At 63.8% G+C, this 41,880-nt stretch carries 37 protein-coding genes; 24 read left to right on the top strand and 13 right to left on the bottom strand.

Going from position 1 to position 41,880, the window contains the following annotated elements; genetic code table 11:
• Positions 1–612, top strand: a 612-nt coding sequence (locus tag ACDA63_RS17540) for an OmpA family protein (RefSeq protein WP_373664582.1), incomplete at its 5' end; no start/stop codon positions are given.
• Between the two features lie 121 nt (positions 613–733).
• Complete coding sequence (locus tag ACDA63_RS17535; RefSeq protein ID WP_373664581.1) at positions 734–1,357, top strand: LuxR C-terminal-related transcriptional regulator; 624 nt, start codon at positions 734–736, stop codon at positions 1,355–1,357.
• A gap of 60 nt (positions 1,358–1,417) precedes the next feature.
• On the opposite strand, the gene ACDA63_RS17530 is transcribed toward ACDA63_RS17535, so the two are convergent.
• The 3 genes from ACDA63_RS17530 to ACDA63_RS17520 form a co-directional block, all read right to left on the bottom strand.
• Entirely contained in the window at positions 1,418–3,061 is a 1,644-nt protein-coding gene (locus ACDA63_RS17530) for a tetratricopeptide repeat protein (RefSeq protein ID WP_373664580.1), read from the bottom strand.
• A gap of 272 nt (positions 3,062–3,333) precedes the next feature.
• Positions 3,334–4,857, bottom strand: a complete 1,524-nt coding sequence (locus ACDA63_RS17525; protein ID WP_373664579.1) for a hypothetical protein — start codon at positions 4,855–4,857, stop codon at positions 3,334–3,336.
• A gap of 556 nt (positions 4,858–5,413) precedes the next feature.
• Complete coding sequence (locus ACDA63_RS17520) at positions 5,414–5,965, bottom strand: hypothetical protein (protein ID WP_373664578.1); 552 nt, start codon at positions 5,963–5,965, stop codon at positions 5,414–5,416.
• Positions 5,966–6,186: 221 nt separating this feature from the next.
• Between ACDA63_RS17520 and ACDA63_RS17515 the strand changes: the two genes are divergently transcribed.
• Entirely contained in the window at positions 6,187–6,504 is a 318-nt protein-coding gene (locus ACDA63_RS17515) for a hypothetical protein (protein WP_373664577.1), read from the top strand.
• 97 nt (positions 6,505–6,601) lie between these two features.
• Here ACDA63_RS17515 and ACDA63_RS17510 read toward each other — a convergent pair whose 3' ends face one another.
• The 8 genes from ACDA63_RS17510 to ACDA63_RS17475 all read right to left on the bottom strand — a co-directional run bounded on the left by ACDA63_RS17510 (position 6,602) and on the right by ACDA63_RS17475 (position 18,956).
• Positions 6,602–7,891: a Gfo/Idh/MocA family protein gene (locus ACDA63_RS17510; protein ID WP_373664576.1), complete on the bottom strand. Its 1,290-nt coding sequence runs from the start codon at positions 7,889–7,891 to the stop codon at positions 6,602–6,604.
• A gap of 93 nt (positions 7,892–7,984) precedes the next feature.
• Complete coding sequence (locus ACDA63_RS17505) at positions 7,985–9,877, bottom strand: ABC transporter substrate-binding protein (RefSeq protein ID WP_373664575.1); 1,893 nt, start codon at positions 9,875–9,877, stop codon at positions 7,985–7,987.
• Positions 9,878–10,047: 170 nt separating this feature from the next.
• Positions 10,048–10,782 (bottom strand): peptidylprolyl isomerase, encoded by a 735-nt coding sequence (locus ACDA63_RS17500; RefSeq protein WP_373664573.1) that lies wholly within the window; start codon positions 10,780–10,782, stop codon positions 10,048–10,050.
• A 4-nt stretch (positions 10,783–10,786) separates the two neighbouring features.
• Complete coding sequence (gene narI, locus ACDA63_RS17495; protein ID WP_373664572.1) at positions 10,787–11,488, bottom strand: respiratory nitrate reductase subunit gamma; 702 nt, start codon at positions 11,486–11,488, stop codon at positions 10,787–10,789.
• Positions 11,481–12,191 carry a nitrate reductase molybdenum cofactor assembly chaperone gene (gene narJ / locus ACDA63_RS17490; RefSeq protein WP_373664571.1) on the bottom strand — a complete coding sequence of 237 codons (711 nt, stop codon included), beginning with the start codon at positions 12,189–12,191 and terminating at the stop codon, positions 11,481–11,483. The genes narI and narJ overlap by 8 nt, the downstream gene beginning before the upstream one ends.
• Positions 12,181–13,740 (bottom strand): nitrate reductase subunit beta, encoded by a 1,560-nt coding sequence (gene narH / locus ACDA63_RS17485; RefSeq protein WP_373664570.1) that lies wholly within the window; start codon positions 13,738–13,740, stop codon positions 12,181–12,183. The genes narJ and narH overlap by 11 nt, the downstream gene beginning before the upstream one ends.
• The gene (locus ACDA63_RS17480; protein WP_373664569.1) at positions 13,737–17,495 is read right to left on the bottom strand and encodes a nitrate reductase subunit alpha; all 3,759 of its coding nucleotides are present in this window, start codon (positions 17,493–17,495) and stop codon (positions 13,737–13,739) included. The genes narH and ACDA63_RS17480 overlap by 4 nt, the downstream gene beginning before the upstream one ends.
• A 57-nt stretch (positions 17,496–17,552) precedes the next feature.
• A complete protein-coding gene (locus ACDA63_RS17475) occupies positions 17,553–18,956 on the bottom strand; it encodes a NarK family nitrate/nitrite MFS transporter (RefSeq protein ID WP_373664568.1) in 1,404 nt (467 codons plus the stop codon).
• A gap of 644 nt (positions 18,957–19,600) precedes the next feature.
• Here ACDA63_RS17475 and ACDA63_RS17470 point away from each other — a divergent pair.
• Positions 19,601–20,854 (top strand): nitronate monooxygenase, encoded by a 1,254-nt coding sequence (locus ACDA63_RS17470; RefSeq protein ID WP_373664567.1) that lies wholly within the window; start codon positions 19,601–19,603, stop codon positions 20,852–20,854.
• 57 nt (positions 20,855–20,911) lie between these two features.
• On the opposite strand, the gene ACDA63_RS17465 is transcribed toward ACDA63_RS17470, so the two are convergent.
• The gene (locus ACDA63_RS17465) at positions 20,912–21,748 is read right to left on the bottom strand and encodes an IclR family transcriptional regulator C-terminal domain-containing protein (protein ID WP_373664566.1); all 837 of its coding nucleotides are present in this window, start codon (positions 21,746–21,748) and stop codon (positions 20,912–20,914) included.
• Between the two features lie 277 nt (positions 21,749–22,025).
• Between ACDA63_RS17465 and ACDA63_RS17460 the strand changes: the two genes are divergently transcribed.
• The 15 genes from ACDA63_RS17460 to ACDA63_RS17390 all read left to right on the top strand — a co-directional run bounded on the left by ACDA63_RS17460 (position 22,026) and on the right by ACDA63_RS17390 (position 36,030).
• Positions 22,026–22,706: a 3-oxoacid CoA-transferase subunit A gene (locus ACDA63_RS17460; protein ID WP_373664565.1), complete on the top strand. Its 681-nt coding sequence runs from the start codon at positions 22,026–22,028 to the stop codon at positions 22,704–22,706.
• Positions 22,703–23,353, top strand: a complete 651-nt coding sequence (locus tag ACDA63_RS17455) for a 3-oxoacid CoA-transferase subunit B (RefSeq protein ID WP_373664564.1) — start codon at positions 22,703–22,705, stop codon at positions 23,351–23,353. The genes ACDA63_RS17460 and ACDA63_RS17455 overlap by 4 nt, the downstream gene beginning before the upstream one ends.
• A gap of 1 nt (position 23,354) precedes the next feature.
• Positions 23,355–24,566: a 3-oxoadipyl-CoA thiolase gene (gene pcaF, locus ACDA63_RS17450; RefSeq protein ID WP_373664563.1), complete on the top strand. Its 1,212-nt coding sequence runs from the start codon at positions 23,355–23,357 to the stop codon at positions 24,564–24,566.
• Positions 24,567–24,633: 67 nt separating this feature from the next.
• Positions 24,634–25,347, top strand: a complete 714-nt coding sequence (pcaH, locus tag ACDA63_RS17445; protein ID WP_373664562.1) for a protocatechuate 3,4-dioxygenase subunit beta — start codon at positions 24,634–24,636, stop codon at positions 25,345–25,347.
• Complete coding sequence (pcaG, locus tag ACDA63_RS17440; protein WP_373664561.1) at positions 25,344–25,907, top strand: protocatechuate 3,4-dioxygenase subunit alpha; 564 nt, start codon at positions 25,344–25,346, stop codon at positions 25,905–25,907. Before pcaH ends, pcaG begins: the two co-directional genes overlap by 4 nt.
• A 33-nt stretch (positions 25,908–25,940) precedes the next feature.
• Positions 25,941–27,332: a 3-carboxy-cis,cis-muconate cycloisomerase gene (locus tag ACDA63_RS17435; protein ID WP_373664560.1), complete on the top strand. Its 1,392-nt coding sequence runs from the start codon at positions 25,941–25,943 to the stop codon at positions 27,330–27,332.
• Between the two features lie 3 nt (positions 27,333–27,335).
• Complete coding sequence (gene pcaD, locus ACDA63_RS17430) at positions 27,336–28,163, top strand: 3-oxoadipate enol-lactonase (RefSeq protein ID WP_373664559.1); 828 nt, start codon at positions 27,336–27,338, stop codon at positions 28,161–28,163.
• Positions 28,164–28,301: 138 nt separating this feature from the next.
• On the top strand, positions 28,302–28,691 hold the full coding sequence (pcaC, locus tag ACDA63_RS17425) for a 4-carboxymuconolactone decarboxylase (protein WP_373664558.1): 390 nt from the start codon (positions 28,302–28,304) through the stop codon (positions 28,689–28,691).
• Positions 28,692–28,766: 75 nt separating this feature from the next.
• A complete protein-coding gene (locus tag ACDA63_RS17420) occupies positions 28,767–29,936 on the top strand; it encodes an ABC transporter substrate-binding protein (RefSeq protein ID WP_373664557.1) in 1,170 nt (389 codons plus the stop codon).
• Positions 29,937–29,998: 62 nt separating this feature from the next.
• A complete protein-coding gene (locus ACDA63_RS17415) occupies positions 29,999–30,865 on the top strand; it encodes a branched-chain amino acid ABC transporter permease (RefSeq protein ID WP_373664556.1) in 867 nt (288 codons plus the stop codon).
• Positions 30,862–31,893 carry a branched-chain amino acid ABC transporter permease gene (locus ACDA63_RS17410; RefSeq protein WP_373664555.1) on the top strand — a complete coding sequence of 344 codons (1,032 nt, stop codon included), beginning with the start codon at positions 30,862–30,864 and terminating at the stop codon, positions 31,891–31,893. Before ACDA63_RS17415 ends, ACDA63_RS17410 begins: the two co-directional genes overlap by 4 nt.
• A complete protein-coding gene (locus ACDA63_RS17405) occupies positions 31,890–32,648 on the top strand; it encodes an ABC transporter ATP-binding protein (RefSeq protein WP_373664554.1) in 759 nt (252 codons plus the stop codon). Before ACDA63_RS17410 ends, ACDA63_RS17405 begins: the two co-directional genes overlap by 4 nt.
• The gene (locus tag ACDA63_RS17400; protein WP_373664553.1) at positions 32,641–33,342 is read left to right on the top strand and encodes an ABC transporter ATP-binding protein; all 702 of its coding nucleotides are present in this window, start codon (positions 32,641–32,643) and stop codon (positions 33,340–33,342) included. Before ACDA63_RS17405 ends, ACDA63_RS17400 begins: the two co-directional genes overlap by 8 nt.
• 115 nt (positions 33,343–33,457) lie before the next feature.
• Positions 33,458–34,540, top strand: a complete 1,083-nt coding sequence (aroG, locus tag ACDA63_RS17395; RefSeq protein WP_373664552.1) for a 3-deoxy-7-phosphoheptulonate synthase AroG — start codon at positions 33,458–33,460, stop codon at positions 34,538–34,540.
• 263 nt (positions 34,541–34,803) lie between these two features.
• Positions 34,804–36,030, top strand: a complete 1,227-nt coding sequence (locus tag ACDA63_RS17390; protein WP_373664551.1) for a class I SAM-dependent methyltransferase — start codon at positions 34,804–34,806, stop codon at positions 36,028–36,030.
• A gap of 65 nt (positions 36,031–36,095) precedes the next feature.
• On the opposite strand, the gene ACDA63_RS17385 is transcribed toward ACDA63_RS17390, so the two are convergent.
• Positions 36,096–36,986 (bottom strand): LysR family transcriptional regulator, encoded by an 891-nt coding sequence (locus ACDA63_RS17385; RefSeq protein ID WP_373664550.1) that lies wholly within the window; start codon positions 36,984–36,986, stop codon positions 36,096–36,098.
• A gap of 313 nt (positions 36,987–37,299) precedes the next feature.
• Here ACDA63_RS17385 and ACDA63_RS17380 point away from each other — a divergent pair, with 313 nt between their 5' ends.
• From ACDA63_RS17380 to ACDA63_RS17360, 5 genes are all read left to right on the top strand, one after another.
• Complete coding sequence (locus ACDA63_RS17380; protein WP_373664549.1) at positions 37,300–38,502, top strand: mandelate racemase/muconate lactonizing enzyme family protein; 1,203 nt, start codon at positions 37,300–37,302, stop codon at positions 38,500–38,502.
• Between the two features lie 20 nt (positions 38,503–38,522).
• Positions 38,523–39,308, top strand: a complete 786-nt coding sequence (locus ACDA63_RS17375; protein ID WP_373664548.1) for an SDR family oxidoreductase — start codon at positions 38,523–38,525, stop codon at positions 39,306–39,308.
• A gap of 64 nt (positions 39,309–39,372) precedes the next feature.
• Positions 39,373–40,398: a DctP family TRAP transporter solute-binding subunit gene (locus ACDA63_RS17370; protein WP_373664547.1), complete on the top strand. Its 1,026-nt coding sequence runs from the start codon at positions 39,373–39,375 to the stop codon at positions 40,396–40,398.
• Between the two features lie 75 nt (positions 40,399–40,473).
• The gene (locus tag ACDA63_RS17365; protein ID WP_373664546.1) at positions 40,474–41,031 is read left to right on the top strand and encodes a TRAP transporter small permease; all 558 of its coding nucleotides are present in this window, start codon (positions 40,474–40,476) and stop codon (positions 41,029–41,031) included.
• Positions 41,028–41,880 (top strand): TRAP transporter large permease (locus ACDA63_RS17360; RefSeq protein ID WP_373664545.1); only part of this gene is annotated, 853 nt, incomplete at its 3' end. The genes ACDA63_RS17365 and ACDA63_RS17360, both read left to right, overlap by 4 nt.

The raw sequence follows: 41,880 nt of genomic DNA, 5'->3' as shown, positions 1-41,880 counted from the left end.
GCGAACCTCGACAGGATGAAGGCCGACCCGCGCTTCCAGAACTGCCCACCGGCACAGAAGCGCATCGCCTGCCAGGAAGTGAACCTCATGTGGGCGGGGCACAACGCCTGGGCGCGCGCATTCGAGACCGCGCAGAAGAAAGTGGCCGGCGTCGAAGGGCAGATGGCGCTCGCGCAAGCCGATCTGGAAAGCTGCAAGTCGCCCGACAAACCCGTCCCGCCCCCGCCGCCGCAAGTGCTGCCGCCGGTGATCAACCTCGGGGCGGATGCGCTCTTCAAGTTCGACAAGAGTGGCGCGGCCGACATGTTGCCGGAAGGGCGCGCCAAGCTCGACGTACTCGCCGAGACCTTGCAGAAAGTGAAGACCGTCAAGGCGCTGAGCATCGTCGGCCACACCGACCGACTGGGCACGGACGCCTACAACGCAGCTCTGTCGCAACGCCGCGCGGACACCGTGATGGCCTACCTGAAAGCACGCGGCGTGACGCAGCCGATGCGCGCACAAGGCGTGGGCAGCGGCTCGCCGCTGGTGCAATGCCCCGGGCCGGCGAGCAATGCCGTCAAGGCGTGTCTGCAGCCGAACCGGCGCGTGGAGATCCGCGTGGAGCAGTGAAATGACATGACGATCGGAGTGCCGCCGTGCGGTCATGCGGCGAGCGCTTCGATCGGTGGATCGGCGCCACATCGGAACGATGTAGAGGACGCTTCGTGACTTGCCTTGCCACTGACGAACCATGACCACCCCATCCCGCGTCGCCCTGCTGGGTGCGCATCCCGTTTTTCGCAAGGCGCTCAGGGCGGTGCTGGACCGTCAGGCCGACATGTCCGTCGTCGCCGAAGGCGACTGTGCGGATGTCGATCTTGCGCGGCTGTCCGCGTCGCAGCCGCAACTCATCGTCGCGCAGTTCGATGCGAACGTGCCGCCCTTGATGAGGTTGATGGATATTGCCTCGTCCGCGCCGGGTGCGAGGCTCATGCTGATCGTTCCGCACGCCGTTCCGCATGTGGTGGGACGCCTGCGCGCCATCGGCGCGCGCGCCATCGTGGTCGCCAGTGCCACGCCGGACGAGTTGGTACTCGTCTGTCGCTCGGTGCTGGCCGGCTACAGTTGCTTGCCGCCGCGGCGCGATGATCCCGTCCTGAGCGGTCTATCCAATGGAGAATATGCCGTCTTCGTGGGCATGGCCCACGAGTGCAGCATCAAGGAGATGGCCCGGCAATTCGGCCTGAGCGTCACGACGGTCGCCTCGTACAAGGGCCGGATGATGCGCAAGCTGCACATTGCCAGTCCGCTTGAGTTGATCGATCTGGCCGTGTCGCTCGATATCGTGAACGCGGGCCCGGCTCCGCGCGCTTGATCGATGGGCGCGCGATGCGCCCGCCGACTTTGGCTCACGCTTTTCTGCAGGGCGATCCGTTCACTTCGAGCGTGTCGACGCCGCTTTGGCTTGTACGGTGAGTGCTTCGCGCGTGCGCGCCACCACGTCGCTCCAGTCGCCGTAGTGTGCCTGGCGAACGATGCGGATCGAGTCGTACCACGCTGTGCGTTCGTGTTCGGCGCCCCAGATGAATGAGGCGACGCGGTCCAGCATGAGCAATGTCGGGGCGCCGACGGCGCCGGCCAGATGCGCGATGGACGTGCATGTGGTGACCACGCCGTCAGCCGCTTGCAGCAGCGCGGCGGTGGTGATGAAGTCTTTCAGTTCGGGGCCCCAGTCGATGACATTGAAGCCCTTGTCGCGCAGCGTGGCGACGAGCGCGGAGGCGGCCGGGTTGACCGAATGGAACACCACGTTTTCCGTGGCGAGGAGTTCTTCGAGCTGGGCGAGCGGCAGCGAGCGGATGTCATTGCGTGTCTGCTGCGGGTTGCCGGTCCACGTGAGCGCGATATGCAGTCTGCCATCGCCCACACCGAGACGCTTGCGCCATTGCGCGACGTCGGCGTCGTCGGCGCCCAGGTATGCCTCGCCCGGCAGCGTGTCGTTGCCAAAGCCGAAGGGCGCGCACAGACTCATGAGCGGCGTGTGGAAGTCGGTCTGCTTGAGGAAGTCGACATTCAGTTCCACGTCGGCCGGGATGAGCGGGCGGAACAATTCCACCAGCGGGCCGAAGCAGCCGAACACCAGCTTGCCGCCCAGGGCGCGCACCCGTTCGGCCATCAGCGGCAGGAAACGGATGAGCAGGATCGAGTCACCGTAGCCCTGTTCGAGCCACACCCCCAACGTGCGCCCTTCGAGGGGCTCGCCGCGCCAGTGCGGGACGCCGCACTCCTGCTCGCGCGCCCGCAGTTGTTCGCGCAGGCCGGGCAGCGAAAACCGTGCGTGCATGTTCGACCAGCCTGATTGCCAGATGCCGAGCCGCAGTTCGAGTTCGCCAAGCGGCAGCCGGATGCGATCGTCGTCCGGGCGTTGCGCGATGGTGTGGCGCAGCAGCGTGAGCGCGTCGTCGAAGCGCCATGCGTCAACGAGCGAGAGCGCAAGATTGAGCGGCGCGTGTTCGTGTGCCGGGTCGATCTTCAGTGCAGCTTCGGCTGCGGCGATCGATTCATTCGTGCGGAATTGTCCGCGCATCGCGATGGCGAGATTCGAGTACGCGTCGGCCGAGTCCGGCGCGCGCCGGAGCATTTCATGGCAGGCGGCTTCGGCCTCCGGGTATTGCTTGCCGGCCACGAAAGCGGCCGCCCGGCACAGCGGAAGCAGCAGATCGGCGTCAGGGTCGATCGACCATGCGCGCTCCAGCGCGGGCCCGGCTTCGGGCGAGTCGCTGCTGATGATCAGCGCGGTGCGTCCATACAGGTACCAGGCCCGTGCGTTGTGCGCAAAACGCTCCGTGGCGCGTCTGGCCAGCGTGCGGGCGACGAATCGCATGGCGCCTTCATTCATGATCTGCTCGATGAGCGGTAGCGCGTCCTGCTCGGCGACGTCATTGAAACTCACCAGCAGTTCATCGAAGAGGCGCCAGTGTTCGCTGGCGTTGGGGTCCTGCGCGCTGGCCTGAATGCAGCTTTGTGCAACGGCGACGAATCGACTGACCGGGGTGTCGGGCGTGTTGGGTTGGGGCATGGCTGGAATCCGGTTGTATGACTTGTGCCGGCGATCGTACAAAGTCGCCGCGCTGAGCACATGTGATCAGCTCAAAAGCAGGCCCGCGCTGCGTCGCATGTTACGAGGTCTCACGAAGCCATACGAACATTCGCATTCGTGTTTAGGACACTTCCAGACGGTGCGCAGGTTTCCAAGGTAGCGGATTTCGATCGGGCGTGCGCTGTGGGCGGGTGCAGACGAAAAAAAACCTGCCACCGAAGTGGCAGGCTTTTGTGATGCAGCGCCCAGGATCAGTTCTGGAAGGAGCACTTGTTCGGGTTGCCGAGCGGATCGCTGCCGAACGCGGCGACGGTACAGGCGATGCTGTTGCCCACGCCGACGTTCTTAAGCACCCAACTGCCCTTGCGGCCGAAAGCGACCCAGCCGGTGCCCCGGGTCACCGAGCAGGTGCCGCCCAGGTCGGCGCACTTGGTGAAGCCATCCGGGTAGTCGCCCGTGCCGGTCAGGACCGGAGCGCCGCCTGTACTGCTGGACGACGACGAGCTGCTCGACGAGGAGGAGCTGGATGCGGCCGAACTCGAGCTGCTGGAAGAAACCGAGCTGGACGACGAGCTGCTGGACGAACTGGACGACGAGGACGACGACGACGAGCTACCGCAGGCGCTGGCGGCCAGTTGCGCGCCGTTCTTGCCCACGCCGGCGTAGGAGGGCAGCTTATCCTTTACGCATTGGGCCGTGACCGGCTCATACGTGTAGCCCAGCGTCTTCGGGAACACCGCCGTGGTGGTCCAGGCTGCGGCGTTCTTGTCGCCGCTGGCCGGGGTGCTCCAGGTGATGTTGTACGTGGAGAAGTCCGACGGGCTTGTGACATTGTTGTTGCGCAGATCCCACCAGCCGCAGTTGACGCCGTCGTCATAGAAACACACGACGGGGTTCTTGGCGTTCTGGAAGTAGTTGCGTTCGATCAGTGCATAGCCGGCCTGTCGCACGTTGATGCCCGAGTCGGTGATGCCGTCGTACAGGTTGTTGTAGACGTGGATCCAGCCACCGCGTTGCAGCGGCAGGCGGGCATTCACGTTCTTGTAGTAGTTGTGGTGATAGGTGATCTCGCGGCCGCCGGCGATGTCGCTGCTCGACGAGCCATCCAGGCCGACCTTCTTGCTGTCGTGGATGTAGTTGTACGAAACAGTGATGTTGTGCGCTTCTTTCTTGATGTCGAGCGCGGCTTCGAAAGTCAGGTCGCCGTCGGGCGAGCCATTGCACTCGTTGTTCACGGCGAACAGTTCGTTGTGGTCGATCCACACGTTCGATGCGGCATCGATGCGGATCATGTCGGCGTCGTTGCTGGCGCCGCCGAGCGCGCCGATCTTCATGTTGCGCACGACTACGTTGCTGGAGCCGCCGTTGATGACGATCCCCCAGTTGGCCGACGAGCCGGCCGCGCCTTCGATGGTCACGCCGGCGGTGTAGTTCTTGATCTCGATGTGGCGGTAGGCGTCGCTCCAGTGCGGAGCGGGGCAGTTGTGGTTGGCGTCGATCGTCGAATCCCTGACGATCTGCGCGATCAGCGCGTCTTCGTTGCCGGTGTACTTGATGTACAGCGGATAGGCGCCTGTCGATACCTTGGTGCCCGCGTCGTTGTAGCGCGCGGCGTCGATGATGGCCTGGATCTGTTCGAAGGTGGATGCGGTGAAGGTGCGAGCCGTGCCCACATTGCCGTCGGCGGTCGAGAAGCCGCCGGTTTGCGCGGCCATCGCCGATTGGGCGAGGACCAGCGCCAGCCCTGCCAGAACAGGGTTGAGATTGAATTTCATGCTGTCTCCTGATTGCTGTGGAACTCAAGCCTGGCATCTGCGTGCCGAGGCGCCTGTCGAGCAGGGAACCGGTAACAATTCTTCGCCAGCGCTGCGCAACGGGCGGCAGTCTGCGTGCCCGATTTGCATATTGCAAGATGCGTAGCAACAACCCCGCTTGCACAAAATCGGGGCAAATATGCATTTGTGACAATGCGAAAATGGTATGCAAAGAGAATGTGTCGGTTCAGCGAAGCGGCCATTTTCCTGCGGTGCGGTAGCTGTGCTTCATTCAAACGCCGGGCGCCGTTTTCTTTGCTTACTGCCGTACGTGGCTCGGTTCATGTCGATACATGACGGCGTGCAAAAGGTGATGCATTCGCTGAAATGCTGGTTCGCAACAGGGCCGGTGTCGCGATCGTGGTGTCACCGTGTCGGCCCCTTCGACGACGCGCCCAGAGAGGGGCAAGTCATCAGAACCAAAAGCCAAATGTGAAATATGTCACTGCGATTGCCGTTCGTCGGCGATGAGCGGATGCCGCTGAAATCAGCATTCAACAGACCGCGGGGGGCGGCCTCAGGCGCGTGGAATCCACCATGCGCCGTAGAACTGCGGATTGGTGTCATGGATGGTCTGCATGATCTGGCGTTCTTCATCGTCGCCGTCGGCCGGTGCTCGCGCGAAGAGAAGCAGATACAGGCCGAACAGGATGACGTGGTCCGGACTCTTCGATGCCGCCAGCGTCCGCAGGCGAATCTGCATCTCGGTCAGTAGCAGGGGAATGCGGTCGGTCCGGATCTGCGCCTTCGGGTGCGAGAAGTACCTGTCGTAGATGGCGGGCGTATCGCTGAAGCGTTTGAATATCCTCTCGGCCGTCTCCTCGATCACCTTGATCCGTTCCGGTTCGACGACTTCGCCGGCCGCCTGTTTCAGCCCGACCAGTTGATAGGCTTCGCGCAGGGCCAGCACGTCCCGCTCGAGCGCGTGGACCGATTTTTTCAGGTCGACGTCCGCCTGCACCGCGATCTTCCGGCGTTCCTGCTTGGCGTAGATCACCAGCGTCAGGACGGCGATCGACGGCGATACAAGCGGTATCAGCAGATCCTTGCTGATCTGGTACAGGCTCATGGCGTAGTCCTTTCTCTTCCGGCGCGGCGGCATTCGCCCATGGTCTATGTGGTAGTCCAGTCCGGCCGGGCGCGGCGCCGATCCGCCCATCAGTCGCCCACGGATGCACGTGACGTCGTGTGGCGGTGTCGAATCCGCTCCCCGGACGTGTCGAAGAAGCCGGGTTCCAGCCAGCGCTGGCGCGCTAGAATCCACGCCACTCCACAACCGCACGGTGCGCCATGCGCTCGGAACATTGGGATCGTTCGGAATTGCTCAGCCTGCTGTCGTCGTCGGCCACGCTGGCGGGTCTGTGCATTACGGTCGTTGCGCTGATGAACACGTTCGACAAGGACAAGAGCGCGGCGACCATTGCCGACGACATGCTGGCTGCTTGTGCGGTCGGATTTCTGTTGTGTACGTACGCGATTTTCTGGGCACTGCGCGCACGACAGACGCGCACGGCCATCGTACTGACGAAGGTGGTGGATGGCGTGTTTCTGGCGTCGCTGAGCGTGATGACGCTGGCCGCGTTCGTCATGGCCTATACGCTCTGGTAGCCCCGGCGACCTTCGTTGCAGGGGCTCATGGCGCAATGAAAAAGGCCCAACGGGGAAACCCCCGTGGGCCTTTGTTCTTTCTGCCGCGAATGGCGGCTTACTGTCTGGGCAGGCGTACCGGCAGATCGGCGATGTTGACGGGCAGGCCCGTGCGCAGCGACTGGTTGCCGGCGATGCCGGTGAGGATCGACATGGCGCCGTCGCGGTAGCTGGCCGCGCGGCGCAGCGGGTCGTCCGCAGCCTGCCCGAAGATTTCTTCGAGCATGACGTTGTCGCCGCCGCCGTGGCCCCCTTCACCCTTGGCGATCTCCATGCGGTAGGGCGCATCGAACATTGGGTAGACCGTGACTTCGCACCACTTGAGCGCACCTTCCTGCGACTTGTCGCCGCCGGCGTTCACGTACGACTTTTCGATGACCTTCATCTCGATGCGCCCGCGCGTGCCGTTGAGCGCGACGTTGAAACCTTCCCACGGCAGGTAGGCGTTGAGCGAATACGTCATCACCGCCTTGTTGCGGTAGCGCACGACGAGCCCGAGCGTGTCCTCGATATTGATGCCGTCGCTGAACACGCTCTGGTCGCGGATGTAGCCGTCCTCGTGCTCGGCGTCGAGGTACAGCGCTTTGAGCTGCGGGTTGGATTCCATGTCCAGCGCAAACGGGTCGCCCTTGGCATTTTCGTAGCCGTGGGTGCGCGGGTAGAGCTTGGTTTCGCCGCGCGCCTCGGCGTTGTCGCGGCCGTAGAACTGCAGGCCGCCCTGGGCGTAGACGACTTCCGGCGCGCTGGCGAGCCAGAAGTTCACCAGGTCGAAGTGGTGCGTGGACTTGTGCACCAGCAGGCCGCCACTGTTGCGCTTGTCGCGGTGCCAGCGGCGGAAGTAATCGGCGCCGTGCTGGGTGTTGAGCAGCCATTCAAAGTGCACCGACAGCACGTTGCCGATGACGCCGTCGCGCACCAGTTCGCGCAGCTTGGAGTGGTGCGGGGCGTAGCGGTAGTTGAACGCCACGCGCAGGTTGCGGCCGGTGCGCTCGACAGCATCGATGATCGCCTGGCACTTTTCGGCGTCGATGGTCATCGGCTTTTCGGTCACCACGTCGCAGCCCAGTTCCATGGCGCGGATGATGTAGTGATGGTGGGTACGGTCGATGGAGCAGACGATCACGACGTCCGGGCGAGCGTCGCGGATCATGTCGTCGAAGCGATCCGCCTTCCAGGTCGGCACGGGCGCGTGGCCGTGCTTTTCGAGCAGGCTGTTGGCGAAGTTCATGCGCGTCTGGTTGGTGTCGCAGAAGGCGACCATGCGCGCGGATTCGCGGTAGTCGCGCGCGATCGATTCGATGAACATGCCGGAACGGCCGCCCGTTCCGACCAGGGCATAGGTCTTCATTCAATTTCCTTTCCTGGGGCTTGCCTGCGATCTTGCCGAGAAGCCGTGGTCAGTGCGGTGGCAGCGCCCCGCGGGGCGCCGCCGGGGGAGGTGTTACTTGGCGTAGTACCACTGCTGCGGCAGGCCCAGCGCGGGGGACGCGTAGGTCCAGCCGAAGGCCATATTCTCCTTCACGTTCATCAGCTTTGCGTTACGCAGGCTGGTGATCGCCGCCGGGCGGACGGTGCCGATGACTTCGAACTCGTCGGCCGCGATCTGCAGGATCTGGCGAAACAGCTCGTCGGCCTGCGTCTGCGTGCGGGCGCTGCGCCATTGCGTGTACAGATCCATGCGCTTTTTCATGCTGGCGTTGGGCTCGATGCCTTGCTTGCCGCCGGAGTTGTACCACTTGGCCCATTCCAGGCTCATGCGCGATTCGAGCGGGTGGATGGCGATATAGGCGCGTGCGTTCTGCGTGGCGTCCAGCCCGCCTGGGAAAATCTCGGCGCTGATGTCGTAGTCATTGCTGACCGCGCGGTTGAATACCAATGAGCGCTCCGAGCCCTTGATGACCAGCTCGACGCCGATCTTCTGCCAGTGGCGGCGGATCAGTTCGAGCGTCTGCACCGTCACCTGCCGGTCGATCATGACGATCACATCCAGCGACACGCGCCCACCGTCCGGGTACAGGCGGTAGCCTGCGTCGTCACGCGTGCTCAGCCCCATCTTGTCGAGGATGGCGTTGGCCTGCGCCACATCGGCCTTGGTGTACTGGCTGCCGAGCTGCGCGTTGTACCACTTCGATTCCTTGAACGGACCGCTCTGCCACGGCTGCGTCTGGCCGAGGAAGGCGACCTTGTTGATCTCCTCACGATCGATGCCCAGCGACAGCGCCTTGCGGAAGTCGTGCTGCACCATCAGCTTGCGCAGCTTGTCGTTCTTGGTGGTCTGGTTCATCCACAGCCCGACCGCGTTGGAGTTCGAGCTGGCCTGGCTGAAGACCTTGTAGCCGGCTTTCTGCTGATTCTTGAGCAGGATCGGGCGGAAGGCCACGTCGCCGAGCAGGCGGCCTTCAAAGTCGAACTGACCGTTGCTCGCCGCCAGCACGATGGTCTGCAGATCGGAGATCACCGCGAAACGGATGCTGTCGAGATACGGCAACTGTTTGCCCGTCGGATCGACCTGCCAGTAGTACGGGTTGCGTTCCATCACCACGCGCGTGACGTTGCCGCCGTAGGGCTCCTTGATCAGCCACGGGTCGAGCGTGGGGCGGCCGACGGTGCTCCAGCGCGAGGGCAGCTCGACGTCGCCGCACTTGGCGCGCATCAGCGACGGCCAGTCCTTGACGTTGGCGGAGGCGAACTGTTCGCTCACCTTCGGGTTGTACTTGGGATGGAACTGTTGGCAGTACTGCTTGGAATACAGCACCGGGTGCTGGCCCAGCGGTGTGGCGAGCACCTCGGGGAAGGAGAGGTTGGGCGCGTCGAACTTGAACTTGACGGTGTTGTCGTCGAGCTTGGTGACTTCCGGCAGCTTGCCGTTGACGAGGTAAGCGTCGGGCGCCTGCGAGTAGAACTCCTTGCTGGCGACCAGGTCGTTCATCGCGAACAGCACGTCGTCGGCGGTGAAGGGCTCGCCGTTCGACCAGCGCATGCCCTTGCGCAGGCGGAAGGTGTACTCCGTGCCGGAGGGATTCACCGCGAGGCTTTCAGCCACGTAGGGCTCGACGCCGTTGACGTCCATCTTCCAGTGCATGAGGCCCTGCGAGCCGATGGTGCGCAGGATGCCGTTCTGGTCGGCGTTGGCGCGCAGCACCGTGCGCAGTGTGCCGCCGTAGATGCCGGGCGTGCCAAGCGGCTTGATCACAAGCGGCTGCGAGGGCAGGCGCTGATCAACGGGCGGCAGGTCTTTCACGGCATCCAGCATGGGTGCCTGTGTGTAGGCCTGCGCGCCGACACTGATTACGGCACCGATTGATAACGCTAACAATTTATGTTGAAAGGCCACTGCTATGTCTCCTTGCCAGCCTGTGGGAATCGTTGGATATGGCCGGTCAAGACCGGCTTCTTGAAATTGTTAGCATTAACATATCAGATTTCGGACACAAAATGAACGCATTGTCGGGTCGGAAGAATCACTTTTTTCGGAGCGTACGACCCATGTCGTGTGCGATGGCCTCAGTTGATGAGCGGCGAGGAGGCTCCATCCAGATCGACGCCTTGGATGTCGCTACGCCCGGCCACGATGCGCACGTACTGCTGCAAGGCCTGGGCCAGCGTCTGCCGTTGCAGATCCTGCGCGACGCGCTCGCGTGCCGCTTCGAAAGGCAACTGCCGTCCGGCTTCGCGTCGATCGATGCGGACGATGTGAAAGCCGTAGCGCGTGCGCACGATGCTGGGCCAGAGGCCGACCGAACCGTCCGCGAAGAGTGCGGATTCGAATTCGGGCACCGTGTCGCCGCGCTGGACTTGCCCGATGCTGCCGCCCAGTTCGGCCGACGGGCAATTGGAGTTCTCGCGTGCGATCTGCTCAAAGCGTGCCGGGTTGGCCTGCACCTGATGCAGCAGGCTTTCGGCGCGGGCGAGCAGGGCGGCGACCGGCGTGCCCGGCGTCATCTGCAAAAGGATGTGCGAGGCGAAGACGAGTTCGCCGTTGCTGTAGCGCGTGCGATGCGCGTCGAAATAGCGCCCGAGTTCAGCTTCGTCGGGCGAGGGCACGCTGACGTGTTTTTCGAGCAAGGCTTCGAGCGCTTCGGCGGTGGCGTCGTCGCTGGCCGAAGGTTCCAGCAGCCCTTCGGCGACGGCCTCCTGGCGCAAGAGTTCCTGCACGGCGGCGGCGCGCAAGTCGCCGGGGGTATGCGATTCGACGGTCACGCCATTGATCGTGGCCTGCAGTACGGGGGTCTCGGTCATGGCATCACCGGCTCAGGCTGCGTTGGCGCGAACGCATGATCTGGTAAGGGCGGAACAGGTACACGACCGAGGCGAGCCCGCTCCAGATGTGCACCAGCCGCGTGAAAGGGAAGATCGCGAAGATCGTCAGTCCCAGCAGGATATGCAGCTTGTATATCCACGGCGTGCCGGCCAGTAACTGCGCGTTGTCGCCACGGAAGAACACGATGCCCTGCACGTACTGCACCAGCACCTGGAAGCTGTAGCCCTCCGGCTTGCTGGCCGAGACGAACACCGTAAACATGCCCATCGCCAGTTGCACCCACAGAATGATGAGCACGGCGATGTCCGAGAAACGCGAATTCGACCGGATGCGCGCGTCGGTCAGTCGTCGCCAGCACAGGATCGTCAGCCCGACGAGTGCCACCGCGCCGGCGATGCCGCCACCGTACATCGCCATGCCTTCGTGGGCATCGGCGCTCATGATGTTGAGGATCAGTTGCTCCGGCGTCAGAAAGCCGATGAGGTGCCCGAAGAACACCACCAGGATGCCCAGGTGGAACAGCGTCGAGCCTAGTCGCAGGCTGCCTTTGCGCAGGATCTGCGATGAATCGCTCTCCCACGTGTATTGCTCGCGTTCAAAGCGCACCAGGCTGCCGACGAAGAACACCACCAGCGCTAGGTACGGATAGAAACCGAATGCGAATTGGTAGAGCCAGTCAGCCATGCTTGCTCTCCTTGGCCCCGCGAGCCCGTTCGTCGCGCGGCATGAATGTGATGGGGATGCCTTCCGTGCCGGGCTCGGCGTTGCGATTGAAAGCCGGTTGCTCCTGCCACTCGCGGTCGATGTCTTCCTCATCCGGTTCTGGTGCGCGCGTCCAGTCGAGCCCCTTTTGGCGGCCGATGTGCAGCACGCATTCGAACACCGCCGCGTAGTCGGGCCGGCGTGCCATGACGGCTTCGCCCAACGGTCGGATCAGATGTGCGCAATCGGCGATGAAATCGCGCGCGGTGGCATGGTCGACGCAGCCGCAGAATTCGAGCAGCGCCGGCAGATAGTCCGGCAATTCGCCTTCGCGCAGCAGGAATCCGGCGGTCTCGTAGGTCTGCAGCAGATCGATCATCGCTGCGCCGCGGTCGCGCGACTCTCCGTGCAGATGCTCGAACAAATGCAGCGAGGTGCGCCGGCCGCGGTCGAAGAGTTCGACGTAGGCTTCCTGCAGGTCGATCAGGTCATCTTGCGCGAGGTGCCGTAGCAAAGGGGCCAGGCGCGACCTGTCGTCGTCACTCAGTGCGCGACAGTCGCGCAGCACGTCGCCGATCTCGCTGGCGGCGGCTTGCAGATCGGCCTGCGGATAGCCAAGGAGTGCCGCCAGCGCGCGAAGGGGGAGGGCGTGGTCGGTGGCCGCGAAGTGGGGTCTAGTAATCAACGGTCTTCTCCGGTGCCGGGCCGGCGATGGTCTTGAGCGGAAAGACCTTCTTGGTCCCCATCTTGCCGCCGAAGATGCTGGCGTCGGTGGTGCCGTCCGAACATCCATTGCCGAACGAGAAACCGCATTCGCCGCGCAACTGATAGGCGTTTTCGGCGTACTCGCGGTGCGTGGTCGGAATGACGAAGCGGTCCTCGTAGTTGGCGATCGCCAGGTACCGGTGCATGTCTTCGACTTCAAGGACGCTCATGCCGACCTGTTCGAGCAGCGCGAGGTTGTCGCTGCGTTCGAGCTGGCGCTGGCGGAAGAACGCGCGCATGGCGAGCATGCGTTCGAGTGCCGAAACCACCGGGGCCTCTTTGCCGGCCGTGAGCAGGTTGGCCAGGTAGCGCACCGGAATGCGCAGGCTCGACACATCCGGAATATCACCGTTGGCGTTGATCTCGCCGGCATTCGCCCGCGACTGGATCGGCGAGAGCGGCGGCACGTACCACACCATCGGCAGCGTGCGGTATTCGGGATGCAACGGGAAGGCGATCTTCCATTCCACCGCCATCTTGTAGGCGGGCGAGACACGCGCGGCGTCGAGCCAGTTCTGCGGCACCCCGTCGCGCAATGCCTGTTCAATCACGTTCGGGTCGTTCGGGTCGAGGAATATGCCCAACTGCGCTTCGTACAGCGATTGTGGATCGCTCACCGCCGCGGCCTCTTCGATACGGTCGGCGTCGTACAGCAGCACGCCCAGGTAGCGGATGCGGCCCACACAGGTTTCGGAACACACCGTGGGCTGACCGGCTTCGATGCGCGGATAGCAGAAGATGCACTTTTCGGCCTTGCCGGACGACCAGTTGTAATAGATCTTCTTGTACGGGCAGCCCGACACGCACATGCGCCAGCCACGGCACTTGTCCTGGTCGATGAGCACGATGCCGTCTTCTTCGCGCTTGTAGATCGAACCCGAAGGACAGGACGCCACGCAGGCCGGATTCAGGCAGTGTTCGCACAGGCGCGGCAGGTACATCATGAAAGTGTTTTCGAACTCGCCGTAGATCTCTTTCTGCACGGATTCGAAGTTGTAGTCCTGGCTGCGCTTGGCGAATTCGCCGCCGAGGATTTCCTCCCAGTTCGGACCCCATTCGATCTTCTGCATGCGCTCGCCGGTAATCACCGAAATCGGACGCGCCACTGGCTGCGTGGTCATCTCCGGCGCGGTCTGCAGGTATTCGTAATCGAAGGTGAACGGTTCGTAGTACTCGTCGATCTGCGGCAGGTTGGGGTTGCCGAACAGGTTGAACAGAATCTGCAGGCGACTGCCTTGCTTGAGCCGCAGCTTGCCGTTGGCGCGCACCTCCCAACCGCCGCGCCAGTGTTCCTGGTTCTCCCAGTCCTTGGGGTAGCCCACGCCGGGCTTGGTTTCGACATTGTTGAACCAGGCGTATTCCACACCGAGCCGGCTGGTCCAGACGTTCTTGCAGGTGACTGAACAGGTATGGCAACCGATGCATTTGTCCAGGTTCAGCACCATCGCGATCTGTGCGCGGATCTTCATGATTCGCTCCCGGTGGTCTGCGGCAGGGCGTCGAGGTGGTCTTGCGGCGAGTCCTTCCAGTTCACCTGATTCATCTTGCGCACGATGACGAATTCGTCGCGGTTGGAGCCGACGGTGCCGTAGTAATTGAAGCCGTAGGCCAACTGCGCATAGCCGCCGATCATGTGGGTCGGCTTGAGCACCGCACGCGTGACCGAGTTGTGGATGCCGCCGCGATGCTGGGTGATCTCCGACACCGGCACGTTCACGATCTTCTCCTGTGCGTGGTACATCATGCACATGCCCTCCTTCACGCGCTGGCTGACCACGGCGCGCGCAGCAATCGCACCGTTGACGTTGAAAAGCTCGATCCAGTCGTTGTCGACGATCCCCACCTTCCTGGCGTCGACTTCCGACAGCCACACGATGGGCCCGCCGCGCGACAGCGTGAGCATCAACAGGTTGTCGGTGTAGGTGGAATGGATGCCCCATTTCTGGTGCGGCGTGATGAAGTTGAGCGCGATCTCCGGGTTGCCATTGGGCGTGCGGCCCACCAGCGGTGTCACGGTGCGCGTGTCGATGGGCGGGCGATAGCTCACCAGCCCTTCGCCGTAGTCCAGCATCCAGCGGTGGTCCTGGTAGAACTGCTGCCGCCCGGTGAGCGTGCGCCACGGAATCAACTCATGCACGTTGGTGTAGCCAGCGGTGTAGCTGACGTGTTCGCTCTCAATGCCGGACCACGTGGGCGAGCTGATGATCTTGCGCGGCTGCGCCACGATGTCGCGGAAGCGGATTTTTTCGTCTTCGCGCACGTCGGCCAGATGCGCGTGCTGGCGGCCGGTGAACTGCTCCAGCGCCTGCCATGCCTTGACGGCCACTTCGCCATTGGTTTCGGGCGCCAGTTGCATGATGGTTTCTGCCGCGTCGATGTCGGTATCGATGCGCGGCAGCCCCTTGGTGGGGCCATCTTCGGTCACGACGCGATTGAGACGGCCGAGCGCATCGACCTCATGCTCGGTGTTCCACGTGATGCCCTTACCGCCGTTGCCGAGCTTCTTCATCAGCGGCCCCAGGGCGGTAAAGCGCTTGTACACGTTGGGATAGTCGCGCTCGACCACCACCATGTTGGGCGCCGTCTTGCCGGGGATGAGATCGCACTCGCCCTTTTTCCAGTCCTGTACTTCAAAGGGCTGCGAGAGTTCGGCGGGTGAGTCGTGCATGAGCGGCACCAGCACCACGTCTTTTTCCACGCCGAGGTGGCCGGGCACGAGTTCCGAGAATTTCCTGGCGAAGCCTTTGTAGATCTCCCAATCGCTGCGGCTCTGCCAGATCGGGTCCACCGCCGCCGAGAGCGGGTGGATGAACGGGTGCATGTCGCTGGTGTTGAGATCGTTCTTCTCGTACCACGTGGCGGTGGGCAGCACGATGTCCGAATACAGACAGGTCGTGCTCATGCGGAAGTCCAGCGTGGTGATGAGATCGAGCTTCCCTTCTGGCGCGGTGTCGTGCCAGACAACCTCCTCGGGCTTCACGCCGCCCGTCTCGGCAATATCGCCTTGCTGGATGCCGTGCTGCGCGCCGACGAAATGCTTGAGGAAATACTCGTGCCCCTTGCCCGACGAGCCGAACAGGTTTGAGCGCCACACGAACAGGTTGCGCGGAAAGTTCTCGGGTGAGTCCGGGTCTTCGCAGGCCATGCGCGTGGTGCCGGCTTTCAACTGCTGCACCAGCCAGTCCTTTGGCTCGATACCGGCGACGGTCGCCCTGGCGGCAATCGACAGCGGGTTGATGTTGATCTGCGGAGAGGAGGGCAGCCAGCCCATGCGTTCAGCGCGTACATTGCAGTCGATGAGCGTCTTGCCGTGGCGCGAAGCGTCGGCCAGCGGCGAGAGGATTTCCGACGGCACGAGCGACTCGTAACGCCATTGATCGGTGTGGGCGTAGAAGTACGACGTGCTGTTCATGTGGCGCGGCGGGCGCGCCCAGTCGAGCGCGAATGCCAGTGCCGTCCAGCCTGTCTGCGGGCGCAGTTTTTCTTGCCCCACGTAATGCGCCCAACCGCCGCCGCTCTTGCCGATGCAGCCGCACAGCATGAGCATGTTGATGGCCGCGCGGTAGTTCATGTCCTGGTGGAACCAGTGGTTCATGGCCGCGCCGATGATGACCATGCTGCGGCCTTCGGTTTTCTCTGCACTCAGCGCGAACTGGCGGGCAACTTCGATCACTTTGTCGGGCGGCACGCCGGTGATCGATTCCTGCCACTTCGGGGTGTAGGCGATATCGTCGTCATAGCTCTTGGCTGCCTGCCCACCGAGCCCACGGTCGACACCGTAGTTGGCGCACATCAGGTCGAACACGGTCGTGACCAGCGTGTCGCCCATGCGCTTGACCGGCACGCTGCGTATCAACAGTTCGCCGCCCTGATCGTTGTGCGCAAAGTGTTCGTGCGCCTGCGCGCCGAAATAAGGGAAAGCCACGGCCGCGACATCGTCGCGATGATTGGCGAGCGTGAGCGCGAGCCGAACGTCCGCACCCGTGCCGTCTTTTTCTTCGAGGTTCCACTTGCCCAGGTCACCTTCGACCTTCTGGCCCCAGCGATAGCCGATGGCACCTTGCGGGGCGACGAACTGCCCCGTGCGCTCGTCGAGCGCCACGGTTTTCCATTCCGGATTGTTGGCTTGACCGAGCTTGTCTGCGAAGTCGGACGCGCGCACAAATCGGTCGGCAGCCCAATGCTCGCCGCGTTTTTCCAGGCGGACGAGCATCGGCAGGTCGGTCAGGCGGCGGCAGTAATCGTCAAAGTAGGGGACCGTGCGCTTGACGTGGAATTCACTCAGGATCACGTGCCCCATCGCCATGCCGAGCGCGGCATCGGTGCCTTGCTTGGGGTGCAGCCAGATGTCGGAGAGCTTGGCGACCTCGGAGTAGTCCGGCGTGACGGCGACGATCTTGGTGCCGTTGTAGCGCGCCTCGACAAAGAAGTGGGCGTCGGGCGTGCGCGTCTGCGGCACGTTCGAGCCCCACGCGATGATGAAAGCCGAGTTGTACCAATCGGCCGATTCGGGCACGTCGGTCTGTTCGCCCCAGGTCTGCGGGCTCGAAGGCGGCAGGTCGCAGTACCAGTCATAGAACGACATCAGCGTGCCGCCGATGAGGCTCAGGTAACGGCCGCCCGCGGCGTAGCTGACCATGCTCATCGCCGGGATCGGCGAGAAACCCACCACCCGGTCCGGGCCGTACTTCTTGATGGTGTAGATGTTGGCGGCGGCGACGATCTCGTTGGCTTCGTCCCATGTGCTGCGGATGAAGCCGCCGCGACCACGGATTTCTTTGTAGCGCCTGGCCTTGGCCGGATCTTCGACGATCGACTTCCATGCCTCGACGGGCGCCATGGTCTTGCGCGCCTCACGCCACAGCCGCACCAGCCGCCCCCGGATCATCGGATACTTGATGCGGTTGGCGCTGTACAGGTACCAGCTATACGAAGCGCCGCGTGAACAACCGCGCGGTTCGTGGTTGGGCATGTCGGGCCGCGTGCGCGGGTAATCGGTCTGCTGGGTCTCCCACGTGACGATGCCGCCTTTCACGTAGATCTTCCATGAACACGAACCCGTGCAGTTCACACCGTGCGTGGAGCGCACGACCTTGTCGTGCTGCCAGCGCAGGCGATAGGCGTCTTCCCAGGTGCGGTCCTCGGCGCGGGTTTCACCGTGCCCGTCGGAGTAGGGCTCGCGGGTCCGCGAAAAATACGTCAGGCGATCGAGAAAGTGGCTCATTGCAATCCCTCTGCAATTGGCTGGAACGGGCGCCGTCGCGGCGCCGCGTGCGTGCGATCAACAGGGCATGGGAGCGCTGCGACGGGCGTAGCGCCACCACGTGAGCAATACGCAGGTGACATAGAAGACCACGAACAGATACAGCGCAGTTTGGGCCGATCCGGTGGTCTGCATGGAATAACCAAAGCTCTGTGGGATGAAGTACCCGCCGTAGGCGCCGATGGCGCTGATGAAGCCGCCGGCGGCGGAGGATTCCAGCGCGCCGTCCAGCTCTGCCTGTTTGAGGGCTGCGTCGCCTTTGCCTTGCGCTTCCATGCGCGTGAGCTTGGGGAAGATCACCGGAATCATCTTGTACGTCGAACCGTTGCCGATGCCCGACAGCAGGAACAGCGCCTGGAACATCAGAAAGAAGCCCCAGAAGTGCCCGCCCACCGGGTTGCCGTCGGCTCCGGTGGTAGGCAGAAAGTGGAGCACGCCGAGGATCGCGAGCGCCATCAGCACGAAGACCCACAGCGTCACCCGTGCGCCGCCGTGCAACTTGTCGGAGATGGTGCCGCCCACCGGGCGGATCACGGCGCCGATGAGCGGCCCGATGAATGCCAGGTGTGTGACGTCCACGCCCGGAAACTGTGTTTTCGACAGTAGCGCGAAGCCGGCCGAAAAACCGATGAAGCTGCCGAAGGTGCCCAGGTACAACCAGCACATGAGCCAGTTGTCGAGCCGCTTGAAGATGACCATCTGGTCCGCCACCGAAGCCTTGGCGCTGGCCAGATCGTTCATGCCGAACCACGCGGCGATGGTCGCGGCGATGACGAACGGCACCCAGATGAAGCCGGCGTTCTGCAACCATATCTGGTGAGTGACGCCGTCCTGCACGTAGGTCTGCGGCGCGCCACCCAAGGCGCCGAAGATGCCGACGGTGATCACGAACGGCACGAGGAACTGCATGACCGATACGCCGAGGTTGCCCAGCCCGGCGTTCATTCCGTTGGCCCAGCCCTTGCGGTGCTTGGGGAAGAACCACGCGATGTTGGCCATCGAGCTCGAAAAATTGCCGCCGCCAAAACCGCACAGCAGCGCAATGATCAGCATGACGGGGAAAGGGGTGGTCGGGTCCTGCAGCGCAAAGCCGAGCCAGATCGACGGGATCAGCAGGCTGGCAGTGGACAGGGTGGTCCATTTGCGGCCGCCGATCAGCGAGGGCATGAAGCTATAGAAGATGCGCAGCGTGGCGCCCGAGAGGTTGGGCAACGCCGTCAGCATGAAGAGTTGGTTCTTGGTGTATCCGAAGCCGACCTGCGGCATCTTGAGCACCACGACGCTCCACACCACCCAGGTGGAAAACGCCAGCAGCAGGCAGGGAATCGAAATCCACAGATTGCGATTGGCGATGCGGCTGCCCTCTCGCTCCCAGAAGTCACTGTCATCGGGGTTCCAGCTGGTGATCCAGTTGCCCGCCACGTGAAGCCTCCTGTCGATGCCAGACGTTCTAGTCAGGATAGACGGCGGATATGACAGTACAAGCCTTCGTGCATCGAGAATATGCCGGATGGTTTTTCGCCATGACGCGTATCGGGACTGCCTGGATTGCTGCCCTGCGGCATCAATCGGCCGAGGCGAGACGCATAGAGAACGCGGCGAGCGTGACGTGGAGAAAAGACATCACCCGTAGTACCATACCCGCCTTGATCGAAATCAAGCAGCTAGCGAGGTCCGGGCCGCGTCCGGTCGCGTCAGCCAGAGCGGCAATGCCTGCCCTCTGTTCCTATCTGGCCTCGGTGCGCTGCACCGATGCGCGTCCACATGCTGTACTGCCAGCGTCGGGTGCTGGCGGAAGCGAAACAGATCGGCAACAACGGTGTGGCGACGGGATGTCGCCATTTTTTCGTTCGGGCGGTGGTATCGAACAGGATTCAAACGCTCGTTTGGATTGGCGAGCGCAGCCGAACCCAGCGCTGGGGCGGCTGCGTCAAACGCTAGACGGAATCGCCTGCGGATAAGGCATACTGTCCGGCTTTGGTGCGCTGCCTTGCGGCGTACGGCGACAGGACCGACCCCCGGTCCGTTGTCGTGAAACGGAAACAAAACGAGAGGCTAATAGCGAGATGAAATGTCTTGATGACTTCCGATTGCAGTTCGGCGCACGAAAGCTGGTGCCGATTGTCATCGGTGGCATGGGTGTCGATATTTCCACGGCGGAGCTGGCGCTGGTCGCCGCGCGCCTGGGCGGCATCGGCCACATCTCTGACGCCATGGTGCCGACGGTGACCGACCGCCGTCACAAGACCCGTTTCGTCTCTGAAAAGACCAAGCTCTATAAGTACAACGTCGACAACCTCGACAAGTCCGAGGTCAAGTTCGATCTCGGACAGCTCGCGGAGGCCACGCGCCTGCACGTGGGCAAGACCATGGAAGCCAAGCGGGGCGAAGGCATGATCTTCGTGAACTGCATGGAAAAGCTCACCATGGGCGGCCCGAAGGAAACCCTCAGCGTGCGCCTGAACGCCGCGCTCGACGCCGGCATCGACGGCATCACGCTGTCGGCCGGCCTGCACCTGGGTTCGTTCCACCTCATCGCCGGTCACCCGCGTTTCCGCGACGCCAAGCTGGGCATCATCGTTTCATCGGCGCGCGCGTTGCAGCTCTTCCTGCGCAAGAACGCCAAGCTCGATCGTCTGCCCGACTACGTCATCGTCGAAGGCCCCTTGGCCGGCGGCCACCTCGGCTTTGGCGCCGACGACTGGCAGAAGTACGACCTCGCCACGCTGGTCGGCGAAGTCTGCCAGTTCATGCGCGACAACCATCTGGATATTCCCGTCATCGCGGCGGGCGGCGTGTTCACCGGCGGCGACGCGGTGCACATGATGGAGCAGGGCGCGGCAGGCGTTCAGGTGGCCACGCGCTTCACCGTCACCAACGAGTGCGGCCTGCCCGACAAGGTCAAGCAGGAATACTTCCGCGCGCAGGAAGCCGACATTGAAGTGAACACCATTTCGCCGACCGGCTACCCGATGCGCATGCTCAAGAGCAGCCCGGCGATCGGTGCCGGGATTCGTCCCAACTGCGAGGCGTACGGTTACCTGCTCGACGGCGAAGGCAACTGCGCCTACATCGAGGCGTACAACGAAGCCATCTCCAAGGCCGCGAATCCCAAGGTCATTTCGGTCATGAGCAAGACCTGCCTGTGCACGCACATGCGCAACTTCGACTGCTGGACCTGCGGGCACTACACGTATCGCCTGAAGGACACCACGCGCCAGCAGGCCGACGGCAGCTACCAGTTGCTGACCGCGGAACATGTCTTCCGCGACTACCAGTTCAGCTCCGGCAACACCATCGCGTTGCCTGACGCGATCTGAACGTCATCGGCCGGCGCGGCGTTCGTCGCGCAGGCCGATCGTTCCGGCTCACTCCCCTCACGCCGGCAACAACAACCCCAATTCATCCGCCGCCGCCCGTAACACGGGCAGCACGCGCTTCTGCATATCGGGCACCGAGATGCGCGAACTGTGCGTGCCCAGGTTGAGCGCGGCGATGACCTTGTGCTGCGGATTGAAGATCGGCACGGCGATCGAGCGCAGGCCGACTTCGAGTTCCTGGTCGATCAGCGCGTAGCCCTCCGTTCCCACTTGCCTGAGCACCGCACGCAGCGCGTCCGCGTCGGCCACGGTGTATGCAGTGCGTTTGATGAGTTTTGCGCGCCCCAGGAAGGCGTCGAGCTGGGCAGGCGAGAGTGCGGCGAGCAGTACGCGGCCCATGGAGGTGCAATACGCCGGCAAACGGCTGCCGACCGACAGATCCACCGACATGATGCGGCTGGTGGTCTTGGAGCGCGCGACGTAGAAGATCTCTTCGCCTTCGAGCGTGGCGACCGAGCAGGATTCATGCAGTTGCGCGCTGATGCGTTCGAGGATGGGGGCCGCCAGCGTGGCGAGCGGCGACGAACTCAGGTACGCGTGTCCCAGCGCCAGCGTTTTGGGGGTGAGCACGAAGTGGCGTTCGTCGTCACTGCTGGCAAAGCCCAACTGCTGGAGCGTGTAGACACAGCGGCGCACCGCCGCGCGCGAAAGCCCGGTGCGCAGTGCCAGCTGCGCCACCGACAGTCCGCGCTTCTGCTGCCCGAAGGCCGAGATCACCAACAGTCCGCGCGCAAGCGACATCATGAAATTCGGATCGCCCGCGAACGCGTTCAGTGCGGCCGCGCGACTGACGACTTCTGGCGCCGCGGCAGCGCCTGTTTCTGTCTCTTCCATTGAACGCTCCCGTTGCAGACGCGCCGCTTCTTTTCCGGCGCGCCGGGGTTCATGACTTTTTGGTCGAATATCGCACCCATTAGCGATTATCGGTATTGCCGGGTGCGTTTGCGGAAGATTACAGTGCTTTCATTCACCGCACAAACGTGCGTTTATCGCACAATATAAAGGGTGAAGAGTGCGCCCCGACAGAGAGGGCGCTGGCGAGAATCCACCGGGATCGCTCGGGACGGGTTCGACACCGACCATGCGAACGCATGGAGGAGACAACAGCGTCATGATCGACAAGACCCGAGCGTCCGCCGCCGAGGCGGTCGCCGACATCCACGACGGCGCCACCGTAATGATCGGCGGCTTCGGCACGGCCGGGCAGCCTGCCGAACTGATCGATGCGCTGATCGAGCAGGGCGCGCGCGAGCTCACCATCGTCAACAACAATGCCGGCAATGGTGAGACCGGGTTGGCCGCGTTGCTGGCCGCGCGCCGCGTGCGCAAGATCGTGTGTTCATTCCCGCGCCAGAGCGATTCGCAGGTATTCGATGCGCTTTATCGCGCGGGCGACATCGAACTCGAACTCGTGCCGCAGGGCAACCTGGCTCTGCGTATTCAGTCTGCCGGCGCCGGCTTCGGCGCGGTATTCACGCCGACCGGTTTTGGAACCTTGCTGGCCGAAGGCAAGGAAACGCGCGAGATCGACGGCCGCCAGTACGTGCTGGAATATCCGATCCGCGCCGACTTCGCGCTGATCAAGGCGCATCGCGCGGATCGCTGGGGCAACCTCGTGTATCGCAAGACGGCGCGCAATTTCGGTCCGATCATGGCGACTGCCGCGCGCTGCACCATCGCGCAGGTGTCGGAGATCGTGGCGCTCGGCGAACTCGACCCGGAAGCAGTGGTGACGCCCGGCATCTTCGTCAAACGCGTGGTCGCGCTGCCGCAGAACGGAGCCCTTCAATGAACCGTCTTTCCCGCGACCAGATGGCGGCGCGCGTGGCGCGCGACATCCCCGAAGGCGCCTATGTGAACCTTGGCATCGGCCTGCCCACGCGCGTGGCGAACTATCTGCCGCACGAACGCGAGATATTCCTGCACAGCGAGAACGGCCTGTTGGGCATGGGGCCGGCGCCGGCGCCCGCAGACGTCGATCCTGAACTCATCAATGCCGGCAAGGAGCCGGTGACGCTGCTGCCCGGCGGCTGCTTTTTCCACCACGGTGATTCGTTCGCCATGATGCGCGGCGGCCACCTGGACATCTGCGTGCTGGGCGCCTTCCAGGTGTCGAGCAAGGGCGATCTGGCCAACTGGCACACGGGGGCTGCGGACGCGATTCCCGCCGTGGGCGGCGCCATGGATCTGGCCATCGGCGCCAAACAGGTGTTCGTGATGATGGAATACCTGACCAAGAACGGCGAATGCAAGATCGTCGAGCACTGCACGTATCCGCTGACGGGCATCCGCTGTGTCGATCGCATCTACACGGATCTGGCCGTCGTCGACATCACGCCGGACGGCCCCATCGTGCGCGAGATGGTTGCCGGCCTCGACTTCGATGCCTTGCAGACCATGACCCCCGTGCGCCTGCGCATGCTCGAAGAGGTGGTCTGAGATGATCGACGCCTACATCTGCGACGCCATCCGCACCCCGTTCGGCCGCTACGGCGGCGCGCTGTCGAGCGTGCGCCCGGACGACCTGGGCGCGGTGCCGTTGCGGGCGCTCATGGCGCGCAACCCGGGCGTCGACTGGAGCGCGGTCGATGACGTCATCTACGGTTGCGCCAACCAGGCCGGCGAAGACAACCGCAATGTCGGGCGCATGTCGCTGCTGCTCGCGGGGCTGCCGCAGGAGGTGCCCGGCACCACCGTCAATCGCCTGTGCGGATCGAGCCTCGATGCAGTCGCCATCGCCGCTCGCGCCATCAAGGCGGGCGAAGCGCACCTGCTGATCGCCGGCGGCGTGGAGAGCATGTCGCGCGCGCCGTATGTCATGGGCAAGGCCGACGCGGCGTGGTCGCGCAACATGAAGATCGAAGACACCACCATCGGCTGGCGCTTCGTCAATCCGCAGATGAAGCGCGACTACGGTGTCGATTCAATGCCGGAGACGGCGGAGAACGTGGCCGCCGAATTCAAGGTGAAGCGCGCCGACCAGGATGCCTTTGCCTTGCGCAGCCAGCAGCGTGCGGCTGCCGCGCAGGAATCCGGCCGGCTGGCACGCGAGATCACGCCCGTCGATGTCGTCGGCCGCAAGGGCGAGGTGACGCAGGTCACGCGCGACGAACACATCCGCGCCGATACCACGCTCGAAGCGCTGGCACGCCTGAAGAGCGTGGTGCGCGAAGGCGGCACCGTTACGGCGGGCAACGCCTCGGGCGTCAACGACGGCGCCGCGGCAATCCTGCTGGCCTCGGCCGAGGGCGTGCGTCGCCATGGCCTGAAGCCGCGCGCGCGCGTCGTGGCAGCCGCCGCAGCAGGTGTCGCCCCGCGCATCATGGGGTTTGCGCCGGCACCCGCCATGCGCAAAGTGCTCGCGCTGGCCGGGCTGACCCTCGGGCAGATGGACGTGGTCGAACTGAACGAGGCGTTTGCCGCACAGGCCCTGGCCGTCACGCGTGACCATGGACTCGCGGACGACGCGGCCCACGTGAATCCGAATGGCGGGGCCATCGCCATCGGTCACCCGCTGGGCGCATCGGGCGCGCGGCTCATCACCGCCGCCGTGAATCAACTGGAGCATCAACAGGGACGATACGCGCTATGCACAATGTGCATTGGCGTCGGACAGGGGATTGCCGTCATCATTGAACGCTTGCCTGCCTGATTGCGGGCACGTGCCGCGCAACGCTCACAGAAGCAGCGGCCCGAACAGAGAGAGGAGACACACGCTCATGATCATCACGCCGACCGGCTATCGTCGCCCGATGGCGGGCACCCAGCCGGATTATCTCCACGCGCCGTACGGCTCGTCCGTCAAACGCTCGCCGCGCCAGCCGCTCATCATGCTGCCGCATTCCTTGTCCGAAGTGACCGGCCCGGTCTTCGGCTACGGCGACGTGCAGGAGGGCGACAACGATCTGACCGCAGGGCATGCCGGCCAGCCGCAGGGCGAGCGGATCATCGTGACCGGCCGCGTGCTCGACGAGAATGGCCGACCGGTGCCGCATACGCTGGTCGAACTTTGGCAGGCCAACGCGGCCGGGCGCTATCGCCACGCGGTGGACAACCATGACGCACCGCTCGACCCGAACTTCACCGGCAACGGCCGCACCATTACCGATGCCAACGGCCGTTATCGCTTCGTCACCATCAAGCCGGGGGCGTACCCGTGGCGCAATCACTACAACGCCTGGCGCCCGCAGCACATTCACTTTTCGGTTTTCGGCCCGGCGTTCGCCACGCGCCTGGTGACGCAGATGTACTTTCCGGGCGACCCGCTGCTGCCGTATGACCCGATCTTCAATTGCGTGGCCGACCCGAAAGCTGCGCAACGCCTGATTGCTCGCTTCGATTGGGAACACACGATCCCCGAAATCGCGCTGGGCTACAGTTTTGACATCATCCTGCGCGGCCCCGAAGCCACGCCGATGGAGAACCGCAAATGAGCCTGTGCACCACGAGTTCGCAAACCGTCGGCCCGTACTATCGCATCGGGCTGGACTGGCTGATCAAGACCGACCTCGCGCCCGAAGGCGTGGCGGGCGAGCGTGTCACCATCGAAGGGCGTCTGACCGACGCCGATGGCAAGGGCATTCCCGATGCCGTGCTGGAAATCTGGCAGGCCAACTCGCGCGGGCGTTACCCGAGCCCGAGCGACACGCGCGAAGAGATCGAACTGGAGCCCGCCTTCCGGGGCTGGGGCCGTGTGCCGACCGACGACAGCGGCGTGTTCCGCTTCACCACCATCAAGCCGGGTAACGTGCCGGGCTACAACGGTGAGCCGCAGGCGCCGCATCTGAACGTGACGCTGCTGATGCGCGGCATCCTGCGCCACCTGTATACGCGCATGTATTTTCCCGATGACGCCACGACGCATGACCCGGTGCTGGCGCTGGTGCCGCAGGAGCGCCGCGCCACGCTCGTCGCGCGCGAGACCGAACCCGGCAGACTGCGGTGGGACGTCGTCGTGCAAGGGCAGGGCGAGACGGTGTTCTTCGATTGCTGAGCGCCGGAAGTCTCTTGAATGGAGTCGTGGAAGATGGCTGCTGACCCGAACGATCGCGAATCCGCTGGCAGCGCCATTCTCGCGGCCATGTTCGGCACGCGCGAGATGGAAGCCATTTTCAGCGACGCGGGCTGGATCGGGCGCATGCTGCGTTTCGAGGCGGCGCTTGCGCGCGCCGAGGCGATTGAGGCCGTGATCCCGGCCTCGGCCGTCGCCGCCATCGAGGCGCAATGCGCGACGCTGCCGGACATCGCGACGCTCGCATCGGCTGCCGCGCTGGCCGGCAATCCGGCCATTCCGCTCGTGAAGGACCTCACGCGCCGCGTGGCCGCCGTCGATGAGCCGGCCAGCCGCTACGTGCATTGGGGCGCGACCAGCCAGGACGCGATGGACACCGCGCAGGTGCTGCAATTGCGCGATGCGCTGGCAGTGCTCGATGGGCAACTGTCCACGCTGTGCACCGCGTGTGTGGCACTGGCGCAGGCTCATCGCAATACGCCGATGATCGGACGCACATGGTTGCAGCAGGCCTTGCCCACGACCTTTGGCGTCAAGGCGGCTGGCTGGCTGTCCGCGCTGGTGCGCCATCGCCAGCGCTTGTTGCACGTGCGCCGCAATGCGCTGGTACTGCAATTTGGCGGCGCAGCCGGCACGTTGGCCTCGCTCGGCGACCGGGGCGTGGCGGTGGCGCGCGCGTTGGGGCGCCAGCTTGATCTGCCGGTGCCGGACATGCCGTGGCATGCGCACCGCGACCGCATCGTCGAGGTCGGCGCAGCAGCCGGATTGATCGTCGGCACGCTCGGCAAGATCGCGCGGGACGTGTCGCTGATGATGCAGACCGAAGTCGGCGAAGCCTTTGAACCGGCCGCGCCCGGAAAGGGCGGCTCTTCGACCATGCCGCACAAGCGCAACCCGGTCGGCTGCGCCGTGGCACTGCAGGCCGCCACGCGCGCACCGATGCTGGTCGCCTCGCTCTTTGCCGGCATGGTGCAGGAGCACGAACGCGGTCTGGGCGGCTGGCAGGCCGAATGGACCACGTTGCCAGAACTGATGCGCATGACCTCGGGCGCCGCCGCCCACATGGCCGAAGTGCTGCAAGGGCTGGAAGTCGACACCGGGCGCATGCGTGCGAACCTCGACATCACCTGTGGCACCGTCATGAGCGAGGCCGTAGCCATGGCGTTGGGCGACGCACTTGGGCGCCAAGTCGCGCACGAGCTTGTCGAACACGCCAGCCGCCAGGCGCTGGCCGAACATCGTCCCTTGCGCGAGGTGCTGGCCGGCGTCGATGCCATTCGCGCGCACTTGTCGCCGCAACGCCTGGATGAGCTTTGCGATCCGCGTCGTTACATTGGCGTAGCGACGTCGTTCATCGATGAAGCACTGGCGCAGGCGCGCGCAGTGGAAGAACAGATCAAGGAGTGATGAGTGATCACCGAGGTGGCTGCTGACTGCGCCGTTGTCAATGCCAACGGCATCAATATCCGGTATCGGCTCGAAGGGCCGGCGGACGCGCCCGTTGTCGTGCTGTCCGCCTCATTGGGCACCGACCTGTCGATGTGGGCGGCGCAGGTCGAACTGCTGGCCCAGCACTATCGCGTGCTGCGGTATGACACGCGCGGCCATGGCGGCAGCGACGTGCCGCGCGGACCGTACACGCTCGACCAGTTGGGTGGCGATGTGGTCGGCCTGCTCGACGCGCTCGGCATCGCGCGGGCGCACTTCTGCGGTATCTCGATGGGCGGAATCATCGGGCAATGGCTGGGCATTCACGCGCCCCATCGCCTGTTGAGCCTGACCATCGCCAGCACCGCGGCGCGCATCGGCACGCGCGAAGGCTGGCTCGATAGGGCTGCGCTCGTGCGCCGCGCCGGCATGGCGCCAGTGGTCGAAGCCACCCCCGCACGGTGGTTTACGCCGGGTTTCGTCGAATACCAGCCCGCCGCCGTCGCCCGCGCGCTGGCAATGCTGGGGGCCTGCCCAACCGAAGGCTACGCATCGTGCTGCGAAGCGTTGGCCGACGCTGACCTGCGCGACACGATCACGCATATCCGCGTACCGACGCTGATCATCGCCGGCCTGCACGATCCGGTGACGACACCCGCCGACGCCGACTTCATCGCCAGTCGCATCGGCAACGCGCGCCGCGCCGATCTGGCCGCCTCGCACCTGTCCAACATCGAAGCCGCCCACAGCTTCAACGATGCGCTGCTCGGCTCGCTGATGATGCGCGATTCGGCCAAGACGTTGGCGTAGGCGGTGCTTTTGAAAGCAGTGCATGAGGAACGGTGACGCGTGAAGGTGGCAATGGCGGATGACGCTTCGCTTTTCCGCCCTGCGTCATAGTGATCGCTGTCTCTGCACAACGTTGGAAAACAGATTTCGAGAGAAGACATGGATGAAAAAGACCGCTTCGATCAAGGCATGAAGACCCGCCGCGCCGTACTCGGCGACGCCCACGTCGACCGCACCGTCGCCCGCCGCAATGACTTCAACGGCGAGTTCCAGGACTTCCTCACCCGCTACGCCTGGGGCGACATCTGGACGCGGCCCGGCCTGCCGCGTCACGCGCGCAGCCTGATCACCGTCGCCATGCTCATTGCACTCAACCGGCAGGACGAACTGCGCATGCACATGCGCGCCGCGTTCAACAACGGCGTGACGCGCGACGAGCTGAAGGAACTGATCATGCACTCGGCCCTGTACTGCGGACTGCCCGCGGCGAACTCGGCGATGCATCTGGCCGAGGAAGTCTTCGCGGCCATGGAGGACAAGGATCGCTGACACCGCTACACCGCTCGGGCGGCCAGCGGAACCCGGCAGCCAGAACCCTGATGGAGGAGAGACATGAAAAGCACAATGACAAAGACACTGGGTGCCGTCGCCACGGCGCTCGCCGCCTGGATGACGGCACCGGCCGCGCTCGCCGACACCATCAAGGTGGGGCTCGTGGGCGAGTTCTCCGGCCCCTTTGCCGACTACGGCAAGGAGATGATGGCCGGCATCAAGGCCTACCAGAAGATCCACGGTGACACCGTGGGTGGCCACAAGATCGAGATCGTCACCAAGGACACCACCGGTCCGTCGCCCGAGATCGCCAAGCGCGTGGCGCAAGAGTTGATCGTGCAGGACAAGGTGCAGTTCCTCGCGGGCTTTGGGCTGACGCCGAACGCGATGGCGGTGGCACCCATCGCCACGCAATCGAAGACGCCTATGGTCGTGATGAACGCGGCGACGGCCGCCATCACCACGGCGTCGCCGTACATCGTGCGCTTTTCCTTCACGTTGCCGCAGATGACGGTGCCAATGGCGACGTGGGCGTCGAAGAACGGCGTCAAGTCGGTCTACACGGTGGCCTCCGACTACGGCCCCGGCATCGATGCCGAAGAAACGTTCATCAAGGCCTTCAAGGCCAATGGCGGCACCATCGTCGGTTCGGTGCGCGTGCCGCTCAAGAGTCCCGAGTTCGCACCTTTCGTGCAGCGCGTGAAGGACGCCAAGCCGCAGGCGGTGTTTGTCTTCCTGCCGGCGGGCGAGCAGGGCATCGCCTTCATGAAGAGCTTCAACGAGCGCGGTCTGGCGCAGGCCGGCATCAAGGTGATCGCCCCGGGCGACCTGACCGACGACAACGTGCTCGACGCGATGGGCGACCCGATCCTTGGCGTGATCACCACGCACAACTACTCGGCGGCGCACGATTCGCCGGAGAACAAGGCTTTCCTCAAGGCCTTCGCGGACGCCAATGGCACCAGCATGCGGCCGAACTTCATGGCGGTGGCGGCCTATGACGGCATGGCCGCGATCTATGAAACCGTGCGCAAGCTCAATGGCAAGATCGACGGCGAAAAGGCCATGGATGTGCTGAAGAACTTCAAGACGACCAGCCCGCGCGGTGCGGTGGCGATCGATCCGGCCACGCGCGAGATCGTCGAAACGGTGTACGTGCGGCGTGTCGAGCGTCGTGACGGCAAGCTCTACAACGTGGAGTTCGACTCGTTCCCGAACGTGAAGGACCCGACCAAAGAGTAAGCCCGTCGCGGGCCGGCATTGGCGTGTCGGCCCGCGCGGTGCAGCAGCATGGAGTTCTTCGCATGATTGCCAGCTTTCTCGGTGTGCTGTTCGATGGCGTGGCCTACGGCAGCCTGCTGTTCCTGGTCAGCATCGGCCTGTCCGTCACGATGGGCCTGATGAATTTCATCAACCTCGCGCACGGCGCATTTGCCATGTTGGGGGGGTACGTCACGGTGATGTTGATGACACGCCTGGGCGTGCCGTTCCTCGCCACCTTGCCGGCTGCGTTCATCGCGTCGGCGGTGATCGGCATCGTTCTGGAGCGCGCGCTGTATCGTCGCCTGCATGGCGCGAGTCCGCTCGACCAGGTGTTGTTCTCGATCGGCCTGACCTTCATGGCGGTGGCGGTGGCCACCTATCTCTGGGGCTCGGGCCAGCAACCGGTTCATCTGCCTGCTTTCCTGACCGGGCAGGTGCATGTATTGGGTCTCGATCTTGGCGCGTACCGCTTGTTTCTCATCGCACTGGTGGTGGTGATCACGCTCGCGCTGGGCTACATGGTGGAACGTACACGCTTCGGCGCGCAGATCCGTGCGGCGGTCGACAACAAGGAAGCCGCGGCCGGCCTGGGCATCAATGTGGGGCGCGTGTTCGGCGTGACCTTCGCGCTCGGCTCCGGGCTCGCCGGCCTGGGCGGCGCGCTTGGCATCGACGTGCTCGGGCTCGATCCGACCTTCCCCATCAAGTACATGGTGTATTTCCTGCTGGTGGTATCGGTGGGCGGCGCGGGGTCGATGAAGGGCGCGCTGGTGGCGGCCGTCGTGCTCGGCGTATTCGACGTGGCCGGCAAGTATTACGTGCCGGAGACGGGCGCTTTCATCATCTACGCGCTGATGGTGGTGCTCCTGCTCCTTTTCCCGCGCGGACTCTACGGGAGACGCGCATGACGACGGCTCAACTGGCAGCCATGTTCCTGCCCCGACGACACGAATCTTCGCTTCGCAACGGTCTGGCCGATGGTCGCTGGCGGGCGGCCGAATGGGTGTTCTGGCTCGTGCTGCTTGCGGCGTATTTCGTGTTTCCCGAGCGCCTGGTGCTGGGGAGCCAGATTCTCATCACCGCGTTGTTCGCGCTGTCGCTGGATCTCATTCTCGGCTACGCCGGCATCGCCTCGCTCGGACATGCGGCGTATTTCGGCATCGGCGCCTATGCGGCCGGGCTGCTCGCCAAGCATGGTTTCGGCGAGCCGCTGACGGGGCTCGCGCTGGCTGCGGCCGTGGCGGCCGTGGCCGGGTATCTGGTGAGCTTTCTCATCGTGCGCGGAACCGACCTCACGCGCCTGATGGTGACGATGGCCATCGGCATGGTGTGCTACGAGGCCGCCAACAAGGCGCATTTCATTACCGGTGGCGTGGACGGGCTCACCGGCGTGGTGATGAAGCCGATCTTCGGCGCCTTCGAGTTCGGCTTCGACGGCAAGGTGGCGTACCTCTACAGCCTCATCGTTGCGTTCGTCCTGTTCTGGGCCGTGCGGCGCGTGATCCACTCGCCATTCGGTCTTTCGCTGCGCGGCATCCGCGAAGGCGGTGCACGCATGCCGGCCATCGGGGCGCCGGTCAGGAAGCGCCTGATCGCGGTGTTCACCTTGTCAGCCGCGCTGGCCGGCGTGGCAGGCGCGCTGATGGCGCAGACCACGCAGTTCGTGGCGCTGGACAGTCTGTCGTTCTCGCGCTCGGCCGAGTTGCTCATCATTCTGGTGCTCGGCGGAGCGGGGCGCTTGTATGGCGGCTTCATCGGCGCGCTGGTGTTCATGGTGATGCAGAGCTGGCTGTCGGATATGAATCCGGTCTATTGGCAGTTCTGGATCGGCCTGCTGCTGGTGGTGATCGTGCTGTTCGCCCGTGGCGGCATTCTCGGCGGCATCGAAACCCTGCGCGACAAACTGCGCGCCAGGCATCCGGAGGGCGCGCAATGACGCCGCAATACGTTCTGCGCACCGAAGGACTGTGCCGCCAGTTCGGCACCTTCAAGGCCAACAGTGATGTATCGATCGCCTTGCCGCACGGCGCCCGCCATGCGTTGATCGGCCCCAACGGCGCGGGCAAGACGACGCTCATCAACATGCTGACCGGTGTACTGCCGCCGAGCGCCGGGCAGGTATTCCTGCGCGAAGAGAACATCACGTCGTTGCCGCAGAGTGTGCGCGTCAAGCGCGGTCTCACGCGCACCTTCCAGATCAATACCCTGTTCTGGGGGCTGACGGTGCTCGAATCGGTCCTGCTGGCGATCTGCGAGCGCAAGGGCGTGGCGACAGCATGGTGGCGGCCCCTGTCGCAACGCACCGAGGAGATCGAAGAGGCCATGACCTTGCTGCGCCAGTTGCATCTCGAACGCGATGCGCAGCGCATCACGCGCAGCCTGCCGTATGGCCGTCAGCGGCTCGTCGAGATCGCTCTGGCACTGGCGACGAAACCTTCAGTGCTGTTGCTGGACGAGCCCGCAGCGGGCATTCCGGCCGGCGAAAGCCGCGAGATCTTTGAAGTGCTGGCGGCATTGCCCAGCGACGTTTCGATCCTCTTCATCGAGCATGACATGGACATTGTGTTCCGTTTCGCCCAGCGCATCACCGTGCTGGTAGGCGGCAAGGTGCTGACTGACGGCACGCCCGCAGAGATCGCCTCCGACCCGCGTGTGAAGGAGGTCTATCTCGGGGAGTCCGAACATGTCTGAACTGTTGGCTCTGGACAATGTGCGCGCCGGCTACGGCGACGCGGTGGTGCTCGAAGGCGTCTCGCTGGCGCTGGAAGAGGGCGACAGCCTCGCGCTGCTGGGCCGCAACGGAATGGGCAAGACCACGCTCATCACCACGCTGATGGGGCTCACGCGGCTGCATGGGGGGGCAGTGCGCTGGCGCGGCGACGAGATCGGACGCGCGCCCATCTTCCGTCGGGCACGCATGGGGCTGGGTTGGGTGCCGCAGGAGCGCCACATGTTTCCGTCGCTCACCGTCGAAGAGCACCTGACCTCGGTCGCCCGTCCCGGGCGCTGGGACCTGAAGGCGGTGTACGAACTCTTCCCGCGATTGCAGGAACGGCGCGCCAACATGGGCAACCAGCTCTCCGGCGGCGAGCAACAAATGGTGGCGATCGCCCGCGCGCTGATGATCAACCCGAGTCTTTTGCTGCTGGACGAGCCGATGGAGGGCTTGGCCCCCGTGATCGTGCAGGAACTCATGGCGGCGGTGCGCAGGATGATCTCGGAGGGCGGCATGGCCGTGATCGTGGTCGAACAGCACGCCCGGCTGGCCCTGTCGCTCACGCGGCAGGCCATCGTGCTGGAGCGCGGCCGCGTCGTGCATCGCGGCAGCAGCCAGGCACTGCTGGACGAGCCGGAGCAGGTGCAGCGCTACCTGTCGGTGCACTGACGAAAGCTCCCAAGGCCGGCATCACACGCCGCCCAATCGGGGCCATAGGCAAGCGGCGACGCGCTCTACGCTAGAATGGAGCACTTTTTCTTTCGCCAGGCCCCGAGAGCTTCACATGAACGCCCCGACCAAGCTGCATATCGACGACGTCCGTATCCGCGAAATCAAGGAACTGGCGCCGCCCGCGCATGTGCTGCGCGAATTTCCGGTCACCGAGCGTTCGGCGCAGACGACGTTCGAGGCGCGCACGGCGATCCACCGCATTCTCTTCGGGGCCGACGATCGCCTGATGGTGATCGTGGGCCCGTGCTCGATCCACGATACCGAGGCCGCGCTGGATTACGCACGTCGCCTCAAGGCCCAGGCTGATCGTCTGAAGGACGACCTGCTGGTGGTGATGCGCGTCTATTTCGAGAAGCCGCGCACCACGGTGGGGTGGAAGGGACTCATCAATGACCCGTTCCTGGACAACAGTTTCAAGATCAACGAGGGCCTGCGCATCGCGCGCAAGCTGCTGTGGGAAATCAACGAGATGGGGCTGCCGGCGGCGACCGAGTTCCTCGACATGATCACGCCGCAGTACTTCGCGGATTTCATTTCGTGGGGTGCGATCGGCGCACGCACGACCGAAAGCCAGGTCCATCGCGAACTGGCTTCCGGGCTGTCGTGCCCGGTGGGCTTCAAGAACGGCACCGACGGCAACCTGCGCATCGCCATCGACGCGATCAAGGCTGCGCAGGCGCCGCATCACTTTCTGTCGGTGACCAAGGCCGGCCATTCGGCGATCGTGTCGACCTCGGGCAACGAGGACTGCCATGTGATCCTGCGTGGCGGCAAGGAACCCAATTACGATGCCGCCAACGTCGACAAGGCTTGCACGGAACTTGCTGCGGCAGGTGTGCCCGCCAAGCTGATGGTGGATTTCTCTCACGCCAACAGCCGCAAGAAGTACGAACTGCAGATCGACGTGGCGCGCGACGTTGCCGGGCAACTGGCCGACGGCGACGACCGCATCATGGGCATCATGTGCGAATCGCACCTGAATGGCGGCCGCCAGGATCTGGTGCCGGGCGCCAAGCTGGAGTACGGCAAGAGCATCACCGACGGCTGCATCGGCTGGGAAGACACCGTCGGCGTACTCGATGTGCTGGCTGAAGCCGTGCGTCAGCGCCGGCTCAAGCTGGCAACGCGCGAGTAAGGCTGCCGCGCGCACTCGCGCAAAGCTGCGGGCTTGGCCCGACAGCGCTGGAACGTGCAGGGATTTACGCCCGCGCGGATAGTGCCCATGGGGCCGTCGAGATTGCGGCGGCCACCGATGTTGCGCTACCCTCGAGGGTAATGCTGCCGCATGTGATGATTCATTTCTGAACAATGCGGCATCTATGATGTCCTTCACCGCCGTGATCGGGACTCGTCGCGGCGATGCAAGCTCACACATTCTTCAACCGGATGGAGGCTTGTATGTTTCAACTCGCATCGGCACTGCCTTCCAGCGTCCTGGAGCGTAAGGTCGAATCGTTCATCGAATCGTGGCGTGGTCTGGAAGGCTTGCCGTTGGCGGTGGAGCTATGGAACGGCAAGCGTTTCGAGCTCAACTCCGATCCGGCCGTGACGCTCCGCGTCAATTCGGCCAAGCTGCTGAGCCAACTGCAGCATCCCAACCTGGACAGCCTCGGCGAAGCCTATGCCGAAGGCTTGATCGACGTTCAGGGCCATATTCGTGAAGTGTTCAACGTGGTCGCCCGATTGGTCGAGCACTTCGGCGAAGCCGCCCGCCCCAAAATCGCCGAGCATAAGCACACCAAGAAGGTCGACGCGGAGTCGATCGAATACCACTACGACGTTTCCAACGATTTCTACCGCACCTGGCTCGATGAGCAGATGGTGTATTCGTGCGCGTACTTTCGCAGCCCGCACGACTCGCTGGAACAGGCGCAGGTCCAGAAGCTCGATCACATCCTGACCAAGATCCAGGTCAAGCCGGGCGAGCGTCTGCTCGACATCGGCTGCGGCTGGGGCGCGCTGGTGCTGCGCGCGGCGCAGAAGTACGGGGCCAATTGCGTGGGCGTCACCCTGTCGCATCGCCAGTTCGAACTGGCGACGCAGCGCGTGAAGGACGCCGGGCTCGAAGGGCAGGTGGAAATCCGCCTGCAGGACTACCGCGACGTGAAGGGTTCGTTCGACAAGATCACTAGCGTGGGCATGTTTGAACACGTCGGCCTGAAGAACCTGCGCGGTTACTTTGCGCACATTCATGATCTGCTGCGCGACGGTGGCGTGGTGCTCAACCACGGGATCACGTCGAGCGACCCTGATTCAGGCGAGACGCCGTTCGGCGGCGGTCGATTCATCGACCGCTACGTGTTCCCCAACGGCGAATTGCCGCACATCAGCTATGCGCTCAAGGAGCTGGCCGCGGGCGGACTGGAAGCCACCGACATCGAGAACCTGCGCCTGCATTATGCGCAAACGCTCGATCACTGGACGGATCGGTTCGAGGCCAACGGCGCCAAGTTGCTGGAGATGGTCGGCGACAAGCGTTTCCGCATCTGGCGTGCGTATCTGGCCGGCTGCGCCTATGGCTTCCGACACAATTGGATGGCGTTGCACCAGATCGTGGCCGTCAAGCTTGGCAAGCCGGAAGAAAACCCGCTGCCGATGACACGCGACTATATGTACCAGCGTTGAGCATCGCGTGGTCGATCACCGCAAACGGCAGGCAGGCGCCTGCCGTTTTCTTTTGTGCCGACCGATCACGGGGGCGGCTCTGCCAGTATGTCGTCGATGACGTCCATGAAGATCCGCTTGATCGGATCGTCGAGGGACGTCCACGCCAGGCCGACGCTCGAGTGGAAGTCGGGCAGATCGAGCGGGCGCAGTGCCAGCCCCGGCATCGTCGCGACAGCCGTCAGCGACGGCAGGATGCCGATCCCCATGCCCGCCGCCACGAGCGCGATCATGGTGGTGAATTCCCCCAGTTCCTTGCCGATACGCAGTGTCAGTCCCTGGCGCTGGAATGCGGTGAGCAGGCCATCGTACAGGCCGGGCGCGAACCGACGGGCCAGTACGAAGACGTCGTACTCCGACAGGTCCCGCAGCGAGACGGATGCGCGTGCGCTCAGCGGGTGATCGGAGGGCAGGGCGACGAGGAAAGGCTCCCGTATCAGTTCGCGTGTCTGGATGCCACGCGCGTCCAGCGGAAGGCGGACGAAGCCGAAATCGATGCGCCCGTCGCGCAGTGCCGCGATCTGGTCGGGTGAAGGCATGTCCTTGGTGACCAGCTCGATGTCCGGATAGCGCGCGTGCATGCGTCGGATGAGCCGTGGCAGCAAATGCGGCACGACCGACGAGACCTCTCCGAGCCGCAGGCTGCCGATTTCTCCATTGTGGGCGCTGCGTGCGCGCTGTACTGCACGGTGCGCCTGTTCGAGCGTAGCCCGCGCCTCCGGCAGAAAAATGCTGCCTGCATGACTGAGGGAGACCCGATGGCGGTCCCGCTCGAACAGCAGCACATTCAGTTCTTGTTCCAGCGCCTTGATTTGCATGCTCAGCGCAGGCTGAACGATGTGCAGGCGCTCTGCCGCACGCCCGAAATGGAGCTCTTCCGCAAGGGCGACGAAGGCCCGCAGATGCTTCAGTTCCATGATTCAAATTCTCGTCCGCAACGGCGTCAGTCTGGCGCCAGGATTCCGTGATGACAAGCTCCGGACATGATCTTTGTCAGTTGTCGTGCACAGGGAAAATCGTGCGTAAGGCAATGAAATTACGGATGAATATTCGGCGATGAGGTGTTATTGCGAGGCGTGATCACGAAATCACGAAATACGATTTCCGTATGATTTTCATTGGTGGTCTAGTTCACCTCATGCATTGCGCGCCTTGCGCCGGTCAGCACCGGCAAGTCAAAAAAACGCGCATGTCATGCGTTTCACATCTTCAACCATCAAGCAAACGAACATGAAAATCACCGCAGTCGAATCCGTCCGTGTCGAAGAATTTTCGAACGTGCTGTGGGTGCGCGTTCATACCGATGCCGGCATCGTCGGGCTCGGCGAAACCTTTTACGGCGCAGGCGCGGTGGAAGCGCATCTGCATGACACGCTGGCACAGCGGCTTCTTGGAAAGGACCCGCTGGCCATCGAAGCGCTCAACCGCGAGATGGTCAACCTGCCCCTGGCTCAGTCGTCGACAGGCGCCGAGTACCGCGCAGCGTCGGCAGTCGACCTCGCCCTGTGGGACATCTTCGGTAAATCCTGCGGCCTGCCGGTGCACCAGATGCTCGGCGGCCGGTGCCACGACAGGCTGCGCGTCTACAACACCTGCGCCGGCTACAAGTACGTGCGCAGCCAGAACATCAAGCCTGTTGGCACCTGGAATCTGGGCGATGGGACGGGGCCTTACGAAGATCTGGACGCCTTCCTGAACCGCGCCGATGCGCTGGCGGAAAGTCTGCTCGCGCAGGGCATCACCGCCATGAAGATATGGCCCTTCGACGCGGCCGCCATCGAAAACGACGGCCGTTACATCAGCAGTGCGCAGCTCAAGCGGGCGCTGGAGCCGTTCGAAAAAATCCGCAAGGCCGTGGGCGATCGCATGGACATCATGGTCGAGTTCCATTGCCTGTGGAATCTGCCCACCGCCAAGCAGATCGCACGCGAACTGGAGCCCTACAAGCCCGTCTGGTTCGAGGACCCGATCCGTATGAATTCCCCCTTGGCGCTGGCCGAGTACGCCGATGCGACTTCCGTCTGGGTATGCGCGAGCGAGACGCTCGGGTCGCGCTATGCCTACAAGGAGTTCCTCGACCGTGGCGCCGTCGATGTCGTCATGACCGATCTGGTGTGGACGGGCGGTTTGACCGAGGGCCGCAAGATCGCCGCCATGGCCGATGCACAGCACCTGCCTTTCGCGCCGCATGACTGTACCGGACCGGTCGCTTTCGCCGCCGCCGTCCATGCCTCGTTCAGTCAGCCCAATACCCTGATCCAGGAGTCGGTACGCGCCTTCTACACCGGTTGGTACAAGGAGTTGGTCACCGAGGTGCCTCGCATCGAGAACGGCTACGTCTATCCGATGGAGGCGCCGGGCCTGGGGTTGGAGTTGTTGCCCACCGTGTTCGAGCGCGCCGATACCCGGCGCCGCATCAGTGAATTGAAGTGACCACAGGAGTCCTCCCGATAATGCTATCGAATTCCAATTCTTCCGCGCTGTTCGATCTGACCGGCCGCACCGCGCTCGTGACGGGTGCCGCGCGCGGTCTTGGCTATTGCTATGCGCAGGGTCTGGCGCAGGCTGGCGCGTCGATCGTGCTCAACGATGTGCGCGACGGGCTCCTGGCCGAATCTGTCGCCAAGCTGACCGCTGGCGGCCATTGCGCGCGCGGTGCCGCCTTCGACGTGACCGACGAGGATGCCGTCGCCGCCGCGTTTGCCGCGCTCGATGCCGACGGTGTCGAGGTCGACATCGTCATCAACAACGCCGGAATCCAGTTCCGCAAGCCGATGGTGGACCTCGCGCTTGCCGATTGGCAGCGCGTCATCGATACCAACCTGACCAGTGCTTTTGTCGTGGCGCGCGAAGCGGCGCGTCGCATGATTGCGCGTGGGCGCGGCGGCAAGATCATCAATATCGGCTCGCTCACCAGCGAGGGGGCCCGTGCGACGGTGGCGCCCTACACGGCGGCAAAGGGCGGCATCAAGATGCTGACGCGGGCCATGTCGGCGGAGTGGGCGCGATTCAACATCCAGTCCAACGCCATCGGACCCGGATACATCCTGACCGACATGAACACCGCCCTGATCGACGACGAGAAGTTCGATGCCTGGGTCAAGAGCAGTAATCCGTCCGGGCGTTGGGGCCGGCCCGAGGAGTTGATCGGCGTGGCGGTGTTCCTGTCGTCGGCGGCTTCGGACTACATCAACGGCCAGATCGTGTACGTGGACGGCGGGTGGCTGGCCGTGCTTTGAGACGAACCATTCCTTCGCCCGCTGCGACACGTACGGGCGGGCGGAGTCACACCGAGGAGACAGCATGAAAATCACAACGACCTTTACGAAAACGTCCATCGCCGCCGCCTTCATCGGCGCAGCGGTGCTGGTGGCGCCGACGATTGCACAGGCGCAGGCGCCGATCCGGCTCGGACATAGTTTCACCGAGCAGCATCCGCGCGGGCAGGCGATGCTGAAATTCGCCGCCGAGGTTGAGAAGGCGACCGGTGGCGCGGTCAAGATCAATGTGTTCCCCAACGCTTCATTGGGGTCCGAGGAACGCATGCTGCAGGCGACCCAGAGCGGTGTGCAGCAGTTCTACATGGGGGCGCTGGCGCCATTCTCGGTGCGCAAGAAAGAACTGCAGATATTCGACTTCCCCTTCCTGTTCAATGACGAAGCTGAAGTGGCTTCGGTCATGGATGGCCCCATTGGCCAGAAGATGCTTGCCAACCTGAGCGACACCGGCATCGAAGGCCTGAGCTGGGCCGGCGGCGCGTTTCGCAACGTCGCCAACACCAAGCGGCCGATCAAGACGTTCGCAGATTTCAAGGGGCTGAAGATTCGCGTCATGCAGAGCCCCGTGGCAATCGACAGCTTCAAGGCGATGGGGATGAACGCCACGCCGATGGCATATTCCGAGGTCTACACGGCGCTGGAGATCGGCGCGCTCGATGGGCTGGAGCATCCGCCGGTGGACATGTACCAGAACAAGATCTACGAGATCGTCAAGAATCTGGCGATCACCCATCACGTCTACACCCCGGTCGCCCTGGTGGTGAACAAGAAGTGGTTCACGGGTCTGCCTGCCGCGCAGCAGGAAGGCATCCGCAAGGCGGCGATCGTGGCGCGCGACTTCCAGCGCGCCGAAGAAATGCGCCAGGAGAAAGAAGCCGTCGACATGCTCGCCGCCAAGGGGATGGCTGTCACGCATCTGCCGCCGGCGGAACTGGCGAAGATGCGCCAGGCGGTCCAGCCGGTCGTCGACAAGTACTCGGCTTCGATCGGTGCCGACTTCGTCAAGAGCTTCTATGCCGCCATCGCCAAGGCGCGCAAGGGAGCCAACTGAGGAGGACCGCCATCGCAGGGGGATCGCGCAAGGACATGCGCGACCGTCCCCCGCGCGGAGGTGGGGGAGGAATAAATGGGAAATCTGTTCGACGTTCTTTCGCGGGTCTCCATGCGCGTGCTCGAATTCATCATGGTCGTCATGATGGTCGGCATGCTGTTGCTGGTAGGGCTCAACGTTTTCTTGCGCATCGGCTTCAACAGCGGCATCGACTTCGCCGACGAGATTCCGCGCTTCATGTTCGTCTGGCTGACGTTCTGCGGTGCGGTCGTGGCGATGAAGCAGCGTACCCACATCAACGTCAACATGTTCGTGGAGATGTCGCCGCGCACGGTGCGCACGGTCTTCTACGTCATCACCCAGTCGCTCGTGCTGGTATGCGGTGGCTATCTGTTCTACGGCACCGGCATGCTGCATGAGGTCATTGCCGATAATGCCTCGCCGGTGCTGCAGATCAGCACGCTGTGGGTATTCGGCGTGACGTACGTCGCGGGGGCCGGCCTGCTGCTCATTGCAGCGTCGAACCTGATCCGCCTGATGATGGGGCGCATCGATGACGACGAACTCGCCGGGCGCCCGGCACGGGACGACGAATCCACGGGCACCGATGGGAATGCCGGGGTGGCGCCATGACCCTGGCCATCTACATCGTGGTGCTGCTGGCGCTCGTCGCCATCGGAACGCCCATCTCCTTCGCCTTGCTGGGGTGCGCGCTGGCGTTGATGTTCTACCTCGGCATGAACGACCCGCAGATCGTCGTGCAAAGCATGTGGGACGGGGCCAACAGTTTTCCACTGCTGGCGGTGCCATTCTTCATGCTCGCCGGCGAATTCATGAACGCTGGTGGCATGACGCGCCGGATCATCCGCCTGGCCATGGCGTGGGTCGGGCACATTCCCGGAGGGCTCGGCTACGTTGCCGTCATTGCTGCCGTCATCATGGCCTCGCTGTCGGGATCGGCCGCCGCCGATACCGCCGCGCTCGCGGCGGTCCTGTTGCCGATGATGCGTTCGGCCGGCTATGACATGCCGCGCTCAGGCGGGCTGATTGCCTCCGGCGGCATCATCGCGCCGGTCATTCCGCCTTCGATCGCCATGATCCTGTTGGGCGTCACCGGGCAGGTGTCGATCGCGAAGCTGTTCCTCGCCGGCATCGTGCCCGGCATTCTGATGGGCATTGCCATCATGGGAACGTGGTATGTCGTTGCGCGCCGCGACAAGCTGGCGGTTGAACCGCGCATGTCATGGCGCGTGCGCTTCACCGAAACGCGCAAGGCGTTCTGGGCGCTGCTGTTGCCAGTGGTGATCATCGGCGGACTGAAGACAGGCTTCTTCACGCCGACCGAGGCGGCGATCATCGCAGCGTGGTATTCGTTGTTCGTGGGGATATTCGTCTACCGCGAAATCCGTCTCGCCAATCTGTATGGATTGATCCTGGCGGCCGCCAAGACGACCGCTGTCGTCATGCTGCTGGTCGCGGCGG

This window comes from Uliginosibacterium sp. sgz301328 (assembly GCF_041807905.1).
Lineage (GTDB): Bacteria > Pseudomonadota > Gammaproteobacteria > Burkholderiales > Rhodocyclaceae > JBGVSA01.
Note: the sequence above shows the minus strand (reverse complement) of the source record. Positions and strands in the feature narration are given on the sequence as shown.

Coding starts and splice junctions, on each gene's coding strand:
- ACDA63_RS17470 (WP_373664567.1), top strand. CDS start 19,601: ATGAAATGTCTTGATGACTTCCGATTGCAGTTCGGCGCACGAAAGCTG.
- ACDA63_RS17405 (WP_373664554.1), top strand. CDS start 31,890: ATGACGCCGCAATACGTTCTGCGCACCGAAGGACTGTGCCGCCAGTTC.
- ACDA63_RS17510 (WP_373664576.1), bottom strand. CDS start 7,891: ATGAAGACCTATGCCCTGGTCGGAACGGGCGGCCGTTCCGGCATGTTC.
- ACDA63_RS17500 (WP_373664573.1), bottom strand. CDS start 10,782: ATGACCGAGACCCCCGTACTGCAGGCCACGATCAATGGCGTGACCGTC.
- ACDA63_RS17420 (WP_373664557.1), top strand. CDS start 28,767: ATGACAAAGACACTGGGTGCCGTCGCCACGGCGCTCGCCGCCTGGATG.
- ACDA63_RS17535 (WP_373664581.1), top strand. CDS start 734: ATGACCACCCCATCCCGCGTCGCCCTGCTGGGTGCGCATCCCGTTTTT.
- ACDA63_RS17460 (WP_373664565.1), top strand. CDS start 22,026: ATGATCGACAAGACCCGAGCGTCCGCCGCCGAGGCGGTCGCCGACATC.
- narH (WP_373664570.1), bottom strand. CDS start 13,740: ATGAAGATCCGCGCACAGATCGCGATGGTGCTGAACCTGGACAAATGC.
- ACDA63_RS17435 (WP_373664560.1), top strand. CDS start 25,941: ATGGCTGCTGACCCGAACGATCGCGAATCCGCTGGCAGCGCCATTCTC.
- ACDA63_RS17520 (WP_373664578.1), bottom strand. CDS start 5,965: ATGAGCCTGTACCAGATCAGCAAGGATCTGCTGATACCGCTTGTATCG.
- ACDA63_RS17515 (WP_373664577.1), top strand. CDS start 6,187: ATGCGCTCGGAACATTGGGATCGTTCGGAATTGCTCAGCCTGCTGTCG.
- ACDA63_RS17375 (WP_373664548.1), top strand. CDS start 38,523: ATGCTATCGAATTCCAATTCTTCCGCGCTGTTCGATCTGACCGGCCGC.
- aroG (WP_373664552.1), top strand. CDS start 33,458: ATGAACGCCCCGACCAAGCTGCATATCGACGACGTCCGTATCCGCGAA.
- ACDA63_RS17370 (WP_373664547.1), top strand. CDS start 39,373: ATGAAAATCACAACGACCTTTACGAAAACGTCCATCGCCGCCGCCTTC.
- ACDA63_RS17525 (WP_373664579.1), bottom strand. CDS start 4,857: ATGAAATTCAATCTCAACCCTGTTCTGGCAGGGCTGGCGCTGGTCCTC.
- pcaF (WP_373664563.1), top strand. CDS start 23,355: ATGATCGACGCCTACATCTGCGACGCCATCCGCACCCCGTTCGGCCGC.
- ACDA63_RS17365 (WP_373664546.1), top strand. CDS start 40,474: ATGGGAAATCTGTTCGACGTTCTTTCGCGGGTCTCCATGCGCGTGCTC.
- ACDA63_RS17415 (WP_373664556.1), top strand. CDS start 29,999: ATGATTGCCAGCTTTCTCGGTGTGCTGTTCGATGGCGTGGCCTACGGC.
- pcaG (WP_373664561.1), top strand. CDS start 25,344: ATGAGCCTGTGCACCACGAGTTCGCAAACCGTCGGCCCGTACTATCGC.
- ACDA63_RS17465 (WP_373664566.1), bottom strand. CDS start 21,748: ATGGAAGAGACAGAAACAGGCGCTGCCGCGGCGCCAGAAGTCGTCAGT.
- ACDA63_RS17480 (WP_373664569.1), bottom strand. CDS start 17,495: ATGAGCCACTTTCTCGATCGCCTGACGTATTTTTCGCGGACCCGCGAG.
- pcaC (WP_373664558.1), top strand. CDS start 28,302: ATGGATGAAAAAGACCGCTTCGATCAAGGCATGAAGACCCGCCGCGCC.
- ACDA63_RS17385 (WP_373664550.1), bottom strand. CDS start 36,986: ATGGAACTGAAGCATCTGCGGGCCTTCGTCGCCCTTGCGGAAGAGCTC.
- ACDA63_RS17400 (WP_373664553.1), top strand. CDS start 32,641: ATGTCTGAACTGTTGGCTCTGGACAATGTGCGCGCCGGCTACGGCGAC.
- ACDA63_RS17455 (WP_373664564.1), top strand. CDS start 22,703: ATGAACCGTCTTTCCCGCGACCAGATGGCGGCGCGCGTGGCGCGCGAC.
- ACDA63_RS17530 (WP_373664580.1), bottom strand. CDS start 3,061: ATGCCCCAACCCAACACGCCCGACACCCCGGTCAGTCGATTCGTCGCC.
- pcaH (WP_373664562.1), top strand. CDS start 24,634: ATGATCATCACGCCGACCGGCTATCGTCGCCCGATGGCGGGCACCCAG.
- narI (WP_373664572.1), bottom strand. CDS start 11,488: ATGGCTGACTGGCTCTACCAATTCGCATTCGGTTTCTATCCGTACCTA.
- ACDA63_RS17410 (WP_373664555.1), top strand. CDS start 30,862: ATGACGACGGCTCAACTGGCAGCCATGTTCCTGCCCCGACGACACGAA.
- ACDA63_RS17390 (WP_373664551.1), top strand. CDS start 34,804: ATGTTTCAACTCGCATCGGCACTGCCTTCCAGCGTCCTGGAGCGTAAG.
- ACDA63_RS17380 (WP_373664549.1), top strand. CDS start 37,300: ATGAAAATCACCGCAGTCGAATCCGTCCGTGTCGAAGAATTTTCGAAC.